Raw genomic sequence first — 56,209 nt, forward strand, 5'->3', positions numbered from 1 at the left:
GCGCAGCGGCCCCAAACCGGGGCTCAGTGTGGACGCGATCGTGTCCGCCGGAATCGCGGTGGCCGACGACGAGGGGATGGCCGCGCTCTCCATGCGCGCCGTCGGCGAACGGCTCGGCCGCACCGCGATGGCCCTCTACACCTACGTGCCGGGCAAGGCCGAGCTGCTCGACCTGATGCACGACCGCGCCCTGGCCGGACTCCCCACGGCTCCCCCGCCCTCGGACGACTGGCGCGCCGCCGTCACCGCCTGGGCCGGCGCGCTGTACGACCGCTACCTGCGCCACCCCTGGATGCTCCAGGTCTCGCAGGCCCGGCCGGTCCTCGGCCCGGCCGAACTCGCCGCCATGGAGGCCCTGTTGGTCGCCCTCGGGCCGGCCGGTCTGGCGCCCGGGCCGCTGCGCGGAGCGGTCTCCGCGCTCTGGCAGTTCGTCCGCGGCACCGCCGCCGCGACCGCCGAGTCCCGCGCGGCCGCCGCCGAGACCGGCGTCACGGACGAGGACTGGTGGACCGCCAGATCCGCCCGACTGGCCGAACTGGCACCGGACTTCCCGAGCCGCTTCCCGCTGCTCACCGCCCTGCAGAGCGGTGCCGACGGCCCCCCGCAGGACCGCGAGCAGGAGACCTTCCGCACCGGCCTCGCCGTCCTGCTCGACGGCGTCGCGGCCGCCGCGCCGGCCGCCGGGGACGCACCCGTGCCCGCCACCCGACCGGGTCGGGCGGCGGGCACGGGCGAGGGCGCTGACACGCCGTAGGGCTCACGAGCCGCGGGCGGTCGGTCCGCCGGGATGCGGTGCGGAACCGCCGGGCCGTCAACCCGCCGGGATGCGGTGCGGAACCCCCGGGTCGTCCCGGTGGATCCCGGCGGCGCCGGGGGCGGTGCCGAATCCGAGTCGGCCGGCGAGGGCGCCGGCATTGGAGACGGCAGACCTTTCCTTGACCGGCGCTATGCCCGGGGCCGGCGGTGCGGGGGCGGCTCCCGCGGCGGCGGGGCGGCCGCGGGAGCGGTCACCGGGTGAGCGCGTCCAGGGCGGCGGTGGCGAAGGCGTGGTCCTGCTCGGGGGCGCCGCCGCCGACACCGAGGGCGCCGATCAGCCGGCCGTCGCGGCGCACGGGGACGCCCCCGGCGATGAACAGCAGCGGCCGGTCCAGGGCGGTCGGCAGCGAGTGGAACGGTCCGTCCGGCCTGACGAGGTCGACCAGGTCGGCGGTCGGGGCGTCCAGCTGGAGGGCGGTGTACGCCTTGCGGGTGCTGGTCTCGCCGGAGATCAGCACGGCCCGGTCGTCGCGGCGGAAGGCCAGCAGGTGGCCGCCGGCGTCGAGGACGGTGATGCTGACGGCGACCCCGGCCGCCTCGGCGGCGGCGCGGGCGGCACCGACCAGGGTCTCGGCGTCGGCGGTGCCGAGCGGGGTGACGGCGGTGGGGTGCACGGCGGGGGTGCTCATGGTGGTGCTTCTCCTGGGAGTCGGGGGCGGAGGCCTGGGGGTCGGGGGGGTCTGCGGTCGGGGGGCCCGGTGGTGGACGGGAGGGCTCAGCGGTGGGCCAGGCCCGGGGCGGACCCGGCGGCGGAGGCCCCGGCGGCGGCGGGCGCGGTGGTGGACCCGGCGGCAGCGGTCACGGCCGCCGGGGCACGGCGCTCCAGCGCCGCGGACCAGAGCGCGAGGGCGAGCGCCGCGGCTGCCAGGGCGGCGCCGACCCAGTTCGGGGCGGTGTAGCCGAGGCCGGCGGAGATGACCGTCCCGCCGAGCCAGGCCGCGAGCGCGTTGCCCAGGTTGAACGCCCCGATGTTGACGGCGGAGGCCAGCGTGGGCGCGCCGTGGGCCTGGTCCAGCACCCGCTTCTGCAGCGGCGGGACGGTGGCGAACCCGAGGGCTCCGACGAGCAGGATCGTCAGGGCGGCGAGGACCTTGTCGTGCGCCGTGAGGGTGAACACCGCGAGCACGACGGCCAGGCCGCCGAGGGTGGTGTAGAGCAGCGGCATCAGCCTGCGGTCGGCGAACCTGCCGCCGAGGAGGTTGCCGAGGAACATGCCGACGCCGAACAGCACCAGCAGCCAGGTGACCGCGCCGTCGGAGTAGCCGGCGACGTTGGTCATCATCGGGGCGATGTAGGTGATCGCGGCGAACACTCCACCGAAGCCGAGCACGGTCATCGCCATCGCGAGCAGCACCTGCGGGTTGCGGAACGCGGTCAGCTCGCCGCGCAGGCGGGCGCCCTCGGCGCGCGGCAGGGCGGGGACGAGCCTGGCGATGCCCAGCAGGCCGACGACGCCGAGCGCGGCGACCGCGACGAAGGTGGTCCGCCAGCCCACGGCCTGCCCGATGTAGGTGCCGAGCGGCACGCCGACGATGTTGGCGACGGTCAGCCCGGTGAACATGGTGGCGATGGCGCCCGCCTTCCGGTCCGGGGCGACCAGCTCGGCGGCGACCACCGAGCCGATGCCGAAGAACGCGCCGTGGGCCAGCGAGGCGACGATGCGCCCGGCGAGCATCACCCCGAAGCTCGGCGCCAGTGCGGACACCAGGTTCCCGGCGGTGAACAGGCCCATCAGCAGCATCAGCATCGTCTTGCGGCTGATCCTGGTGCCGAGCACCGTCATCAGCGGTGCGCCGACGACCACGCCGATCGCGTAGCCGGTGACGAGCAGACCTGCGGTGGGGATGGACACTCCGTAGTCACCCGCGATCTCGGGCAGCAGGCCCATGACCACGAACTCGGTGGTGCCGATCCCGAAGGCCCCGATGGCCAGGGCGAGGAGCGCGAGAGGCATGGTGCCACCCTCCGTGCGATTGTCAGTGCGCCTTACGTGCTTCGACAATAGTTGCAGACGCGCGATAAATGCAAACGCTGACTGTCTCCTCTGGCCGATATTTCGGGCCACGGCTTACCCTGGACACCCGCCGCACCCTCGAAGGAGGCCCTGGCATGACCGCCACGGACCCCGCGCTGACCGCCCTCGCCAACGGATGGGGCGCCCTGTACCTGCTGCACGGCAGGATCGAGGCGCACATCGAGCGCGCCCTGCAGTCCGGGCACGACCTGAGCGTGCGCGAGTACTCGCTCCTCGACGTCCTCAGCCGCCAGCACGACGGCGAGGGCGGCCACCTGCAGATGAAGCAGGTCGCCGACGCGGTCGTCCTCAGCCAGAGCGCCACCACCCGCCTGGTCAGCCGCCTCGAGGACCGCGGACTGCTCTCCCGCTACCTCTGCCCCACCGACCGCCGGGGCATCTACACCAACGTCAGCGAAGCCGGCCTGGAGCTCCTCGCCCAGGCCCGGCCCACCAACGACACCGCCCTCCGGGAAGCCCTCGACGAGGCCGCCGGGAACCCCGAACTGGCCCCCCTCGTCGCCGCCGTCGACGCCATGAACGCCCCGCCGGCGCCCCGGAGGCCCTGACCGGGGATCAGCAGCGCCCTCCCTCCGCCGGGGATCCGGACGGAGCAGCAGGCGCGGCGGGCCGGCCCGGGCCCGGGTACGTTCGCGGTGTGCAGCAGATGTCACAGCATGTCAGCAGGCTCGCGGCCGCCGCGGCGTCCACGCTGGTGCTCGCAGCGGGCGCCGCGGGCGCGACGGCCGCCCCGGCCGGCGGCGGTGCCACGGCCGCCACCGCGGCACCCGAGGCCGCCGGCACGGCCGGCGGGGAGCGGCTCGCCCGACCGGCCGTCCAGGTCGCCCCCCTCGCCGGGGCCCCCGCGCTGCCCGCCGAACTGACCGGGCGGTCCTGGCTGGTCGCCGACGCCGACACCGGCGAGGTCCTGGCGGCCCTCGACGCCCACCGGCAGCTGCCCCCCGCCAGCACCCTCAAGATGCTCTTCGCCGACACCGTGCTGCCCAAGTTCGACCGCACGCTGGAACACAAGGTCGCCCCCGCCGAACTCGCCAACCTCGGCGCCGGGAGCAGCCTGGTCGGCGTCAAGGAGAACCTCCCCTACCGCGTCGAGGACCTCTGGCGGGGCGTCTTCCTCAGCTCCGGCAACGACGCCGTCCACGTCCTCGCCCACATGAACGGCGGCCTCCAGCAGACCGTCACCGAGATGCAGGCCCGCGCCCGGTCGCTGCAGGCCCGCGACACCAGGGTGGTCTCCCCCGACGGCTACGACATGGACGGGCAGGTCTCCTCCGCGTACGACCTCACGCTGTTCGCCCGCGCCGGGCTGCGCAACGCCGACTTCCGCTCCTACTGCGGCACCCGCACCGCCCGCTTCCCCGGCGCACTGGACAAGCTCACCGGCCAGCGCACCAGCTTCGACATCGCCAACACCGACCGCCTGCTCGGCAAGTACCCCGGGCTGATCGGCGTCAAGAACGGCTACACCACCAACGCCGGCGCCACCTTCACCGGAGCCGCCCAGCGCGGCGGGCGCACCCTGCTGGTCACCGTCATGCACCCCGAGGCCCAGGGCCGGGTCTACGACGAGGCGGCCGCCCTGCTCGACTGGGGCTTCGCCGCAGCCGGCAAGGTCCAGCCCGTCGGACAGCTGGTGGAGGACACCGCGCCCGCCACCGGGCCGGCCCCCGCCGCCGGCTCCGGCTCCGGCACGGGCCCGGGCGGCGCCACCCGGCAACCGCAGGCCGCCGACGACCGCGGCCCCGGCCTCGAACCAGCCGCCTGGACGGCCGCCGCCCTCGGCTCCGCCCTCGCCCTGCTCGCCGCCGGACGGCGCACCGCGGCCCGCCGCCGCGGCCGGCCCGCCACCGCCCCCGGTGCCCCGGCGGCAGCGGTCGCGGTCGCCGCGGCCTCCGCGCCGGCGCTCGCCCTCCGCCGCGGCGGCTGCACCGCGCTCGGCGGCTCCACCGGGGTCGGCGGCCGTGGCCGGCGCCGCCTCGTCCGCCGCGCGCGGGCCCTGGTCGTCACCGCCCGCACCCGCCGGCACCGCTGAACGCCGGACCGGCCACCCGGCCCGCCGCCCCGCGGCCCGTGCTGACCAGCGGCGATCGGTGCCGACGCCCTACACTCCTGGCCATGACCACGCCCGACCACCTCGCCCGGATCGTCAGCCTCTCCTCCGGGAGCTACCTGCTCGTCACCACCTACAAGAAGGACGGCACCGCCGTGCCGACGCCCGTCTGGGTGGTGCGCGACGGGGAGGCCCTCGGCGTCTGGACCGTCACCGACTCCTGGAAGGTCAAGCGGATCCGCAACCGCGCCGACGTCCTGGTCGGCCCCTGCGACGTCAAGGGCCGGCCGACGGGGGCGCACTACCCGGCCACCGCCGAGATCCTCGGCCCCGAGCGCACCGCCGCCTACCGGACCCTGCTGCGCCAGAAGTACGGGCTGCTCGGCGTGCTCACCCTGCTCGGCAGCCGGCTGCGCCGCGGCGAGCGCGGCACCGTCGGCATCCGCATCACGCTGAGCTGAGGCCGCCGCCATGGGAGAGCACGACGGGACCGGCCCGGGCCCGCTGCCGCTGCTGGTGGTGGACGGCGCCAACGTCGTCGGCTCGGTGCCCGACGGGTGGTGGCGGGACCGCCGGGGCGCCGCCGAACGCCTGCGGGACGCCCTGGTGGCCGTCGCCGCGCACGGCCTGCCGGACCGCCCCGGCCCGGTGGAGGTCCTGCTGGTCGTCGAGGGCGCGGCCCGGGGCGTGACCGGCCTGCCCGAGGTGCGGGTGGTCACGGCCGCCGGCAGCGGCGACGACCGGATCGTCGACCTCGTGCGCGCGGCCCGCGCCGAACGGCCTGACCGGGGCTGCCTCGTCGTCACCGCCGACCGCGAACTCCGCGCCCGCGTCACCGCCCTGGGCGCCGACGTCACCGGCCCGCGCAGCGTCCGCCGCTGAGGACCGTCCGCGTCCGCCGCTGAGGACCGTCCGCGCCCGCCGACGCGGACGGCCCGGTGCGTCACTCCGGCTGGGTGGCGTACATGCCCCAGTGGATCGCCTGGTCGGAGGCGGTCACCGTGAACTCGATGTCCCGGCCCGGGCGGGCGGGTATCTCGACCGAGCCGGTGCCGGTGGCGTCGACGGGGCACCGCACGGTGAAGTCGGCCGGGGCGAGGCCCCCGACGTGGACCTGCACCGAGCCGCCGCCCCGGCAGCCGACCGTCACGGTGAAGGGCTGCGACGGGTTCACCGAGGCGCTGACCGCCCCGCCGTCGCCGATCCAGTCCGGAATCCAGATCAGGCCGTCCGGCCCGGGGTGCGGCAGGATCTCGCCCGTCCCCATGCCGCCCTGGACCGCCGCGGCCGGACCGGCCAGCGCCAGCACCGCCCCCAGCGCACCGGCCGTTGCGGCCAGGATCCGCCTGCTGTTGCGCGTCATCACTGTTCCCCCTGACGTGGTGAATCCCTCCGTGCACCGCTGTTCGGCACACGAAGGGATGCTACGGCGCACCACTGACAGTCCGTCCGGCGACCGGTTCCGGGACCGCCCGCGCCCCGGTGCCGCCGTCAGTAGCTGTAGGCCTTCACCACCACGGGCAGCAGGCGCTGCTGGGCCGGGGTCCGACTGAACGCGATCGAGGAGGCCTGCTCGCCGGCCGGCAGGGCCTCGACGCCGACCATCGCACTGTCCACGGTCTTGCCGCTGGTGTCGGTGAAGTCGACCTGCACCGCGTAGGAGGCCGGGTTCAGACCCCCGTTCTCGACGGTGACGACGGCCGCGGGCAGCCCGCCGGAGTCGCGCAGCGGCACCTCGTCGACGGTGACCGAGCCGATGGCGTTGCCGCCGCCGGGCAGCGCGGCGAGCACCGTGGCGGCCTTCGCCCCGGTCACCGTCTGCTGGGCGGAGACCGAGGCGGCGAAGGAGGCCGCCGCCGCGGCGGCCGAGGCGTCGGCGGTGGCCGCCGCGGACGGCGACTCGGCGGCCGTCGGGGACGGCGACGGGGTGCCCTCGGCGGCGGCGACCGACTCGGACGGCGCCGGCCCGGAGGCCGTGATCGAGGGGTTGGTCGACGAGCTGCTGCAGGCCGCCAGCACCCCGGCGGCCGCGAGCACCGCCACCAGGGCGGCGGCCCGGCGGCGCGGGCGGCGGGTGGCCGAGGGGCTGGGGAGGCTGTGGAGTTCGCGCACCGGGGTTCTCTCTTCTCGCTCGGCGTTCTACGTCCGGGCGCTGGAGGCCGCGGCCGGAGGGCCCGTTCCCACCCCATGCTTCGTCGCGTTGCCGCGCGACGGCGACAGCTGCGCGCCCGTTCGGGTGGCGGTGCTCCCCCGGCGCGGGGCCCGGCCCGCCGGTGCCGCCCGGAGGCTCCCGGAGGGCGCCGGAAGGTACCCGGGGACCACCGGGCGGCACCGGCACCGGCACGGGCCCCGGCGCCGGAACCGCCCTCGGATGCCGAAAGTCGGAACGTACGGGAACCGACGGCTCCGGCCGTCCGACTGCTGGGGGGTGAGTGCGAAGTCGCCGGGTGTCCGGCCGTCGAGTGTGCTGGCGGGGTTCGCCCTGCTGCTGGTGGTGGTGTTCGTGGTGGCCTTCGCGGTGGGGCGCCAGGCGGGGCCGGTGTCGCCCGGGCTGCGGCCCGCGCCGGCGGGTGGCAGCGCGCCCGGGGCGGGTGGGCACGACATGGGCGGGATGCCGTGAGCCCCGTCGCGGGGGCCGGCACCGGGGCCCTGGTGAGCACCGACCTCGCGGTCGGCGGGATGACCTGCGCGGCCTGCGTCGGCCGGGTGGAGAAGCGGCTGGCCCGGATCGACGGGGTGACGGCCGGGGTGAACCTGGCGACCGGGCGGGCCCGGGTGCTGCACCCGGCCGGGGTGCCGGTCGCGGAGCTGGTGGCGGCGGTCGAACGGGCCGGCTACACCGCCGCGCCGGCGCCCGAGGGCGTCGGCGTCGGGCTCCCGGCGGAGGAGCCGCGGGAGCGCCTGCGGCTGCTGGTGACGGCCCTGTCGGCAGTCCCGGTGGTGGTGCTGTCGATGGTGCCGGCGCTGCAGTTCACCGCGTGGCAGTGGGTCTGCTTCGCGCTGGCCGTCCCGGTGGTGACCTGGGGGTCGGCGGGGTTCCACCGGCGGGCCTGGCAGGGGCTGCGGCACGCCGCGGCCACCATGGACACCCTGGTCAGCCTGGGGGTGGTGGCCTCCTTCGGCTGGTCGGCCTACGCGCTGCTGTTCGGCGGCGCCGGGGATCCCGGCATGCGGATGCCGTTCTCGCTCACCGCGGACGGCGGCGGCGCGGCGCACGTGTACCTGGAGGCGGCGGTGGGCGTGCCGCTGTTCGTCCTGGCCGGGCGGCTGCTGGAGGGCCGGGTGCGGCGGCGCAGCGGTTCGGCCCTGGCGGCGCTGGCCGGGCTGGGCGCGAAGGAGGTGTGCGTCCGGACTCCCGGGGGTGCCGAGGAGCGCCTCGTCCCGATCGAACTGCTGCTTCCGGGGCAGGAGTTCGTGGTGCGGCCGGGCGAGCGGGTGGCCACCGACGGGGTGGTGGTCGAGGGCGGTTCGGCGCTCGACCTGAGCCTGCTGACCGGGGAGAGCGTACCGGTCGAGGTCGGCCCCGGGGACGCCGTGGCGGGTGCGACGGTCAACGTCGGCGGCGCGCTGGTGGTGCGGGCGACGGCCGTCGGCGCGGACACCCAGCTGGCCAGGATCACCGCCCTGGTGGCGGAGGCGCAGGCCGGCAAGGCCCGGGCGCAGCGGCTGGCGGACGCGGTGGCCGGGGTCTTCGTGCCCAGCGTGCTGGCCGTGGCGGTCTGCGTGCTGGGCTTCTGGCTGGGCGCGGGCGCGTCCGCGCAGGCGGCGGTGACGGCGGCCGTCGCGGTGCTGGTGGTGGCCTGCCCGTGCGCGCTGGGCCTGGCGACGCCGACGGCGCTGCTGGCGGCGACGGGGCGGGGCGCCGAACTGGGCGTGCTGGTCCGCGGCCCGGAGGTGATGGAGAACCTGCGCCGGGTGGACACCGTGGTGCTGGACAAGACCGGGACGCTGACCACCGGGCGGATGGAACTGGCGTCGGTGACGGTGGCCGACGGGCCCGGGGCCGCGTCCGGGGACGCGGTGCTGCGGCTGGCCGGCGCGGTCGAGCACCGGTCGGAGCATCCGGTCGGACGGGCCGTCGCGGCGGCGGCGCGGGAGCGCTGCGGCGCGCTGCCGGCCGTGGACGGATTCGCGGCCACGGCCGGGCTCGGGGTGTCGGGGGCGGTGGAGGGCCGGTCCGTCCGGGTGGTCCGGCCGGACGCCGCGGGGCCGCTGCCCGAGGTGCTGGCCGCCGCGGTGACGGCGGCCGGGGCGGCGGGCCGGACGGCGGTGCTGGTGGAGCTGGACGGGCGGGCCGCGGCGGTGCTCGCCGTCGGTGACACGCTGCGCGCGGGCAGCTGGCGCGCCCTGCACCGGCTGCGCGGCCTGGGGCTGGAGACCGTGCTGCTGACCGGGGACGGCCCCGGCGCGGCGGAGGCGGTGGCCCGCGAGCTCGGCATCGAGCGGGTGCACTTCTCGGCCTCCCCCGAGCGCAAGGCCGAGGTGGTGGCCGGGTTGCGGGCCGCGGGGCGGACCACCGCGGTGGTCGGCGACGGCGTCAACGACGCGGTGGCGCTGGCCTCGGCGGACCTCGGGGTGGCGCTGGCCTCGGGCACCGACGCCGCGATCGGCGCGGCCGGGCTGACCCTGGTGCGCGGTGACATCGAGGCGGTGGTGGACGCCGTCCGGCTGGCGCGGCGCACGCTGGCGACGATCCGGGTCAACCTGCTCTGGGCCTTCGGCTACAACGTGGTGCTGATCCCGCTGGCGGCGGTCGGGCTGCTCAACCCGATGCTGGCGGCGGTGGCGATGTCGCTGAGCTCGCTGCTGGTCGTCGGCAACAGCCTGCGGCTGCGCACCTGGCAGCCGGGCCGGGGCGCCCCGACGGCCCCCGGCCGGGCGCGGAGCCGCACGGACGGACCGGGCCGATGAGCGGACGGACCGACGGACCGGCGGACGGACGGGTGAACGGGCGACGGATGAACGGGCGACGGGCGGACGGGCGACGGATGAACGGGCGACGGGCGGACGGGCGACGGATGAGCGGGCGACGGGCGGACGGACGGGTGAACGGGCCGCGGACCAGCGGACGGCGGACGAGCGGGCGCGCCGAGCGCCTCCGGGCGGTCGCGCCCCCGGTCGGCGCGGCGGTGCTGGCGCTCGCCCTGCTGACCGGGTGGACGGCGGTCGGCGGTGCCGGCCGGGCCCGGCCGGTGGAGGCCGGGCCGGGGTGGGTGCTGCTGCCGACCGGCGCCGCCCCGGCGGTGGCGGCCTTCTTCACGGTCCGCAACCCGGGCGACGTCTCGGACGAACTGGTCGGCGCACGCTGGGAGTTCGGCGGTCATGTCACCCTGAAGCGGCATCTGCACCAGGGGGCGGCAGGCCGCTGGGAGCCGGTGGCCGCGCTGCCCGTCCCGGGCCGCGGCGAGCTGGTGATGTCCCCGGAGGACTCCGACCTGCTGATCGCCGACCCGCCGCCGCTGCAGGCCGGCCAGTGGGTGGAGTTCACCCTCTCCTTCCGCCGCAGCCCGGAGCTGCGGCTCAGGGCCCAGGTGCTGCCGCCGGCCTCCCGCCCGCGCTGAGCCCGCGGTCCGTCGCGGGCAGCGGGGGCCGCCCGCTCAGGAGCCGCCGAGCAGCTCGGTGACCGGCCGCCTGGGGGTCGCCGCCCCGGGCGGCCCGTAGCCGACCCGCAGGACGAGCTGGACGTGCCCCGGCCCCTCGGCCGGGTCGCGCAGCGCCCACCGGGTGTCCGGCCACTCGACGGCCTGGTGCCAGACCGTCAGCCGTACGCCGTGCACCGTGGCCAGCAGCCAGACGTGCTGCAGCGCCTGCCCGGTGGCCAGCCAGTCCACCGGCCCGTCGCCGCCGGTGGCGAGGGTGCACAGCTGGGGCAGCGCCTCGAAGCGGCGGGAGGGCTGCGCGGGCCGGTGCGGCGGGCGGCCGGCGAACTCCCGCATCGGGACGCGGGCGTCGTGGTCCTGCGGGCCGAGGGCCTCGTACGGGATGCCGTCCCCGGCGGCGCCGGAAGTACCGTCGGGCGCCGCGCCCGGCCCGGCGCGCAGCCAGTCGCGGGTCTCGGCCGAGCGGGCCGGGTCGGCGGTGTTGCGGTGCTCGGCCTCGGCGGTGAGCGCCAGCACCCGGCGGACGCCGGCCTCCTCCAGCGGGGCGAGCACCACGCCCTCCTCCCCGGCGGCGCCGATCAGCTCGCCGAGGACCGCCTCGGGCACGTCGCGCTGGGCGAACGGCTGGCGGCTGGAGTGCCGGGCGGTGATGGCGGGGTAGAGGTCGCGGCCGAACGGGCGCCGGCTGCGGGCCGGGGCGGCGAGGTCGAGGACGGCCAGCAGGGTCGGGTCGGCCTCGTCCGGGAGCAGCCGGACCACCGGGTCGCGGCCGAGCCGCGCGGCGGCGACCCGGAGGTTGAACACGGCGGCGCCGACGGCGATGTGCTGCGCCGCGCCCGTCGGGTCGGCGAGCGGCACCGCGCGGCCGGGGTCGGTGTGCACGGCGAGTCCGTGCCCGTCCGGGGTCGGCGTGAAGCGCCACGGCTGGCTGTTGTGCAGCGACGGCGCCGCGCCGCCCGCGAGGGCGAGCAGCTGCAGGTCCGCCGGGGTGAGGGTCAGGGGGAGGGAGGTGCCGGTCATGGTGATCCACTCCTGGGACGTGTCCGGGGTCCGGCCGTCGCACGGGGACGCGGGAACACTGAACGCGGGACCGCGGGACCGCGTGCCGTGCCGGACCGGAGGTCGCGGCGCGCCCGGCGGGGGCCGTCGGCCCGTCCCGGGGTCCGCCCGCCCGGACGGGCGCCGTGACCTCGCTGCTTCCGAGCCTGCGCCGGGGGCGCGGCGGGCGCCAGGGTCCAACGGCCCGTCGTCGCACCCGCCCGCCGGACGGACGCCGGGCGGGTGCGACGGCGGTCCGGGGCCCGGGCCGGGTGCCCGCCGGTCAGCCGGTCAGCCGGTCAGCCGTGCGGGACGACGGCGACCGGCGCCTGCGCGTGGTGCAGCACCGCGTGCGCGACCCGGCCGAGCCGGGGGCCGAACTCGATCGGCCGGTGCCGCCGGCCGACGACCACCAGAGCGGCCCCGGCAGAAGCGTCCACCAGGCCGCGGGCGGCCCCCAGCCGGACGTCCTCGACCACCGCGGTGCCGGGGTGCCGCTCGCGTTCCGCGGCCACGGCGAGCGAGAGCAGTTTGGCCTCCAGGGCCTCCAGCTGGGCGATCTCGGTGGCCGGTACGGCACCGCCCGCGTAGCCGAACACCGGCGGGAGGTCCCAGCCGTGCACGGCCCGCACCCGGGCGCCGCGCAGGGCCGCCTCGCGGAAGGCGAAGGCGAGCACCTCGTCCTGCGGGTCCTGCGCGTCGACGCCGACCACGACCTCGGGCCCGTCGCCGCCGCCGGCCGTGCCGGGTTCGCGCACCACGACCACCGGCACGCCGCTGCGGGCGGCGGCGGCCATGCTCACCGAGCCGAGCAGCAGGCCGGTGAAGCCGCCGCGGCCGCGGGAGCCGAGCACCAGCAGGTCGGTGTCGGCCGCGGCGGCGACCAGGCCGTCGACCGGCGCGTCCAGCACGCCGTCGGTCCGCACCTCCAGGCCGGGGTGGCGCTCGCGGACCTCCCCGGCGGCCGCGGCGAGGACCCGCTGCGCGGCCGCGGGCAGGTCGTCGGGCTCGGCGAAGGCCGATTCGCCGTCGGTCAGCCACGGCCAGGCGTGCACCAGGCGCAGCGGCACTCCGCGCAGCCGGGCCTCCCCGGCGGCCCAGTGGGCGGCGGCGGTGCTCTGCGGCGAGCCGTCGACCCCGGCCAGCACGGCCGGCACCGGGTGCCCGCCGCTCTCGTTGACGTACGCGCTCCGCTCACTCACAAGGTCCTCCACTGTGTCGGTCCGGCGGGTCGGCGCCGGGCGGCGGCGCACTGACGGCCCGTCCGCTCCTCCCCCACCCTGGCGGTGCGCGGCGGCCGGCGACAGGGGCCCGAGGACCCCGGGGGACGGGACGAAAGGCCCGCCCGACGGAGCGTACGGCCGACCCCGGCGTGCGGTGCGCCGACACCCGGGCACTACGGTGAACCGGGCGATCCCGCAGGTGGGACGGCACCCGGGGCAGCGGGGGCCGCGCGCGGGGCGGACACGAGGAGGACACCGGTGGGCGGAGCGGACGGCAGCGCGGCGGGCGGCGGCGCGCGGATGCCCCGGCTGCGCCTGGACGAGCTGCTGGAGGAGCTCCAGTGGCGGATCGACGCGGCACGCGGGACCAGGGACCGGGTGCACAGCCTGCTGGAGGCGGTGCTCGCGGTCGGCCGGGAGCTGGACCTCGCACAGGCGCTGCACCGCATCGTCGAGGCGGCCGTCGACCTGGTGGACGCCCGCTACGGCGCGCTCGGCGTGATCGGCCCGGACGGGCACACGCTGTCGCAGTTCCTGACGGTGGGGATGTCGGAGGAGGAGATCGCCGAGGTCGGTCCGCCGCCGTCCGGCCGGGGCATCCTGGGCGAGCTGATCCGTGATCCGCAGCCGCTGCGCTGCCCGGTGCTGTCCGAGCACCCGGCCTCGGTGGGCTTCCCGCCGAACCATCCGCCGATGCACACCTTCCTGGGGGTCCCGGTGCGGGTGCACGGCGAGGTGTTCGGCAACCTGTACCTCACGGACAAGCGCGGCGGTCTGGACTTCGACGCCGACGACGAGGCCGTGATCGCCACCCTCGCGGTCGCGGCCGGGGTGGCGATCGACAACGCCCGCCTGTACGAGGAGGCGCAGCTGCGCCAGCGCTGGCTGCGGGCGAGCGCGGAGATCTCCCGCAGCCTGCTGTCGGGGGCGCCGCGGCTGGAGGTGGTGGAGCTGATCGCCCGCCGGGCGCGGGAGATCGCGGGCGCCGACCTGGCGGACGTCTCGGTGGCGGTGGCCGGTCCGCAGGAGCCGGCGGCGGAGCTGACGGTGGAGGTGGCGCTGGGCGGGGAGCCGTCGGCGCGGCTGGGGGTGACGGTGCCGGTGGACGGCACGCTGTCGGGCGCCGCGTACGCCTGCGGGTCCCCGGTGACCAGTGACGAGCTGGCCTGCGACGCCCGCTACCCGGCCGGGCCGGCGGGGCGGTTCGCGGGGCTGGGCCCGGCGGTCGCGGTGCCGCTGGGCACCGGGGCGGGGTACGGGCGGGGCGTGCTGCTGCTGGCCCGGGCGGCGGGGCAGCCGGGTTTCGGGCCGGACGAGACCGGGCCGCTGCTGGGTTTCGCGGACCAGGCGGCGCTGGCCCTGGAGCTGGCCGAGCGGCGCCGCGACGCCGAGCAGCTGACCCTGCTGGAGGACCGCGACCGGATCGCCCGTGACCTGCACGACCTGGCGATCCAGCGGCTGTTCGCCACCGGCATGACGCTGCAGAGCGCCGGACGGCTGATCGACAGCCCGGCCGCGGCGGACCGGGTGGCCCGGGCGGTGGCGGACCTGGACGAGACCATCAAGATCATCCGTTCGACCATCTTCGGGCTGCGCGCGCACAGCGAGCCGGACCGCGGTCTGCGGGCCCGGGCCACCCGGGCCGTCGCCGAGGCGCAGGGGACGCTCGGGTTCGCGCCGCGGCTGAGCATGGAGGGCCTGCTGGACACCGACGTGCCGCAGGAGCTGGCCGAGCACGTGGTGGCCGTCCTCGGCGAGGCGCTCAGCAACGCGGCCCGGCACGCCCGGGCGAGCCGGGTGGAGGTGACGCTGCGGGCGCTGGCGGGGCGGGTGGCGCTGACCGTCTCCGACGACGGGGTGGGGGTCACCGAGGGGGGCCGGCGCAGCGGGCTGCGCAACCTCGCCGAGCGCGCCGAGCGGGTGGGCGGGACGTTCGCGGTCGGGCCGGGCGACGACGGTGGCACCCGGGTGGTCTGGGAGGCCCCGCTGGGCTCCTGACCATCCGTCGGATGGTCCGGGGGGCGCCTTCGGTACGGTCCGGGGGGCGCCGTCGGTACGGGCCGCCGCGGCCCGGCGCGACGTCGTCCTCACCCGAACGACCGAACCGGCCCGGGTGGCTTCACACTTCGAGCACGCCCCCCTCGAACTGCATCCCCAACATCCATTGTCGCAACGCATGTTCGACGGTAGAGTCGCCGTTCGCCGAGCACGGATGAGCATTCGACAGCGTCATTTGGGGCGGGCATGTCAATTAATCGCGACACCCTCCAGGTCACTCCCGACCTGATCGACGCGTTCACGGAAATGGCACGTCGAAATCCCCACCGCCCAGCGGTGGTTCAGCAAGGACGCAGTATCGGTTACGGCCGGCTCGCGGAGCTGGCGAACACCCTGGCCACACGGCTGGGGCCGGACCCGGGCACGGTCGCCGTGCCGGCCATCCACACGGCCGAAACGGTGGTCGCACTTCTCGGCGTGCTGACCGCCGGGGGCGTGTATTGCCCCGTCGATCCGGCATTCCCGACGGTGCGCCGACAAGCCATGTCGGCGTCCGCGAACTGTCGGGTGCAGGTGGCCGGCCGGGACGCTCCTGCCACCCAACTCGACCTCCGATTAGTCGAGTTACCGACACTCCTGGAATTCCCCGGAGATCCGCCGGGCACCCGCCCGCCGGACCGCGCCGAATACGGCCCGGAACAACCGGCCTACATTCTCTTCACGTCGGGTTCGACCGGGCAGCCGAAACCCGTCGCCACCCCCCGCCGTGCCGCAGCGGCCACGGCCCACGCGCTGCGGGGGCTCTTCCGACTCACCCCCGACGACCGGGTGCTCCAGTTCGCCTCGCTCAACTGGGACACCTGCTTCGAGGAGATCCTCCCGGCGCTCACCGCGGGCGCCACCCTCGTCCTCGACCCCGACGCGCACAGCGGGTCCTTCCCGCGCTTCCTGCGGATGGTCGAGCGCGAGCGGATCACCGTCCTCGACCTGCCGACCGCCTTCTGGCACGAACTCGTCCACCACCTGGTCGACGGTGGCGACCGACTCCCGCCCTGCCTAAGCCTGTTGGTGATCGGTGGCGAGGCGGCCAACCCGGCCCGGCTGGCCGACTGGAGCCGGCTGGACACCGGGTGGATCCGACTGCTGAACACCTACGGCTGCACCGAGACCACCCAGATCACCCACGCCGTCGACCTCGCCGGCCCGCTCGCACCCGAGCGGCACTGGGACGGCACCGCCCCCGCACCGATCGGCCGCGCCCTGCCGCACGTCGTCGAACGCCTCGACGACAGCGGCGAGTTGCTGATCGGCGGGCCGGGCGTCGCGCTCGGCTACCTCGGCCTGCCCGAGGCGACGGCCGCCCGGTTCACCACCCTCGACGGCGAGCGGTACTTCCGCACCGGCGACCGGGTGAGCCGCGGCCCGGACGGATTGCTCACCCACCAGGGGCGCCTGGACGGCGAGTTGAAGGTCCGCGGGATCCGGGTCGACCCGGCCGAGATCGAGGCCCAGCTCACCGCGCACCCCGACGTCACCGCCGCGGCCGTCACCGGCACCACCGCGGCCGGCCGCACCACCCTGGTCGCGTACGTGGTGGCCCGCCGCCACGCCTCGGCCGAGGGCCTGGACGCCGCGCTGCTCTCCCACCTCAGGGCCCGGGTGCCCGGCCACCTGGTGCCCGGGCGGATCACCGTCGTCCCGCGGCTCGTCCACACCCCGAGCGGCAAGGTCGACCGGGCCGCCTGCCACCTCCGCTACGCCCACGACAGGTCGAAGGAGACCTCCGTTGAGCACTGACCTCACCACCACCGCCACACCAGAGGCCCTGGTGGCCGTCTTCCGCCGCGTCCTGGAACGCGAGGACGTGACGGCCGACTCGGACTTCTTCGAGCTCGGCGGCGACTCCCTGGTCGCCACCCGGGTCCTCAGCGCCGTCGCCCGCGACCACGGCGTGGAACTGACCTTCAAGGAGTTCCTGCAGGCCACCACCCCGGCCGGCCTCGCCCAGAGAATCACGGCCACCGGATGAGCGGGCGCACCGGCCCCTCCGCCGTCGTGGTCGGCGCCGGGATCGCCGGGCTCACCGCAGCCACCGGGCTGGCCGCGCGCGGGTACCGGGTGACCGTCCTGGAGGCCCGCGACCGGGTCGGCGGACGCACCCACGGCATCGAGGCCGCCCCCGGCGCCTGGGTCGACGCCGGCGCCGCCTACCTGGGCGACCGGCACACCGAACTGCTCGCCCTGATGGCCGAGCTGGGCCTCAAGACCACCCCGACCACGATGCTCGGCGCCAGCCGCTTCGCCCTCGACCCCGACCCGTCCGCCGACCCGGGCCGAGCCGCGACCCGGGACGGCCGGTTCCCGCCGCTCAACGCCGTCGCCCTCGGCGACCTGTTCGAGCAACTGGCCGAACTCACCGCCGCCGTCCACCCGGAGGCCCCCTGGCTGACCCCGGACGCCGAGCGACTGGACGCCCTCACCGCCGCCGACTGGGCCGAGCAGCAGCTCCGCCACCCGGACGCCCGGCTCTTCTTCCCGCTCTTCCTGGGCGAGATGACCGCCGCCGACCCGGCCGACGTCTCCGTCCTCCACCTCGCCTTCTACCTGCGCTCCGGCGGCGGGCTGCGCTACCTCAACGCCTTCGCCGGCGGGGCCCAGCAGGACCGCATCGCCGGCGGCGCCCACCAGGTGTGCGAACGGCTGGCCGAGCGGCTCGGCCCCCGGGTGCGGCTCGGCGAGCCCGTCCGGGCCGTCCACCAGGACGCCGACGCCGTCACCGTGCACACCGCGCACGGCAGCCACCGGGCGGACGTCGCCGTCCTCGCCCTGCCGCCGCTGCTCGCCGACGCGATCGACTTCCGCCCCGGACTGCCGGTGCCGCGGGCCGGCGACCGCACCGCACGCGGCTGCGCCGTCAAGGTGCACCTGGTCTACCCGGAGCCGGTCTGGCGCGACCACGGCCTCTCCGGCTGGTCGGTGAACGCCCGCGGGCCACTGCTCTCCACCGTCGACGACTCCCCCGCCGAGGGCCGGATCGGCGTACTGACCGGCTTCGTCACCGGCGCCGAGGCGCACCGCTTCGCCGCACTCACCGCCCGGCAGCAGCGCGCGGCGGCCGCCGAGCAGGCCGCCCAGCTCTTCCCGATGCTGCCCGAACCGATCGACTGCCACGTCACCGACTGGCTCAACGACCCCTACAGCAAGGGCTGTTACGCCGCCCTGCTGGGCCCCGGCGACTGGTCGCGGCTCGGCCCCACGCTGACCACCCCGCACGGGCGCGTGCACTGGGCCGGCACCGAGACCAGCACCGCCTACTTCGGGCTGATGGAGGGCGCGATCCGCTCCGCGTACCGCGTCGTCGCCGAGGTCCTCGCCCGCGGCTGACCGCACCGCACCGCCTCCTCCCCGCGCACCGCCCCTCCCCACGCACGACCCTCTCCCCACCCGGCGCCGGTTTCACGAGAACCCGCGCCCGGCACCCCACGTCCGGAGACCGCCATGAGCGACCAGAGTTCCATCGCCCCCCTCGCCGCCCGACAGCGGCTGATGACCGAACCCGCCCTCGGGGCCGGCAACTTCCTCGACCACGCGATCGCGGCCAACCCCAACCGCGCCGTGCCGTTCGCCTTCACCCACCGCACCGACCACCGCGGCGAGGTGGTGCTGCGCGGCCACAGCCTGCTCGACCTCGCCGCCCTGCGCGACCGCTACGCCGCCTGGTACCACGCCAACGGGGTGCGCCCCGGCGAGCCGGTGGCCATCGTGGTCGGCGAGGGTCTCGAACCGCTGCTGCACTTCCTGGCGCTGACCGCGCTCGGCGCCGTCCCCGCGCTGGTCAACGACGCCATGCGGCACGACGTGATGGTCCGCTACCTGGACCACGTCGGCGTGGTCGGCGTCGTCGCCGACGACCCCACCCGGCTGGCCGCCGCCTACCGCGAGGCCCCGCAGCGCCGCCCGCGCTTCGTCGCGCTCGCCGCCGAGGTGCAGGCCTTCGACGCCGCGTCCGCCGGGCTGCCCGCCGCGTACCCGTACCGGCACGCCGCGGACGACGTGGTGGCCCTCATCCACTCCTCGGGCACCACCGGCACGCCCAAGTCCACCATGCTGGCCCACCGCCAGTTCTGGGACGGCAAGCAGCCGCGCATGGAGCGCTTCCCCGCCGAGCCCTACGACCGGCTGATGTCACTGATGCCGCACACCCACGCCGGCGGTCTGAGCTACTTCCTCACCGCCACCCTGCTCGGCCTGCCCACCGTGGTCATGGCCGACTGGCGGCGCGCCGTCGTCGAGCCGGTGATGGAGGCCTTCCAGCCGACGATGGTCGCCTCCTTCCCGCGCACCTTCGTGGAACTCGCCACCGGCGAGCTCCCCGTCCGCGGCGCCGCCCGGGTGCACTCCTGGTTCAACACCGGCGACAGCGCGCACCACGGCCACATCCGGCGGCTGGTGACGCTCGGCGAGCGGCCCGCCGGACTGATCCGTCCCTGGCTGCTGCCGCAGGAGAAGGCCGAGCAACCCGCCCTGCCCGGCTCCCAGTTCGTCGACGGCCTCGGCTCCTCCGAGATGGGCATGGCGCTGTTCGGGCAGGTCACCACCCCGGAGAGCCCCCGCGACGACCGCTGCGTCGGCAGGCCGCTGGAGGTCGTCCTGAAGGCCGCCGTGCTCGACCAGGACGGCGCCGAGGTCCCCGACGGCACCGTCGGCATGCTCGGCGTCGTCACCCCCTCCCGGACCCCGGGCTACTGGAACGACCCGCGGCTGACCGGCAGCTTCGAGCTGGCCGGCTACTGGCTCACCGGCGACCTCGCCCGCCGTGACCCGGACGGCCGCTTCTACCACCTCGACCGCACGGTGGACGTCATCGACACCGCCGACGGCCCGGTGCACAGCCTGCCGATCGAGGAGGTGCTGCTCGCCGACTGCGCCGACCTGGTGCGGGACTGCTCCGTGATCGGCCTGCCCGGCGCCGCGGGCGAGGGCCAACGCCCCGTCGCCGTCGTCCAGTTGCAGGCCGAGGCGGCCGACGCCGACACCGAGCGGGTACGGACGGCGGCCAACGAGGCGCTGGCCGGGGCCGGACTGGCCGCACTCGCCGCCGTCCGGATCGCCCGCACCCCGGAGGACTTCCCGCTCGGGCCGACCGGCAAGGTGCTCAAGCGCGAACTGCGGACCCGCCTGGCCGGCCTGCTCACCGCCTCCGCCGGCCAGTAGCCGGCCATGGACCACCCCGAGATCCGCCAGCCGTACCAGTACACGCGCACGCCCCTGGTCGAACCGGACTGGCGGCGGCTGCCGGGCTGGCGCGACGTGACGGACGCCCAGTGGCGCGACCCGCAGTGGCAGCGCTCCCACTCGGTCAAGACGGCCCGCCAGCTGCGGGCCGTCACCGGCCCGCTGCTGACCGACCGGTTCTACGAGGAACTCGCCGCCGACCAGGCGCAGTTCGCCACCATGCCGATGCTGCTGCCACCGCAGATGCTGAACACCATGGCCCCGGACGCCCAGGACGCCCCGGCGGCCTACACCGAGGCGTTCCTGGCCGACCCGGTGCGCCGCTACATGCTGCCGGTGCGCGCCGACCGGCACCCGCGGTGGCCCAGCCACCCGCGGGCCGAGCGGGACTCCCTCCACGAGGCCGAGATGTGGGCCGTCGAGGGGCTGACGCACCGCTACCCCACCAAGGTGCTGGCCGAGCTGACCGCGACCTGCCCGCAGTACTGCGGGCAGTGCACCCGGATGGACCTGGTCGGCACCTCCACCCCGCAGGTCGCCAAGACCCGGCTGCTGCTGCGCCCCGCCGACCGGCAGGAGCAGATGCTCGACTACCTCAAGCGCACCCCGGCGGTGCGCGACGTCGTGGTCTCCGGCGGCGACCTCGCCAACGTCCCGTGGCCGCGCCTGGAGTCCTTCCTGCTGCGGCTGCTGGACCTCGGCTCCGTCCGGGACATCCGGCTCGCCAGCAAGGCCGTGGTCGGGCTGCCGCAGCACTGGCTGCAGCCCCGGGTGCTGGAGGGCGTGGCCCGGGTCGCCGACCTTGCCGCCCGCCGCGCCGTCAACCTCGCCGTGCACACCCACGCCAACCACGTGCGGTCCGTCACCCCGCTGGTCGCCGAGGCCGCCCGGGCGCTGCTGGACGCGGGCGTCCGGGACGTCCGCAACCAGGGCGTGCTGATGCGCGGCGTCAACGACACCCCGGAGGACCTGCTGGACCTCTGCTTCGCCCTGCAGGGCGAGGCGAACGTCCTGCCGTACTACTTCTACCTCTGCGACGTCATCCCCGGCGCGGAGCACTGGCGGACCCCGCTGCACCGGGCGCAGCACCTCCAGGAGGCGATCATGGGCTACCTGCCCGGCTACGCCACGCCACGCCTGGTCTGCGACGTCCCCGACGTCGGCAAGCGGTGGGTCCACCAGGCGGTCGCCTACGACCGCGAGCGCGGCATCTCGTACTGGACGAAGAACTACCGCACCAGCCTGGACGGCGACGACGGCCCGCAGGCCCCGCTCGACCGGCGCCACCCCTACTTCGACCCGGTGGACACCCTCCCCGAGGCCGGCCGCCGCTGGTGGTCCGGGCAGTCCGCCACACCGCGAGGAGCACGATGAGCACACCCGCCCCGGCCGGCGAACTGCGCCGCCTGTGCTGGATCTTCCCCGACCGGGAGTCCTCCCGGATGGCCGGGATGTGGCACGGCTTCTTCTGGGACCTGTACGCCGAGTGCGCCGCCGACCTCGGGCTGCGCTGGACCAGGCACGCCCCGGAGGCCGTCACGGTGGACGCCACCGGCCCCGGCCGGCCCCGGGTCTACGTCGACGACGAGCCGGTCACCCCCGAGGACACCCTGTTCATCACCGCGCTGTACTCGCTGCCGTACCAGTCGATGGACGTCTTCAACCAGTACGCGCTCTACGCGGTGCTCGAACAGGCCGGCTTCTACCTGCCGTTCCCGCCGCAGGTCTCGCTGATCGGCAACGACAAGCTGGCCACCCTGCTGTTCCTGGCGGGATCCCCCGTGCCGACCATCCCGACCGTGCGGATCGGCACCGGGCGCGACATCAGCAAGCACGTCTACGAGGTCGCGCTCGGGGGCATGACCTACCCGGCCATCGTCAAGCCGGCCGGCTGGTGCGGCGGCGGCGGAATCAACCTGGCCCGCGGCCCCGAGGACATCCGGGGCCTGGCCAGCCTCGCCCAGGGCGGCGACACCACCCTCGTCGTCCAGCCGTACCTCGGCGACGGCACCATCGACTACCGGGTCTACGTCGTCGACGGCCGGCCCCACGCGGTGATGAAGCGGACCCCGGAGGCCGGCTCGCCGGTCGCCAACGCCAGCCGCGGCGGCGCCATGGAGTTCCCGCCCGTGCCGCCCGAACTCGCCGCCGCCACCGCCTGGTTCGCCGAGCGGTTGCCGATCCCGTTCTTCTGCGTCGACTTCCTGTACGACGGCGAGCGGTACTGGTTCTCCGAACTCGAACCGGACGGCGTCATCGCCCCCGACTTCAGCGACCCGGAACGCACCCTCCAGCGCGACGTCACCCGCGCCCGCTTCACCGCCTACCGCGACGGCCACGCCAAGTGGCTCGCCGACGGCGCCCGCCCGCTGACCCTCGACCCGACCCACCGGACGGACCCCCGATGACCGCCTCCTTCTCCCTGCCCCCCGAGGCCGCCGAACCCCGGCTGGACGTCGCCCGGCGCACCCTGGAACGGCTGCGCGGCGTCCCCGCGCTGGCCGCCCGCTACGCCGCCCACGTCAACGTGCACACCCTGGAGCGGCTCGCGGCGCTGCCCCCGCTCGCCAAGGACGACCTCAACACCGCCCTCGCCCACCTGGAGCCGGCCGCCGAGCACTCCGCCACCTGGCTGTTCCAGAGCGGCGGCAGCACCGGCGCCCCCAAGGTCGGCTACGCGCCCACCGGCTTCTACATGGCCGGCGTGCACGCGCACTGGCAGCCGCTCGACCGCACCGACGTCTTCGCCAACGCCTGGGGCGCCGGCCGGATGTGGGGCGCGCACTACCTCGCCGCCGGGCTCGCCGACCTCTCGGGCTGCCGGATCATCGCGCTCGGCTCCGTCACCCGCGAGGAGTACGGCGACTGGCTGGCCTTCCTGGCGGACCGGGGGGTCACCGCGATCGGCGGCACGCCCAGCGTGCTGCGGCTCTGGTTCGCGCACGCCCGCGCCACCGGCGTCCGGCTCCCCTCGCTGCGCAAGGTGCTCTGGCTCGGCGAGGCCTGGCAGCCCCAGCTCGAGGAGGACCTCGCCGTGATGGCGCCGCAGGCCCGGCGCTGGGGGATGTTCGGCAGCACCGAGACCTGGGTGGTCGGCACCAACACCCCGGACTGCCCGGCCGACACCTTCCACCCGCTGCCCCACCAGCTGGTCCACGTGGACGCCGACGGCCTGCTCGACTTCACCACCCTCGATCCCGAGATGCTCAACCCGGTGCTGCGCTACCGCACCGGCGACGCGGGCGAGTTGACCGCCTGCCCGTGCGGCCGCCCGGGCCCGGCGATGCGGGTGCTGGGCCGGCGCGACAGCGTCGTCCAGGTCCGCGGCCTCGGGCTGGACGTGGACGAGCTGATCACCCGGGCCGAGCGCGAACCCGGCGTCGCCCGCGCCCAGGTGGTGCTCACCGAGCAGCGCGGCCGGGCCACCGGGGTGGACGTCCTGCTGCTCGCCGACGGGCCGGGCGCCGCGCCCGACGCCGAGCGGCTGCGCAAGGAACTGCTCGCCGCCACCTTCACGCTCAGCACCGCCTTCCAGCACGACCCGGAGTCCTTCCGGGTGCGCCCGGTGGACGCGCTGGTCAGCAACGGCCGCACCGGCAAGACCGCGGCCCTGGTCGTCCGGGAGGAGTCGTGACGGCGAAGGCCCCGGCGCCGCCGGGCCGGCCGGCGCCGCTCGGGCGGAGCTTCCAGCTGTTCTGGGCCGGGCAGACCGTCAGCCTGGTCGGCGACAAGGTCACGGTGTTCGTCGTCCCGACCCTGATGATCTTCGTGCTGCACGCCTCCGCCCTCCAGGTCGGCGTCGTCGCGATGGCCCAGTACCTCGGCATCCCGCTGCTCGGCCCGATCGCCGGCGTGCTGGTCGACCGCTGGGACAAGCGCCGGACGATGCTCGCCTGCGACCTGGTCCGGCTGCTCGCGGTCGCGGCGATCCCGCTCGCGTACGCGCTGGACGTGCTCTCCACCCCGCTGCTGTTCGGCTGCGTGGCGGTGATCAGCGGCGCGACCATCTTCTTCAACGTCGGCTACCTGGTCGCCGTCCCGGCCGTGGTGCCCGAGGACGGCATGGTCCGCGCCTACTCCCGGCTGGAGGGCAGCGGCTCGGTCGCCGAGGTCGCCGGGCCGTCCGTCGCGGCCGCCCTGTACGGCGCGCTCGGCGTCGGCGCCCTGCTCGTCGACGCGGCCAGCTACCTGGTCTCCGCGGTCTGCTTCCGCTCCATGCGCCCCTGGGGCGAGCGGACGGTCGAGGAGGGCTCCGTCCGGGAGCGGCTCACCAGGGGCTTCCGGCTCAACTGGGCCGACCCGGTGCTGCGCCGGATCGTCCTGTCCGCCGTCACGCTCAACTCGGGCGGACCGGTCTTCGTCACCGTCCTGCCCGTCCTCGCCTACCGGGGCCTCGGCGTCCAGGTCGGCGTGTTCGGCGCGGCCATGTCCGTCGCGGCACTCGGCGCGCTGGCCGGCGCGGTGGTCGCACCGCGGATCAGCCGGCGCTTCGGCCTCGGCCGGACGATGGCCTGGTCGCTGCTGCTGCACTGCCTGGTCGGCCTCGGCGTGCTGGCCGCGCCCGCGCTGCCGGCCGGCCCGGTGATCGCGGTCACCATGGGCTGCTACGGCTTCTTCATGTCCTGCATCAACGTGTGCAGCGCACCCGCCCGGCAGTCCCGGATGACCTCCCGCAACCAGGGCGTCATGCACGCCGCCTTCCGGACCGTCACCTGGGGCGTGATCCCGCTGGCCGCGCTGGTCGCCGGCCTGGCCGTCAGCCTGCTCACCGGGCCGCTGGGCATCCTGGACGCGGCCCGGGTGGTGATGGCCGGCGGCACCCTGCTGGCCGCCTGCTCCTTCCTCCCGGCGCTCGGCATCCAGCCGCTGCTCGACGCCGCCGCGCCCGCGCCCGCCCCGGCCGACGGAGCGGACGAGGCCGACGGGGCCGACGCGCTCGCGGAGAGCGCCCCGTGAGCGCGACCCCCGGCGGCGCAACCCCCGGCGGAGCGCCCGGACCGGACCGGCCGGACGGCGCCCGCGCCGACGGCCGGGTCCTGCTGATCACCGGGACGTCCTCCGGCATCGGCCTGGCCACCGCCGTCGCCGCGGCCCGCGCCGGGTACACCACGGTGGCGACCATGCGCGATCCCGGCCGCGCCGAGGCGCTGCGGGCGGCCGCCGACGCGGCCGGCGTCGCCGTGGAGGTGCGCCGGCTCGACGTCACCGACCCGGGCTCCGTCACCGACTGCCTGGAGGAGGTGCGCCGCACCCACGGACGGCTGGACGCCCTGGTCAACAACGCGGGCGTCGCCAACCACGACCCGACCCTGGAGATGTCCACCGACGCCGCCCTGCGGGCCAACCTGGAGGTCAACTTCTTCGGCGTGGCGACCGTCAGCCGGGCCGCGCTGCCGCTGCTGCGCTCCGCCGGGGGCCGGCTGGTCACCGTCGGCAGCGTGCACGGCGTCGTCGGCCAGCCCTTCAACGAGGCGTACTGCGCCGCCAAGTTCGCCGTCGAGGGGTTCCTGGAGGCGCTGGCCCCGGTCGCGGCCGCCCACGGCGTCCGGGTGTCCGTGGTGGTGCCCGGCTTCGTCCCGGACACCCGGTTCGGCATCTTCCCGGACGTCAACCGCGCCACCATCCGGGCCGCGTCCGGCCCGTACGCGCCCACCTTCGCCGGGTACCTGGAGTGGGTGGGCGGCCAGGGCTGGGAGTCGGCCGGCCAGCCGGCCCGGGAGGTCGCCGGAGTCGTGGTGCGCACCCTGCTCGCCGAACGGCCCCCCTTCCGGGTGCCCGCCAACCGCTGGGCCGCCAACTACCTGGCCGCCAAACTCGCCGACCCCGACGGCTCCGCCGTCCAGGACCTCGCCCGGACCTGGCTCGGGCAGCCCGAACACCCCTGCTGAGCAACGGAGTCCACCACCATGTCCGCCAAGCCCCTGCCCGATCTGATCGCCTTCGCCCGGGCGAACTCCCCGTTCTACGCGGAGCTCTACCGCGACCTGCCGGCCTCCCTCGACCGGCTCGACCAGCTCCCCGTCGTCGACCAGGCCGCGTTCTGGGCCGCCAACGCCTGGCCCGACAACCGCGTCCTGACCGGCCCGCTCAGCGACGCCGGCGTCTACAAGACCGGCGGCACCACCGGCGTCCCCAAGTTCTCGCCGTGGACGCGCGAGGAGCACGCCGACTCGGTCACCGCCTTCGGCGCCGGACTGGTCGGGGCCGGCCTGCGGCCCGGACACCGGGTGGCCAACCTGTTCATGGCCGGCGAGCTCTACGGCGGCTTCCTCTACATCGAGCACGCCCTGCACCACGCGCCGGTCGACAACGTCCGGCTGCCGGTCGGCGGCGCCGCCCCGGACGACTACGTCGCCGACCTGATCACCGGCTTCGGCGTCGACGTGCTCGCGGGCGAGCCGATGAAGCTCAGCGCCGTCGCCGACTGCCTGGTCCGGCGCGGGGAGGTCGCCGACCGCGTCGAACTGCTGCTGTTCGGCGGCGACCTGCTCTTCGCCGACCTGCGCCCGATCCTCTCCCGGGCCTTCCCCCGGGCCGCGGTCGCCTCGGTGGGCTACGCCTCCAACGACGCCGGGCTGGTCGGCGCGCCCGTGCCAGGCGACGACGTCCGGGTGCACGAGGCCTTCGCGCACCGCACCGTGGTGGAACTGGTCGACCAGGTCACCGGCGAGGCCATCACCACCCCCGGCACCCCCGGCCGGGTCGTGGTCACCAACCTGTTCCGCACCCTGATGCCGATCCTGCGCTACCCCACCGGCGACCGCGCCGAGTGGGTCGACGCCGACTGCCGGCGCTTCCGCCTGCTCGGCCGCTCCGCCGAGGGCGCCCGGGTCGGCACCGTCGCCATGCCGACCGAGGAGATCCGGTCCGTCCTGCTGGCCGCCGACCCGGACCGGCGGATCGCCGGAATGCAGCTCGTCCAGCGCCGCTGGGGCGGGCGCGACGGCCTGATCATCCGGCTCGGCCACACCGACCGGCCGGCCGCCGAGGAGCTCGCCGAGCTCGCCGACCGGCTCGTGGAGGCCGTCTACACCGCCCGCCCGCTCTACCCCGCCGAGGTCGCGCTGGGCAGCATCCACGACCTCACCGTGGAGTGGGTGCCGCGCTCGGAGCTGGTCACCAACCCGCGCACCGGCAAGCTCCAGCAGGTGCTGGACGAGCGGCCGCGGGCCTGAGACCGGGCGGGCCGGGCAGGGGGCTCGGCGGGGGGCCGCGGGCCGCTCAGCCGGTCTGCGGCCGGCCCCCGATCACCACGCTCTGCCCGCGGAACTCGGCGACCACCCCGCCGTCCGCCAGCCGCACCGTCACGTCGTAGACCCCGGAGCGCCCCGACCGCGAGCGCTCCACCGCCTCGGCCACCAGCTCGTCACCCGGCCGCGCCGGGGCCAGGAAGACCACCTGCGCCGCCTGGGCGACCGCCACCGGGCCGTGGCTGTTGCAGGCGAACGCGAACGCCGCGTCGGCCAGCAGGAAGAGGAAGCCGCCGTGCGCCGTGCCGTGCCCGTTCACCATCGTCGCGGACACCGTCATCCGCGCCACCGCCCGCCCGGCGGACACCTCGTCCAGGGCGATCCCCAGCATCCGGCAGGTCCCGTCGCGCTCGTACAGGGCGGCGATCGCGGGGTCGAGCATGGCGCGTGGTCCCTCCGTCGGCGGTGTCGCGGCCCAGCGTAGGGCACCGCCCCCGGACGCCGGACGGGGCCGCCGTCCGGGGGAACCCCGCCGCGCCGCACCGCCGTTCCCCGCCCCGCCGCGGCCCCGCGCCCTAGCCTGCTCGCGTTCCCCGAGCACGAGGACGGCCGATGGCCCACAAGTCACCCCTGACCGCCCCGCAGGACGCCGCCCCGGTGCCGTCGGCGCAGCCGCCGAGCGGGTCCGTGACGGCCCTGCGGATCGCGGCCGCCGTGGCCGGTGCGCTCCCCGCCGTGGTGCTGCGGCTGACCGGGGTGCACCCGGCCCCGGTGACGGGCATGGCGGTGTTCGGCCTCGGCGTGCTGTCGGCGGCGCTGCTGCTGATGTGGGCCGCGGAGACCGCCCGCGCGGACATCTCCGGGCCGCTCGCACTGGCCCTGCTGGCGTTCATCGCCGTGCTGCCCGAGTACGCGGTCGACCTCTACTTCGCGTACGCGGCGGGCACCCGTCCCGAGTACGCCGCCTACGCGGCCGCCAACATGACCGGCGCCAACCGTCTGCTGGTCGGCGTCGGCTGGCCGCTGGTCGCCCTCGCCGGCTACCTCGCCGCCCGGCGCCGCGGCGTCGAGCCCGGGATCACCCTGCGGGAGCACCGCCGGATCGACACCGGCTTCCTCGGCGTCGCCGCCCTGCTCGCCTTCGTGATGCCGCTGACCCGGCAGATCTCCTGGGTGCTGGCGGTCGTGCTGATCGCCTGGTACGCCACCTACCTGTTCCGGGTCGGCCGCTGCAGCGAGACCGACGAGGAGGAGCTCGTCGGCGTCCCGGCCCGGTTGGCCGCGCTCCCGCGGCGGCGCCGCCGGGCGACCACCGTCCTGGTCTTCGCGGTGGCCGCGGTCGTGGTCTTCGCCTGCGCCGAGCCGTTCGCCACCTCGCTCGTGGACGCCGGCGCCTCGCTCGGCGTCGACCGCTTCCTGCTGGTGCAGTGGCTGGCCCCGCTCGCCTCCGAGGCGCCCGAGCTGATCGTCGCGGTGGTCTTCGCCTGGCGGCTGCGCGGGGACGACGGCCTCGGCGCGCTGCTCTCCAGCAAGGTCAACCAGTGGACGCTGCTGATCGGCTGCCTCCCGCTCGCCTACCTGGCGGGCGGCGGCGGGGCCTCGCTGCCGCTCGTCGAACGCCAGGTGGACGAGGTGCTGCTGACCGCCGCGCAGACCGTCCTCGCCGTGGTCCTCCTGCTCGACCTGCGCTTCCGCCCGTGGAAGGCCGGGCTGCTCTTCGTGCTGTTCGCCGTCCAGTTCGCCCTCCCCGGCGAGTCCGCCCGGGCCGCGCTCAGCTGGGTGTACCTGGCGCTGGCCGTCCCGCTGCTGGTGGCCCGGCGGCGCCAGCTGCCGCCGACCGTCCGCGCCCTGGCCGGCCGGATCGAGGGCGACCCGCACTGACCGGGCGGGCTCAGGTGCCGGTGCCCAGCCGGGCCGGCGGCCGGGCGGCGCGGCGCAGCGGGGGCAGCCGGCGGCCGGTGACCAGTTCCGGGCGGATCCGGATCCGGACGGCGGCGGGTACGGCCCCGGCGACGGGGCGGACCTGGGCCCGGCCGAGGACGGTGACGCACCAGCCGGAGCCGTCCGGGCCGTCCAGTTCGTCGGCCTCGAAGGCGATGACGGCGTCGTCCACGGCGCGGGCCAGTTCGGAGCCGGCCGGGGCCGAGAGCAGGATCCCGCCGTCGCCCGGTTCCAGCCGGAAGTGCACCGGCAGCACCGCCGGGAGGGCGCCGACGGTGTAGACCACCCGGCCGACCAGCGCCCGGGCCAGCAGGCCCAGCGCCCGGTCGCGGTCCAGTTCCTGCGGGTCGTGATCGCGGTTCATGCCAGCGATGCTCGCCCGGGCCGGGGCCCGCCCGCGAGGGCCGATGGTCCCGCCCGTGGTCCCCGGTTCCCGGCCGCCGGGCGGGCCGTCAGAACCGCCCGGCACGCAGCGGGGAGTGCGGCGCGGCGGCCTGGGCCTGGCGCAGTTCGGTGGCGATCAGCGCCGCCTGGACGCGCCGTTCCACGCCCAGCTTGGCGAGCAGCCGCGACACGTGGTTCTTGACCGTCTTCTCGGCGAGGTAGAGCCGCTCGCCGATCTGCCGGTTGGTCAGGCCCTCCCCGATCAGGGCGAGCACCTCCTGCTCGCGCTGGGTCAGCGCCGGTCCGGCGGCGACGGGCGGCGCCGGTTCGGCGTCGCTGCGCAGGCGGTTCAGCAGCCGGGTGGCCGCACCGGGGTCGAGCATCGAGCGGCCGGAGGCGACGGTGCGGACGGCGGCGACCAGGTCGGTGCCGCTGATCTGCTTCAGCACGTAGCCGGCGGCGCCCGCCATCACGGCGTCCAGCAGGGCCTCCTCGTCGTCGAAGGAGGTCAGCATCAGGCAGGCGAGTCCGGGCATCCGGGAGCGCAGTTCGCGGCAGACCGACACCCCGTCACCGTCGCCCAGCCGGACGTCCAGCACCGCGACGTCGGGGCGCAGCGCGGGCACCCGAACGAGGGCCTGCTCGGCGGTGGCGGCCTCGCCGACCACCTCCAGGTCCGGCTCGCCGTCCAGCAGGTCGTGCACGCCGCGGCGCACCACCTCGTGGTCGTCCAGCAGGAACACCCGCACCGGAGCCGGTGCCCCGGCACCCGCCGTACTGGTCGCCATCACGCCGCTCCACCTTCGTCGAACCCCCGCGCACTCCCGGCGGGGCCCAGGGCATCATCGCCCACCGCGCGGCGGCGGGCACAGGGCCGAAGGGCCCCACCGCCCCGGCGCCTCGCCGCCCCCGCCGTCGGGCGCGGTCACCGGCGCCGGGCGCTGCCCAGACCGGCCAGCAGGAAGGCGAGCGCGACGCCCGCCCCGCTCGCCGCGGCCAGCCCCACCCGGGGCCCTAGCCCGCCGCCGGCGGACAGCAGCACGGCCGCCGCCCCCAGGGAGGCGACGGCCGCGCCGACGAGGAGCCAGCCGGCGAGGGCGGGGGCCGCCGGGCGCCGGGGGTGCGGCGCCGGAGCGGCGTCCAGCGCCGCCCAGCGCGCGACGCTCTCCCGCTGCTCGCCGTGCCGGTCCCAGCGGGCGCGCACCCGCAGCGCGGCGCCGCCGACCAGCCCGGCCAGGGCGGTCTGCGCGGCGGGGCGCCAGTCGGGGAGGACCAGCAGCAGCCCGCCGGCCAGGGCGAGGGCCGCCCACCACAGGACGCAGGCGGCCGCGGCGGTGCGGGTGGAGCGGGGGCGGTCGGGGCCGGCCTGCAGGTCGGCGATGGCGGGCAGGTACCAGACGCAGCCGCTGGCGGTGAGGGCGGCGGTGCCGATGGCGAGGACGGTGTGGTTCATGGGCCCGGCCTTCCGGTTCGCAGGGAGGGTGGGGCCGTCCCCGCCCGCCCGGGGGCAGCGGCGCGGGCGGGGACGGCGGTCGGGGGGCGGCCCGGTCAGTCGCCCTCGGGGCGGGCGCGCCGGGTCGCGCCGCGCGGCAGGTCGTACTTGGCCGGAGTGACGCCGGCCAGGTGCTTGGCCGGTTCGCCGGTGTTCTCCAGCACGTCCAGGGCCGCGATGTCGGGGTGGTGCAGGTCGAAGGCCGGGGACTCGGAGCGGATCCGCGGCAGGGTGACGAAGTTGTGCCGCGGCGGCGGGCAGGAGGTCGCCCACTCCAGCGAGCGGCCGTAGCCCCACGGGTCGTCCGCCTCGACGCGCTCCCCGTACTTGGCGGTCTTCCAGACGTTGTAGAGGAACGGCAGGATCGACAGGCCGAGCAGGAAGGAGCCGAGGGTGGAGACGGTGTTGAGCGTGGTGAAGCCGTCGGTGGAGAGGTAGTCCGCGTAGCGGCGGGGCATGCCCTCGGCGCCGAGCCAGTGCTGGACGAGGAAGGTGGAGTGGAAGCCGATGGTGAGGGTCCAGAAGGTGATCCGGCCGAGGCGTTCGTCGAGCATCCTGCCGGTCATCTTGGGCCACCAGAAGTGGAAGCCGGCGAACATCGCGTACACCACGGTGCCGAACAGCGTGTAGTGGAAGTGGGCGACGACGAAGTACGAGTCGGAGACGTGGAAGTCGATCGGCGGGGCGGCGAGCAGCACCCCGGTCAGGCCGCCGAACAGGAAGGTGACCAGGAAGCCGACCGTCCACAGCATCGGCGTCTCGAAGCTCAGCGAGCCCTTCCACATGGTCCCGACCCAGTTGAAGAACTTCACCCCGGTCGGGACGGCGATCAGGAAGGTCATGAAGGAGAAGAACGGCAGCAGAACCTGCCCGGTGACGTACATGTGGTGCGCCCACACCGTCACCGACAGGCCCGCGATGGCGACGGTGGCGGCGATCAGGCCCGCGTAGCCGAACATCGGCTTGCGGCTGAAGACCGGGATGACCTCGGAGACGATGCCGAAGAAGGGCAGCGCCAGGATGTACACCTCGGGGTGGCCGAAGAACCAGAAGAGGTGCTGCCAGAGCATCGCCCCGCCGTTGGCGGGGTCGAAGACGTGCGCGCCGAACTTGCGGTCCGCCTCCAGGGCGAGCAGCGCGGCGGCGAGCACCGGGAAGACCAGCAGCACCAGCAGCGAGGTGAGCAGCACGTTCCAGCAGAAGATGGACATCCGGAACATCGTCATGCCGGGGGCCCGCATGCAGATGATCGTGGTGATGAAGTTGACGGCGCCGAAGATGCTGCCGAAGCCGGAGAGCGTCACGCCCATGATCCACATGTCGGCGCCGACACCGGGCGAGTGCACGGCGTCGGACAGCGGCGCGTAGAGGAACCAGCCGAAGTCCGCGGCGCCCTGCGGGGTGGCGAAGCCGGCCGCGGCGATCAGCGAGCCGAACACGAACAGCCAGAAGGAGAGCATGTTCAGCCGGGGGAAGGCGACGTCCGGGGCGCCGATCTGCAGCGGCATGATCCAGTTGGCGAAGCCGGTGAACAGCGGCATCGCGAAGAGCAGCAGCATCACCGAACCGTGCATGGTGAAGGCCTGGTTGAACTGTTCGTTGGAGAGGATCTGGGTGCCCGGGCGGGCGAGTTCGGCGCGCATCACCAGCGCCAGGACGCCGCCGATCAGGAAGAACGCGAACGCCGACACCAGGTACATGGAGCCGATCGTCTTGTGGTCGGTGGTGGTCAGCAGCCTGACCACCGCCGAGCCGGGCCGTTTCGGCCGGACTCCCGTCGACGGTACGGCGGTTGACGGTGGCATGGGGTCGCCCTGTGCCTGGGTGGCGCTCAAGGACGCACTCCTTCGGAACCTCGTGCGAATGGGTGGCGATCCATGATCGGAACGCACCGGCCCGGCGCCCCAGGGCCGTTCGGCCCGCGCACCCGGGGCCGCTCGACCCGCGTTCCGGCCCCCGGACCGGGACCTCCGGTGGCCCCGGCCACTGCCCCGGGCCCCTCGGAGGCCGCTCGCCACGGCGACGAGCCCCGCTGGAGAACCGCCGGAGCCGACCCGGCACCCGCACCCCCGGAACGCCCGCCGCACCGGCCGGCGCCCGCCCCCGGCCGGCCGCCGCGCACCGGGCCCGCCGCCCGCCCGCACCCCTCCCCAGCTGCCCGGACACCGCCCGGCCGGGCACCGGGCGCCCCCGGCCGCACCGCCGCCCGGGCGCCCGGCCCGTGTGGGCCCGGTGTGGGAACCCCGCCGATTCCGTGCCCTACAGCTCGGGTCGGCCGTCCCGTAGCCTGCGCCCACGCCGCACCACCACCGGTCACGCCCCCGCACGCCCCCGCCCACGCCCCCGGAGGTACGCCGATGCCCCTGGCCCAGCCCGCCGCCCCCGCCCGGGTCCGCTTCACCGTGCTCGGCCCGCTGACCGGCACCGCGGACGGCCGCCCGCTCGCCCTCGGGCCGCTCAAGCAGCGGCTGGTGCTGGCCGTCCTGCTGACCCGGGCCAACACCTCCGTCCCCGTCGACCTGCTCACCGACGCGCTCTGGCCCGAGGAGCCGCCGCGCACCGCCCGCAAGAACCTCCAGGTGTACGTCTGCGCCCTGCGCACCCTGCTCGGACGCGGCGCGGAGCCCGACCGGCTGGTCCACACCGCGGGCGGCTACCAGCTGCGCGTCGCCGAACCCGAGCTCGACCTCCTGCAGTTCCGCGCCCTCGCCCGGGCCGGCCGGGCCGCCGCCGACGGCGGCGCGCTCGCACCCGCCGCCCGGCTGCTGCGCCAGGCCCTGGACCTGTGGCAGGGGCCGCCGCTCGCCGACCTGCGCTGCTCGCCCGCCGTCGAGGCCGAGGCCGACCGGCTGGAGGGCCGCTGCCTCGGCGTCCACGAGGACTGGGCGGAGGCCGAGCTGGAACTCGGCAACGCCATCGCCGTGGCCGAGGAGCTCGCCGAACTCGCCGACCGCCACCCGCTGCGCGAACGCCTCCAGGCCGCCCGGATGAACGCCCTGCACCGGTCCGGCCGGCAGGCCGAGGCGCTCGCCGTCTACGACACCCACCGCCAGCTACTCGCCCGCGAGTTGGGCCTGGAGCCGAGCGCCGCACTGACCGCCCGCTACCGCCGGCTGCTCGCCCACGGGCCGGCCCGGCCCGGCGCCGACCGCCCGGCCCGGCCCACCGGCTCCGGCGGCGCCCTGCTGCCCGCCGACACCGCCGACTTCACCGGGAGATCCGCCGAACTGCGCGACCTGATCGACGAGTCGGGCGGGAGCGGGCGGGTCACGGTGCTCTCCGGACCGGCCGGCATCGGCAAGACCGCGCTCGCCGTCCACGCCGGCCACCTGCTCGCCGAACGCTTCCCGGACGGCCGGCTGCTGGTGCGGCTGCGCACCGAGGACGGCTCCCCGCGCCCGCTCGCCGATCTCCTCGCCGAACTCGCCTCCCTCACCGGCCGGTCGGGCCCGTTCCCGGCCGATCCCGGCCAGGCCGCCGCGCTCTGGCGCGCCTCCCTGGCCGGGCGCCGGATGCTGCTGATCCTCGACGACGCCCCCGGCGAGGCCCTGGTCCGCGAACTGCTGCCCGGCCACGGCCCCAGTGCCGTCCTCGTCACCTCCCGCAGCCAGCTCGCCGGGCTGGCCTCGGTGCACCGGGTCACCGTCCCGCCCTTCGCCCCCGGCGAGGCCCTCGACCTGCTCGGCCGCATCGTCGGCACCGGCCGGATCGGCACCGACCGGGCCGCCGCCGCCCGCGTCGTCGAGGCCTGCGGGCTGCTGCCGCTCGCCGTCCGGGTCGCCGGGACCCGCCTGGCGGTGCTGCGCCACCTCCCGCTCGCCGAGTTCGCGGCCCGGCTCGCCGACCCGGCCGGCGCCCTGGACGAACTCGTCGCCGGGGACGTCACCGTCCGCGCCCGCCTCGACTCCGGCTGGCGCGACCTCGGCGGTCAGGGCCGCCTCGCCCTCGCCCGCCTCGCCGCCCTCCCGCTCGCCCTGCTGTTCACCCTCCCGGAGGCCGCCGCCGCCCTCGGCCGCCCCGAGCGGCTCGCGCTGCGCACCCTGGAGGCGCTCACCGACACCGGAGCCGTCACCTGCCCGACCGCCGAGGTCACCGCCCACGCCGCCCTGTACGCGCTGCCCCGGCTCACCCATCTGCACGCCCGGGAGCACGCGGGCGTGCCGGCCGACGGCCTGGGCTGAGCCCCGGCGGGCGAGGGCGGGCCTCCCCGGTCGGGGAGGCTCAGCCCAGCGTCAGCGCGTCCAGCGGGTCCCCGCCCTCCAGCGCCCACAGGGCCAGCAGCACCCCCGCGGCGCCGGTGTGCAGGTCCGCCGAGAAGCGCCGCAGCCGCATCCCCGGGACGAGCAGCCCCTCCGGCCGCGCCACCAGGTGCCACTGGAGCTTGCGGACCTGTCCGAGCACGTCCTCCCGCGCCGCCGGACCGCCCAGCCGGTCCAGGGCCAGCAGCAGCCCGGCCCGGCCCCGGAACAGCCCCGGCTCGCGGACGAACCCGGGCGCGCACACCCGCCGCACGTCCGCCAGGAAGCCGTCGAACCCGCCGTCCCCCGCCGCCCGGTACTCCCGGGCGACGAGGGCGATGCCGCTGCTCCCCCGGTCCAGGTAGGCCAGCCGCCGCCCCCGGTCGAGGACCTGCACCGACCCGTCCGGCACCCGGACGCACCGGGCCACCGCCCGGGCCAGCGCCTCCCGCCCGGAGGCCAGCAGCCACTCCTCGCCGGTGCGCCGGTACAGCCGCAGCTGCACCAGCGCGATGCCCGCCAGCCCGTACAGCAGACCGGCCGGCAGCGGGTCGGCCGCGGTCTCCGCGTGCAGCGCCGCGTCCAGGGCGCGCGCGTCCCGGAGCGCGTCGGCGAGCCCCGCCCCGTCGCCCAGGGCGTCGGCGAGCCGCAACCGGGCCAGGGCCGCGCCGGCCCGGCCGCCGTACAGGGCGACGGTGGGCGCGGGCCGGGCGCGGCGGGCCCGCTCGGCCAGCTCGGCCGCAGCCTCCTCGCGTCCGACCCGGGCCAGCACCGCGGCGACCCCGAGCGGGCCGTCGTACAGCCCGCCCGCCCCGGGCCGCGGGCCCCGCCGCCGCATCGCGGCGACCAGCCAGTCCGCGTACTCCTGCGGGTGGCCCGCCCCGGTGCGGTGCAGCGCGTGGAGCACGCCGGCCGCGCCGTGCGCCACCCCGGTGCCGCCGTCGGCGAAGCCGGCCGGATCCCCCGGGAACAACCGGTCGAAGCGGTCGGGGGTGGCCCCGGCGTGGATCCCGGCGACCAGCTCGCCGCGCACCCGGGCGAGATCGGGGCCGTCCGCCGCCGCGGGCCCGCGGGCGTGTTCGCAGCGTCCCGCGCGGTCCGCGACGTCGCCGACACGCCCGAGCAGCTCCCGCCCGCGGCGTTCCGTCACCGACTCCACCCGGGTGGCCGTGCCCGGCCGGGGAGGCCCCGCCTCCGGGCCGAGCCCGAACCACGCCCGGGCCCGCCGCTCCAGCGCGGCCAGCTTCCCGGCGTCGCGCTCGGCCAGTTCCATCACGGGCATCAGCAGCATCAGCCAGGTCGCCCAGAGCATGTACCGGTCGGCCGCGGCCCCGTCGAGCCCGGGCGGGGGCTGGATCCCGCCGGCGCCGGCCACCGGCACCCGGCGGCCGGCCAGCTCGTCCGCGTACTCGAAGTCGACGAGCACCACCGAGCCGTCCGGCCGGACGATCACGTTGGCCGGGTGCAGGTCCCCGAACCGCACGCCCCGGGCGTGCAGCGCCGCGAGCGCCCCGCCCAGCCCGGCGACGACCTCCTCGACCCAGGCCGCGTACCCGGCGCGCTGCTCGGCGGTGCAGTCCTGGTGCACCAGCGGGTAGCGCCGGATCGCCTCCGCGAACAGCTGGACGCCCTCGACGTGCTCCTGCACCAGGAAGGTGTGCTCCCAGACCGTCCGGACCTCGCGCAGCCGGGGCACGCAGTCCAGGCCGTCCAGCCGCTCCAGGGCCCACTGCTCGCGCCGCAGCCGGGTGACGGCGTCGTCCCCGGCGGCGTCCAGCCCGGCGTACGGGCGGGCCTCGCGCAGCACCACCCGCTCCCCGGTGGTCCGGTGCTCCCCGAGGTAGATCCCGCCGGCGTTGGAGAACTGCAGCACCTCGACGATCCGGTACGGCAGCTCGCCGCCGGCGGCCTCGCGGGCGGCCAGGTGCGGGCGCAGCTCCGCCGGGGGCTCGACCCAGTCCGGCAGCCGGAACACCGGCTCGCGGCGGTCCGGGACGAGTCGGCCGGAGGGGTCGCGCAGCGCGGGCACCGCCCGTCCGGCCCCGTCCTGGCACCAGAGTTCGACGAAGGCGCCGTAGCGCGCGTACACCGGGGCCGGGCCGATCCGCAGGTCGGTGAGCACGTACGGCCCCTGCCGGCCGGCCAGGGCCTCGGCCAACTCCCGGGCCAGCGCCAGGAACTGGCGCTCCGAGCCGGGGTAGACGGTGACGAACTTGCCGCTGCTCCCGCGCCCCGCGTACTTGCCGTTGGCCACCCGCAGGGCGTCGTCGCTGCGCAGGAACTTGAACGTCACCCGGTGCGCCGTGCAGATCCGGGCCACGGTGGCCAGCGTCTGCTCGGCCTCCTCGGGCACGGTCGAGACGTGGAGCTTCCAGCCCTGTTCGGGCGGGCGCACGCCGTCCGGGCGCAGGGCCGTCCACAGCCCGCGCTGCTCGCGCCGCCACCCGGCGGGCGGTGCGCCGAGCCCGAGGGCGTAGCGGGTGGAGCGGTCGCGCAGCCGGCCCGGGGTGTCGTAGTACGTCGGGTCGGCGAGGCAGTACAGCTGGGTCTCCTGGGCGCCGGCCATGGCGGGCCTCCTCTTCCGGTCGCTGGACGGCTGGTACCGGGCGCGCCCACGGGCCCCGGGGGTTCAGGGGGTCAGACGGCGGGCAGCAGGGCCGGCCCGCGGCGGACCGGCGGCGCCCAGGTCACCACGGCCGCGCAGAGCGCGATGGCGAGGGCCAGCAGCGCGAAGGTCCGGGTGCCGCCGAAGGCCCCGAGCAGGGCGCCGCCCACCAGCGGGCCGAACGGCTGGACCAGCGTGGAGAGGAAGCCGGCCGCGCTCTGCACCCGGCCGATCCGGTCCGGCGGCGCGGCGAGCAGCATCCCGGACACGAAGCCGATGCTGGCCACCGTGGACAGGCACATGCACACCGCGCAGAGCAGCCCGATCAGCACCGGCTCCCGGGTGAGCACGAGCACCCCGGCGGTGACGGCGGCCGCCCAGCAGCTCAGCGCCACCAGGCTGCCGTCGCGCGCGCCGTGGGCGCCGCCCGGCCACCAGGCCGGGGGTGCGTCCAGCCGCGGGGCGAGCAGCGCGCCTGCCAGCGCCCCGGCCGCGGTGAAGGAGACCACGGTGCCGCCGCCGACTCCGGAGCGTCCGCCGTCCGAGGCAACGGCCAGGGTGGTGAACATCAGCGCGCTGAACGCGAAGTTCATCCCGAGGCCGAAGATCAGCAGCAGGGTGCGCAGATAGGGCTGGTGCCAGATGAAGGACAGCCCGGCGGTCAGCTCGGAGCGGCTGAACACCGCCCCGGCCCGGGAGGCGGGCACCGACCTCGTCCGCATCAGCGCCACGCAGACCGTGGAGAGCAGCAGCCCGACGCCCTCGGCGACGAACGGCAGCACCGGGTGCCAGGCGAACAGCGCCCCGCCGCCGAGCGGACCGATCAGCCGGGCCGCGGCGCCGCGCGCCTGCATCCGGGAGGAGGCGGCGCGGACCTGGTCGCGAGGCACCACCGCGCGCAGCAGGCCGCCGGCGGCGGGCCCGTAGGTGCTGGCGATGAGCGCCCCGGCGGCGGCGACCAGCAGGACCAGCGGCAGTGGGGTGCGCCCGTTCAGGACGGCGAGCACCAGCGCGGTGACGGCGAGCAGGCTCCCGACGTCGCAGACCCGCATCAGCCGGCGCCGCTCGATCCGGTCGGCGAGCACGCCGCCGGGCAGCATGGTGAGCAGCAGCGCGCCCACCGACACGGTGCCGATCGCACCGGCCTGGGCGGGCGAGCCGGTGTCCCGCAGGACGAGCAGCGGCAGGGCGATCGAGGCGAGTTGGGAGCCGAGCGAGGCCAGCAGGCCGCCGACCCAGAGCAGCCGGAAGTCCCGGTTGCGGGAGAGCGAGGTGGGCTCCATGGCCGTCCTCCGGGGTGGGGGGTGGAATCGGGCCGGGGCGGTCCCGTGCCGACGGGACCGCCCCGGGGGCCTGCGGTCCGGCGTGCCGGCCGGGGGCGGTGGTGCGCCCGCCCCCGTGCCGGGACCGCCGGCCTGCCGCGCCTCAGGCGCCGGAGGTCTCGGCGGAGTTGACGTAGCTGATCAGGCTGAAGCAGTTGCCGTCGGCGGCGTCCTGGAGGACCTTCATCGCCTGCAGGTCCAGGATGTTGGCGGCGTGCGCCTCGACCTCGGGGGTCTCCTCGCCGTCCTCGCCGACGATCGGGTCGATGTTCTCGGCCATGGCTGAACTCCTCTCACTGGGTGGATCGGTAGGGGTGCAGCGGGTGGTGGTCCGCCGTGGTGAGGACGTTAGGCCGGCCCGGCTGCGCGGGGCCCGGGAACCGGTACGGCACCGGTATGGCCGCAGGCCGGGGCGGCCGCCGGCGCGTCCGGGGCGGCCGGCCGGCCCGGCCGGGGGGCCCGCGGACCCGCTCCGAGCTGCGGCCATACCGCCGGCCAGGCGCCCTCGAACCGGGCCCGAAGCCCGGCCGGGGAGCCTGGCCCGGCACACCCGCACGCCCGGATCCGACAGCACTCCCGGGTCCGACGGCACGCCCACGGCCCGGCGACGTCCACCCCGACGACACGCCCGGATCCGACAGCACTCCCGCACCGCGAGGGACCAGGGCTTGTCTGACAATTCGCGGCGCGGCGGGAATTGTCAGACGAGCCCTAGCGAAGGACTGCCACCATGCCCTGCCCACAATGCGCCCAACTCGCCGGCACGAACGATCAGTTCTGCCCCTCCTGCGGCACCTCCCGGGCCGCCGCCCTCGACCTGGCCGCCGAGGAGCGCAAACTGGTCACGGTGGTCTTCTGCGACCTGGTCGACTCCACCGCGCTGTCCGGCGCGCTCGACCCGGAGACGCTGCGCGAGGTGATCCTGCGCTACTTCGAGCGGATGCACCGCCAGATCGAGGCGCACGGCGGCACATTGGAGAAGTTCATCGGGGACGCGGTGATGGCGGTCTTCGGCGTCCCGGTGATCCGCGAGGACGACGCCCACCGGGCGCTGGCGGCCGCCCTGGCCATGCTGGAGGACCTCGAGGACCTCAACACCGAGCTGGACGCCACCCTCGGGGTCCGTCTGGACGTCCGGATCGGCGTCAACACCGGCCAGGTGGTGGCGGGTTCGGACGCCTCGGCGCGCCAGGCACTGATCTCCGGCGAGACGGTGAACATCGCCGCCCGGCTGCAGACCCAGGCCGCGCCCGGCCAGGTGCTGATCGGCCCGCAGACCCTGCGCGCGGCCGGCCCGGCCGCCCAGGTGCACGAGGTGGGCCCGCTGCGGCTCAAGGGCAAGGCCGAGCCGGTCACCGCCTACCGCCTCGTCGGGCTGGACGAGGACGACCCGGAGCTGCTGCGCCGCTTCGACGTCCCGCTGGTCGGCCGGGAGCGCGAACTGGCGCTGCTGGACGCCGCGTTGGCACGGGTGGCGGGCGGTCGGGGCGCCGAGCTGCTGCTGGTGGTCGGCGAGGCCGGGATCGGCAAGACCCGGCTGGTGCGCGAGTGGCAGGAGCGGGTGGGCCGGCGTGCCGCCCGCTGCGGCACCGGGCGCTGCCGCAGTTACGGCGAGCAGGGCGTGCTGACCCCGCTGGCCGAGGCCGTCCGGGCCCTGCTGGACGACGGCGCCGGAGCCGCCGCGCCCGCCGAGGCGCTGGCCCGGTTGGAGGACGCGGTGGCCCCGGAGGTGGGCGCGGCCGAGTCCCTGGACCGGCTGGCGGCGATCCTGCGCGGGCGCACCGTCGAACGCCCGGCCGTCCTGGTCCTGGACGACTGCCAGTGGGCCGGTCCGGTGCTGCTGGACGCCGCCGAGCGGCTGGTCGCCGCCCTCGGCGCGGCCCCGGTGCTGCTGCTGTGCCTGGCCCGTCCGGAGCTGCCCGCCTCCCGCCCGGAGCTGCCGGCCCTGCCGGTCGGCGGTCTGTCCTGGGACGAGTCGGCTCTGCTGGCCGCCCAGCTGACCGAGCTGAGCGCCCACCAGGACACCGTGCCCGGCCGGCTGCTGGAGCGGGCCGAGGGCAACCCGCTGCACCTGGAGGAGCTGCTGGCCGCCCTCACCGAGGCGGACGGCCCTGCCCTCGCCGAGGAGCTGCCGCCCACCGGACGGGCACTGCTCAGCGCGCGGATCGACGACCTCGAACGGGACGAGCGCACCACGCTGGACCTCGCCGCCGTGCTCGGCCGGGCCTTCCGCGCCGCCGAACTCGCCGGGCTCGCCCACGGCGGCGCCGACCAGGACGCCTTCGCCGATCCGGAGGACGACGTCTTCACCGGCCCGCTCGACGGCCTGCCCGGCCTGGCCGGCGGCAGCGGCGACGACACCCCGCCGCGGCTGCACGCCGCGCTGCAGCGACTGGCCGAGCGCCGCCTGGTCGAACCGGCGGGCGACGGCTACCGGTTCAGCAGCGGTCTGGTCCAGGAGTCGGTGTACCAGTCGATGTCCAAGCGCGCCCGCGCCGAGCGCCACGAGCGGGCCGCCGACCTGCCCGCCGTCCGCACCGCCGGGGGCGCCGCCGTCGGCGACCACCTGGAGCGGGCCCACCGCTACCGGCTCGAACTCGGTCTGCTGGACGCCCGGACGGACGCCCTGCGCACCCGCGCGGCGGCCACCCTCGGCGCCGCCGGCGCCCTGGCCCTGGAGCACGCCGACCTGCCCGCCGCCACCGACCTGCTGGAGCGCGCCGTCCGGCTGCACTACCCCAACGAGCGCGGCGCCGGCCCCGTCCTGCGCCGCCTCGGCGAGGCCCGGCTGGCCCTCGGCCGGGCCGAGGAGGCCCTGCCCGTGCTGGCGCAGGTCCGGGACGCGGCCGCCGACCCGCTGGACGCCGCGCACGCCCGGCTCGCCCTCGCCACCCGCGGCCTGCCGCCCGGCCCGGACCAGCCCGCGGCCACCGCCCGCGCGGTGCTGCCGCTGTTCGCCGGCGCCGGGGACGACCTCGGCCAGGCCCGGGCCCGGCTGCGGCTGGCCGAGGAGCACCTGCTGGCCGGCCGGCACACCGAGGCCGACCGGCTGCTCGACGAGGCCCTCGGCCACGTCTCCCGCACCGACGCCGAGCTGGACCGGGCCGCGGTGCTGGCCGCGCTGGCCGCCTCGCTGCTGGCCGGCCCCGAGCCCGTCCCGAACGCCACCTTCCGGCTGCGCGCCCTGCTCGCCGAGCACGGCGCCGGCCGGCGGACGGTCCGGGTCGCGCTGGACGGCCCGCTGGCGGTGCTGCTCGCGCTGCGGGACCGCCCCGGCGAGGCCGAGCTGCTGCTCGCCGAGGCCAACGGCCTGGCCGGCGAGCTGTCGCTGGCCGACGCGATGATCTCGCTGCCGGCCCTGACGGCCCAGGCCGCGGCGGCCACCGGCCAGACCGGGCAGGCCCTGGAGCTACTCGCCGACGCCGCCGAGGTGGCCCGCCGGCTCGGCTCGGCCGCCCCGCTGCCACGGCTCGCCCTCACCACCGCCCGGGTCCTGCTGGACACCGACCGCCCCGGTCAGGCCGCCCGGCACCTGGAGGGCGTCGACGCGACGGCCGCGCCGGCGCCGGTGCTGGCGATCGAACTGGACGCGCTGCGCGGCCGGGTCGCCGCCACCGCGGGCGAGGCCGGCCCGGCGCTGGAGCTCACCGCGGCCGCCGCGGCCGCCGCCGAGCGCACCGAGTCGCTGCTGCTGCAGGCGCTCACCGCGCTGGACCGCGCCCACGCGCTGCTGCTGCTCGACCGGCCGGCCGAGGCCGCCGCGGCGGCGGCCACCGCCCGGGACCGCTTCGCCGCCAAGGGGCACCTGCCGGGCGTGCGGCGGGCCGAACGGATCGGGGGCGCCCGGTGAACGGCCCGGCCGGCCTCACCTGGAGCCTGCGCGGGCGGTCCGCCGCCGACCTCCCGGTGCTCGCCGACGGCGACGACACCGGGGAGGGCGGCACCCGGGAGGGCGGCACCGGCAAGGGGGTGCGGGTCTGCGTGGTGGACTCCGGGGTCGAACCGGACCACCCGCTGGTCGGCCCGCTGAACGGGTCCTGGGCGGTGCTCAAGGATCCGGTCACCCGGGAGCTGGTGGTCCGCCCCGACGCCGCCGGCGACACCTGCGGCCACGGCACCGCCTGCGCGGGCATCATCCGCCGCACCGCCCCGGACTGCGAGCTGTACAGCGTCCGGGTGCTCGGCGAGCGCTTCACCGGCACCGGAGACATGCTGATCGCCGGGCTGCGCTGGGCCGTCGGGCAGGGCTTCGACGTCGTGAACCTCAGCCTCTCCACCACCCGGACCCGTTTCCTGGAGGAGCTGCACGCGATCGCCGACGACGCCTTCTTCGCCCGCACCGCGATCGTCGCCTCCGCGCACAACACGCAGGTGGAGAGCTATCCGTGGCGCTTCTCCTCGGTCATCTCGGTCGGCAGCCACCAGGAGGACGACCCGGCCCTGCACCTGTACAACCCGGCGCCGCCCGTCGAGTTCTTCGCCCCGGGCCAGAACGTCCGGGTGCCCTGGCTCGGCGGGGCGACCATCCGCACCACCGGCAACAGCTTCGCCACCCCCTACGTCGCCGGGCTGTGCGCCCGCATCCTGTCCGGCCGGCCGAGGCTGACGACCTTCCAGCTGAAGAGCGCGCTCTACCTCACCGCGGCCAACGTCCAGGTCGGCCCCCGCCCGTCCACCCCCCTCACGGAGGCGCCCGATGACCCTCAGCACTGACCCCGCCGTCGACCCGCTGGCCCGCGAGCTGCTGCAGTCCGTGGTGGACGTGGCCCGGGCGATCTTCGGCGCCGAGGCCGGTTCGGTCTGCCTGCTCGACGAGGCCGCCGGCGAGCTGGTCTTCCAGGCCGTCTCGGGGCGCGGGGAGGAGGCCCTGGTGGGCCGGCGCTTCCCGGCCGGACGCGGGATCGCCGGCTGGGTCGCGGCCTCCGGCGAGCCGATGGTGGTCGACGACCTGGGCGCCAACCGCACCTTCGACCGGGACTTCGCCGAGTCCACCGCCTACGTGCCGAACGCGCTGATGGCGGCGCCGTTGACGCACGGCAGCAGGGTGCTGGGCGTGCTGGAGGTACTCGACCCGGCCCCGCAGGCCCGGGCCAGCCTGCCCGAACTGGACCTGCTCGCGCTGTTCGCCCGGCAGGCCGCAGCCGCGCTGCGGGTGATCGCCGAGCGGGCCCCCGCCCCGGCGGCAGGCCCCGACCGCGCCGCCGCCCTCGGCCTGCTCGCCGACCTGGAGGAGCTGCTGCGCCGGCAGCCGTGAGCCGGCCGCCCGGACGCCGTCGGAGCGTCAGTCCCGCACGGTCAGCCGGGCGACCTCGCCGCGCTCCAGGGCCGCGTACACCGTGCCGTCCGGTCCGACGGCGATCCCGTGCGGTTCGGCGTCCGGGCCGGGCAGCGGGTGGCCGTCGAGCCGGCCGTCGGGGGCGAGCACGCCGATCCGGCCGGCGGCCCACTCGGTGAACCAGAGGCGGCCGTCCGGGCCGCAGGCGATCGCGTGCGGCCGGGCCGCCCGGTCGGCCAGCGGGTACTCGGTGACCTCGCCGTCGACGGTGATCCGGCCGACCAGCCCGCCGCCGATGCCGACGTACCAGAGCGCGCCGTCCGCCCCCGCCGTGATCCCCACCGGCGCGGTGCCCGCGGTGGGCAGCGGGTGGACGGTGACGTCACCGGCGACGCCGATCCTGGCGACGGCGTCCGCCCGGTTGAGCGTGCACCACAGGGCGCCGTCCGGCCCGGCCGTGATCAGCGCCGGGAAGGCCCCGGTGAGCGGCAGCGGGTACGCCGTCAGCTCGCCGTCCACGGTGATCCGCCCGATCCGGTCGGCGTCGGGCTCGGTGAACCAGAGCGCTCCGTCGGGCCCGGCGGCGATCCCGTACGGCCCGGAGCCCTCCCCCGGCAGGGTGTGGGAGCGCGTCGTCCCGTCGACGGCGATCCGGCCGATCCGGCGGTCGCGCATCCGGGTGAACCAGAGCGCGCCGTCCGGGCCCGCCGTGATCACCGACGGGCCGCAGTCGGGTGCGCCGAGGTCGTGGCGCTCGACCGTGCCGTCCGCCGCCAGCCGGGCGATCCGCCCGGAGTGCACCAGCGTGCACCAGACGCCCCCGTCCGGCCCCACCGCGATCCCGTACGGTCCGGCCCCCGCCTCGGCGACGCCGATCAGCTCCGTGGTCCGTGCCATGCCACCCCCTTCAAGTTATTGCGACTCTCGTCGCGTTATGAATCCTCGCACGCATCCGGGGGCCGCCACAAGCGACTTGCCCCCCTCTCGCGCCGCCGCCCCCTACTCGCTGCCCGCCGAACGGCGGGCCGTGCGCGGCCCCGGCACCCCGCGCAGCACCGAGACGACCCCCACGCCCGCGGCGCAGATCGGCACCGCGAGCAGCGCCCCGAGGATGCCCGCGATGCCGGAGCCCGCCACCACGGCGACCATGATGGTGGCCGGGTGCAGCTCCACCGTGCGGCTCTGGATGAGCGGTTGGAGGACGTTTCCCTCGATCAGCTGGACCGCCAGCACCACGCCGAGCGCCCACAGCGCGGTGCCCAGCCCGCCGTCGGCGAGGGCCACCAGCACGGCCACCGCCCCGGACAGGAAGGCCCCGACGAAGGGGATGTAGGCACCCATGAACACCAGGGCGCCCAGCCCCGGAGCGCCCGGCACCCCGAGCGCCACCAGGCCGATGGTGATGAAGGTGGCGTCGATCAGCGCGATCAGCGTGGTGCCGCGCATGAAGCCCGCCATCGCGTCGAAGGCCCGCTCGGCGCAGGCGACCACGGTCCCGGCGCCGCGCTCGGGCAGGTAGGAGCGGATGGCATCACCGGTGCGGTGGCCGTCCCGCAGGAAGAAGAACACCAGGGCGAGCGCCAGCACCCCGCCGGTGGCGAGCTGGGTGAGCAGGCCGAGCCCGGAGAGCACGCCGCTGGTGAGGGCGGAGAGCAGCGAGTTGGTCTCGCCCTTGGCGTTGTCGAGCGCGCGCTGGACCTTCGCTCCGGACGGCCCCAGCCAGTCGGCGATCCGGCGCCCGGACTCCTGCAGCGAGTCGGCGATCTGCGGGGCGCTGTGCACCAGGGAGTTGACCAGCAGGGCGATCACGCCGCCGACGAACGCGACCAGCACCGCACAGGTCAGCCCGGCGGCCAGGCCCCGGCCGACGCCCCGCCGGACCAGCCACGGCACCACCGGGTAGAGCAGCGAGGCCCCGAGCAGCGCCACCACGACGGGCACGGTCGCCGCCCGCAGCTCGACCAGGGCGAAGACCACCAGCGAGGCCACGGCGATCAGCAGGATCACCGCCGCCGACCAGGCCGCCGCCTGCCGCAGCACGGGCGGCAGCATCAGGTACGGCCGGCGCGGGTCCGGCCGGCCGTCCGGGGCCGGGCGCCTGTCCCGGTCCTGGCCCTGCCCCTCGTCCTGGTCCCGGTCCGGCACACCGTCTGACGGGCGCTCCACGGACACCGCCACCTCCGCCGGGGATCGTCGATGAGTCCGAACCGCCCCATCTCAGCAGATGATCAGATGGAATGGTGGTTTTGTCCCCCTGGCGCGCCCCGGACCTCCGGAGCCCCGGACGCACGGAAACGCCCGGGCGGCCCGGCCGGGGATCCGGCCGGGCCGCTCGGGCCTGTCTTCCGACCCGCGTCACGGGGCGGTACCGCCGCGTCGGCGGTCAGTTCATGAAGGTCACGTCCCAGTGGCTGCCCTCGTTGGCGTAGATGTTGCCCGAGGCGGCGGTCCACAGGTCGGCGCCGTCACCGCGGGTGCCGCTGTGGGTGAAGGTGCCGTGGATGTAGTTGGTGAGGCAGCCGGACATGCCGAAGTCCAGCTTGTAGCCGTTGCCGTGGCTGTAGGTGCCGCTGGCGTGGCCGGTCTCGGTGCCGCCGGTGATGTTCAGCGGGCAGCTGCCGATCGAGCGCTTGAGCGCGATGGCGCCGTCCGCCGAGGCGCGGCGCAGCCCGTCGAAGGAGGTGCAGCTGCTGCTGCCGCGGTCGGAGCAGTTGCCCGAGGAGGACCAGGTGATCCCGGCGGACGAGAGCATCGAGGCCGCCTGCGACTGGGTGAGGGTGGTGCCGCTGCCGCCGCCGCCACCGGTGCTGCCGCCGCCGGAGAGCAGGGCGCCCCAGGTCGCCGGGCCGACGATGCCGTCGATCGGGTTGAGGCCCGCGGACTGCTGGAAGCCCCGCACCTTCGAGTCGGTGCCGGCGCCGAAGTCGCCGTCCACGGCCAGCCCGGCGCCGTGGGCGTTCAGCTGGACCTGGAGCGCCTTGACGGCGTCGCCCTTGTCGCCCTTGCGGACGGTGACGATCAGCTTGGACCAGGTGTCGGGGCCGACGACGCCGTCCACCGGGCTGAGCCCGGCGGACTGCTGGAAGCCCTTGACCTTGTCCTCGGTGCCGGCGCCGAAGGCACCGTCGGCGCCGGTGGCGAAGCCGTGGGCGGCCAGCAGGTACTGGACGGTGGTGACGTTGTCGCCGCGGTCACCGTTGCGGACGGTGGGCCAGCTCGCGGCCTGCGCGGCGGGCGCGACCAGCAGGGCCGCGAGAATCGCGGCGAACATCGCGGCGACCACGGCCGGGATGCGCTTCATGACGGTTCCTCACTGGGTGTGACGGAGGGGGAGGGAGGGCGGAGCCGTGGGCGGCGCGGCGGCGGGGCCGCCACCGCGCCGGGCCCGGGGGCCGCCTGTCAGGTCGGCAGGTAGTTCCAGCACTTCTCGGCCTGGTCGTGCTCGTTGTGGACGAGGACCTCCAGGATCACGCGGCCGGTGTTGTGGCCGACGATGCCGTCCACGTCGAGCGTGCCGCCCCACTTGTCGCGGTTGGTCGCCTGGAACTTCCGCACCGCGTCCTCGGTGCGCTTGCCCCAGATGCCGTCGGCCTGGAGGCCGGCGTGCACGTTGGAGGCGTTCATCGCCAGCTGGACGCACCAGACGCCCGTCCCGGTGTCGCCGTAGGCGATGTCGCCGGCGGTCGAGTTGGCGCTCGCCGTACCGGCCAGCGCGACGAGGGCCATACCGGCGGAGGCCACCACCACGGCGGCGCGTTTGACGGTCGAGGACATGAGCATGGACGGCTCCTGGAGTGGACTGCGGGGGCCGGGACCGGCCGCCGCCGAACGACACTAGGAGGCCCCGCGGGCGTCCCTCGAGCCCTCGCCGTCCCAGGGACGCCGCCCGCGTCCGGGCTGGGACGGTCCCGCGCCGCGGCGGGCTCCGGCAGGCGGCCGGCGGCGTCCGTCCCGCCCGCCGTCCCCCGGCGTCCCGGGACGCCGCAGGAGCGCCGGGCGGCCGTCCCCGGGACGCGGAGCGCTACCGCTCCCCGTCCACCGGCTCGAAGCGGACCGTCCCGCCGCCGCCCGCGAAGTCCAGCACCCGCTGCGCCTCGGCCCGCGCCGCCTGCTCGTCGGCGGGCCGCAGCGCCGTGAACGGCCGGACGGCCACCTCCTGCCCGCCCGTCAGCCGCCAGGTCCCGGCGACCAGCCCGTCGACCAGCAGGGTGCCGAGCACGATCCCGTTCTGCGTCATCACCCGGCCCCGGTACTCCTCCGGCAGCACCCGGGTGCGGTCGGCGTGCGAGAGCAGCAGGTTGTCGAAGGGGGCGAGCAGCCGCACCGGCGCCGGGGTGTCCGGATCGGGCCGGGGCGCCTCCGGCAGGTCGTGGAGCACCCGGCCGTGCTCGTCGCGGAAGGCGACCAGCCGGGACGCCAGCCGGGTGAGCACCGGGCCGAGCCGGCTGAGACCGGACCACTTCTGCAGGTCGGCCGCGGTGGCCGGGCCGAAGGCGGCGAGGTAGCGCAGGACCAGGTCGTCGAGGGCCGGTGCCCGCTCCAGCGGGCGGCCGAGCCAGGCCTCGGCGGTGGTGTGGGCGGCGGGGCCGCTGCGGTCCCAGATCCCGCGCGGCGGGACCTGGACGAGCGGCAGCAGGCAGCGGGCGGCCTGGGCGAGGGCGGCCGGGTCGCGGTCCGGGCGGGTGGCGGCGAGCAGCGCGCCGAGCTGCTGGAAGGTCCGCGGTTCCGCCTCGACCAGGGCGCGGGCCTCGGCCCCGAGGGCGTCCAGGTCGAGCCCGGCCAGCCGGGCGCCGTAGGTGGAGCGCAGGGCCCGGTCGAGGACGGGCTGGAGCAGCGGTCGCAGCGTCAGGCAGTCCTCGGCGGTGACCAGGTGGATGGTGCCGCGCTGGAGCGCGATCCGCACCGCGGCACGCTGTTCCAGCAGCGCGGTGAGCCGCTCGGGGGTGAAGCCGTCGATCCGGCTGAGCAGGCCGAGGTAGGGCGGCTGCGGCACCGCCTGGGCCTGGAGCCCGCCGAGGTGGTGGATCAGTTCGGCGGGTTCCCGGCCGGTGCGGGCGAGCAGGTGCTGACGGGCCAGCAGGGCGCGGCCCAGCTGCCGGCCGGTCAGCACGTTCACCGGCGGCCGTCCAGGACGGCGCGCAGCACGTCGATCCGGTTGGTGGTGATGGAGGAGACCCCGCAGTCGCGCAGCCGACGCATGGTGCGGCGCAGGTCGGCCGTCCAGCTGGAGACCTCCAGCCCGGCGTCCGCCGCGGCCGCGGTGAAGGCGGGGGTGACCAGGCCGAACGGCGGGTTGAGGTAGCGCGGGCGCAGGTCGTCGAGCAGGGCCCGGGCGGGCATCCGGGGCTGCTTCCAGGTGAGCGCGATCTCGGCGTCCGGGCTCAGCGCGCGGACGGCGAGCATCGCGGTGGCCGGCCCGCAGAAGGCGACCTGCCGTTCGGCGCCGAGCCCGGCGACGACGGACCAGGTGGCGGCGGCGGGGCCGGGGTCGTCGAGGTCGAGCAGGAGCCGGCGGCCCTCGTGGGCGGCGAGGGCCTTGATCGTCTCGGCGAGGGTGGGGACGGCGAGCGGGCCGCGGCGCAGTTCCTCGAGCTGCTCGGCGGTGACCCGGTCGATCGACCGCGGGTCGCCCCAGAGGCGTTCCAGGGTGCGGTCGTGCAGCAGGACGGGCACCCGGTCCCGGGTGAGCTGGACGTCGACCTCGACGGCGTCGGCCCCGGCGGCGAGGGCGGCCTCGACCGAGGCGAGGGTGTTCTCGCGGTGGCGGTACGGGGCGCCGCGGTGGGCCACCGCGAGGACCGGTCGGCGGGCGTCCGGGGCCTGTTCGCGGCCGGCTGCGGGCCGGGCGGCCGCGGCCCGGGCGGGGAGGGCGGCGCGCTGGGTGGTCGGCGGGTGCGGGTGGGTCATCCCGGGCGGGGCCTCTCGTGCGGATCGGTGGGGGCGGGGTCGGTCGCCGGGCTCAGCGCCGTTCGATCATCACGTTGGTGGACTTGATGACGGCCGTGGCGGGTGCGCCGGGGACGAGGTTCAGCTCCTCGGCCGACTCCCGGCTGATCAGCGACACCACCCGGAACGGGCCCGCCTGGACCTCCACCTGGGCGGCGACGTCGCCGAGCACCACGTCGGTGACGATCCCGGGGAAGCGGTTGCGGGCCGAGGACGGCCGGCCCTCGGCCTCGGCGTTCTCGGGCCGGGCCAGCTCGCGGGCGAAGGCGGCGAGGTCGGCGCCGGGGATGATCCGGTGGCCGTGCTCGTCCCGCTGGGCCGCGACCCGCCCGGCGTCCACCCAGCGCCGCATGGTGTCGGCGCTGACGCCGAGCAGCGCCGCGGCCTCGCCGATCCGGTACGGGTTGACCGGCGCCTCGGGCTGGCCCATGTGCGACTCCTGACGCTGACTCCGGAGGGACGGGCCCGGCGTGCGCCGAACCCTCGCCGACATCCTGCCGTACGGCGTGCCGGGCCCGCGAAGCGGCGCCCCCCCCCGGAGGGCCGCGGCGGGGGTCTTCGGTCGGACGAGCCCTACGGTTCGCCGAAGAGGTCCCGGCGGACGGCGTCCCCGGCGGTGAGCACGGCGCCGGCGAGGATCGCCCCGCCGCCCGCCGTACCGGCCCGGACCTCGGTGCGCAGCGGGGAGAGCCCGGCCAGCCGCCGTTCGACCCGGCCGGCCAGCTCGGCGCCGCCGGCCCGGCCGATCTCGCCGCCGAGCACCACGCAGCCCGGGTCGAGGACGACGCAGACGCTGGCCGCGCCGATGGCGATCCGCTCGGCCAGGGCGTCCAGGAACGGCCCGCCGGGCTCGCCGGGGCCGAGCGCGGCCAGGGCGGCGCGGACGGCGGCCTCGCCGGCGGGGGCGTTCCCGTCGGACGGGGCGGGCAGGCCGTGGGCGCGGGCCAGCTCGCAGACGGCGACGCTGCCGACCAGCCCGTGGTAGCCGCCCTCGCTGCTGTCGGCGCTGGGCAGGCCGGTGGTGCCCGGGACGGGCAGGAAGCAGATCTCGCCGGTGCCGCCGGAGAAGCCGCGGCGCAGCCGCCCGTCCAGGATGACGGCGGCGCCGACGCTGTGGCCGAGCCACATCAGCACGAAGGTGTCGCGGTCGCGGGCGGCGCCGATCCGGTACTCGGCCCGGCCGGCGAGGTTGACCTCGTTCTCCAGGATCACCTCGGTGTCGGGCAGCCGTCTCAGTTCGGCGAGGAGTTCGGCGTGCCAGGCGGGGAGCTTGCCGGTGCTCTGCAGCCGCCCGGTGGCGGGGTCGACGAGTCCGGGGGCGCCGACGGCGACGGTGTGCAGCTGCTCGACCCCGGCGCCGCGCGCGGTCTCGCGCAGGGTGCGGACGAGCCGCTCGGCGGTGCCGGGCGCCGCGTCGTCCTCGACGGGGACCTCGGCGGTGGCGAGGGTGCGTCCGGCGAGGTCGGCGACGACCAGGGTGACGCCGCCGGCGCGCACGTCGAAGGCGGCGATGTGGGCGCGGGAGGCGACGAGGGCGTAGAGCCGCGCGTTGGGGCCCCGGCGCTGTTCGCCGCGTTCGCCGACGACGGCCACCAGGCCGGTCCGCTGGAGGCGGTCGAGCAGGTCGGCGACGGTCGGCCGGGAGAGGCCGGTGAGGTCGCGCAGCTCGGTCGCGGTGAGGGGGCCCTGTTCGAGGAGCAGGTTGAGCGCCAGCCGGTCGTTGATCGCCCGGGCGGTGCTCGGCGTGGCCGTACGCGCGGTGGTCATGGCAGCTCATCCTTCCAGAGTGTTTCTATCAGGGTCCCTTCCTGATAATTTACCGGAGGGACGAACCACCAGCCGGTCGCGCCGTCCACCGAACGGCTCCGCCGCCGCGCGGCCCGCACGGCCGGCCCGTAGACCACCCACAGGGCGACGTCGCGCCGCAGTGCGCGACCCGGGAGGGACCGTCGGATGAGCAGCACCGCCACGCCACCACTGGAACAGCCGGCCGCCCGGCGCCGGGCCAGGGCGAGCATCGCCCTGGTCTTCGCCGTGCACGGCGCCGTCAGCGGCAGCTTCGTCACCCGCATCCCGTGGATCCAGGACCGCCTGGACCTCTCCCCCGGCCAGCTCGGCCTGGCCCTGGTGATGCCCGCCATCGGCTCCTCCCTCGCGATGCCGCTGGCCGGCCGGATCACCCACCGCCACGGCGGGCGGGCGGCGGTCCGCGGCCTGCTCTCGCTCTGGTGCCTGGCCCTCGCCCTGCCCGCCCTCGCCCCCTCGCTGCCGGTGCTCTGCGCCGCCCTGCTGCTCTACGGCGCCACCGCCGGGATGGCCGACGTCGCCATGAACGCCCAGGGCGTGGAGATCGAGCAGCGGCTCGGCCGCTCGATCATGTCCGGACTGCACGGGATGTGGAGCGCGGGCGGCCTGCTGGCCTCCGCCTTCGGCATCCTCGCCGCCCACCTGGCGCTCGACGCCCGGCTCCAGCTGGCCGTCACCGCGCTCGCCCTGCTCGCCCTGGCCCAGCCGGTCTGCCGGGGCCTGCCGGACCTGCGCGCCGCCGCGGGGGCGGAGGCGCCGCCGCGCTTCGCCCTGCCCCCGCGCAGCTCGCTGGTGATCGGACTGGTCGGCTTCTGCGCCGTCTTCGCCGAGGGCGCCTCGATGGACTGGAGCGGTGTCTACCTGCGGGACGTCACCGGCGCCTCGGCCACCCTCGCGGCCGCCTCGTACACCGCCTTCTCGCTCACCATGGCCGTCAGCCGGCTCGCCGGGGACGCGGTGATCCGCCGCCTCGGCGCCGTCCGCACCACCCGGCTCGGCGGCGCCGTCGCCACCGCCGGCGGCCTGCTGGTGGTGGCCGCCGACCGCCCCGCGCTGGCCATCCCGGGCTTCGCGCTGCTCGGCGTCGGCATCGCGGTCACCGTGCCGCTGGCCTTCGCGGCGGCCGGGCGGATCGGCAGCAACCCCAGCCAGGCCATCGCGGGCGTCGCGACCGTCACCTACACCTCGGGCCTGATCGCCCCGGCCGTCATCGGCGCCCTCGCCCAGGCCACCTCGCTGACCGTCTCCTTCGGCCTGGTCACCGCCCTCGCCCTCGCCCTGCTGCTGAGCGCCGGCGCCCTGCGCCGGGCCGAACAGCACGCCGACGGCCCGGGCAGCGCGCACGCACCGGCCGACCGGAGCCGTCCCGCCACGACGGCCACCGACCCGGCGCCGGAGGAGAGCACCACCGGCGGGAACCTCACCGTCCGGTGAGCCGGTGACTCGGGGAGCCCCTCCCCGAGTCACCGCCGACCACCGCGCGGCCGGACGGCACGGTTCCGCCTCCACCGGACCAGGCGGGCGGGCGGCCGGGCGGCCCCGCCCACGGGTTAGGCTCGGCCGGTGCCAGCTCCCGTGACAGACCCGCCCGCCACCGCGGCCGAGGAACTCCCCCCGGCCGCCGCCGCCCGTTCGCCGTGGTGGCGGTTCGCGCTGCTGGTGGCGCTGCTGGCCGCCGCGGCCGGTTCGCTGCTGCTCTGGAGCCCGACGGCACTGCTCGACGGCGGGCTCGCCGACCGGATGCCCGGGTACTGGTTCGCGCCGCTGTTCGCCACCGTCTACGCGGTGGGCACCCTCGCCTTCGTCCCCCGGCCCGCACTGAACGCCGCCGCCGGGCTGCTGCTCGGCATCCAGCAGGGCGTGCCGCTCGCGGTGCTCGGCACCACGCTGGGGGCCGCGATGGCCTTCGCGCTCGGCCGCGGTCTCGGGCGGGACGCGCTGCGGCCGTACCTGCGCGGGCGGGTGCTCGGACCGCTCGACCGGCGCTTCACCGAGCAGGGCTTCCGCAGCGTGCTGGTGCTGCGGCTGCTGCCGGGCATGCCGTTCCAGGCGGCCAACTACGGCGCGGCCTTCTCCGGCGTCCGCTTCCTGCCGTTCCTGTCGGCCACCGCGATCGGCGTGGTGCCGACCACCGCGGTGTACGTGACGGCCGCCGCCAGCGCGGGCGAACCCGGCTCCGCGGCCTTCCTGGTGTCGGCGGGCGTGATCGCCCTGCTGGTGCTGGGCAGCGCGGTCGGGCTCTGGCGGGCCGCCGCCGCCCGCCGCCGGTCCCGGGCGGCCTGACGCCCGCCGCCCCGACGCCCGCCCGGGAATTCGCTCGCCCCCGTCCGCGCGGGGCGCCAGGATGGCCCGCATGACCGAACTCTCCCCGCGGATAGACCCGCCGATGGCCGCCGACGAGACCGCCATGCTCACCGCCTGGCTCGACTACCACCGCAGCACCCTCGCCCTGAAGTGCGAGGGCCTGAGCGACGACCAGCTGCGGCTGCGCTCCGTCCCGCCGTCCACGCTCTCGCTGCTCGGCCTCGTCCGGCACATGGCCGAGGTGGAGCGCCACTGGTTCCAGGGCGTGCTGTCCGGCGAGGAGTTCACCACCGGCCACTACTGGACGGAGGCCGACCCGGACGGCGACTTCGACCACGTCGACACCGCGGACGTGGCGGCCGACTTCGCCGTCTGGCGCGCCGAGGTGGCCGCGGCCCGCCGGGTGAGCGCCGGCCTGTCGCTGGACACCGTGGGCAAGCGGCCGCGCCACGGGCAGGAGGTGACGCTCCGGTGGATCCTCGTCCACATGATCGAGGAGTACGCCCGGCACAACGGTCACGCCGATCTGCTGCGCGAACTGGTGGACGGCGCCACCGGCGAGTGAAATCGTTTCCGCATTGTTGACAGAAAGTCAACTGGGCGGTGACCGCGACCGATATGGTCTACGCGCGCAACCGTACGGCGCCCGGCCGCGTCGCTGATGTTGCCCGGGTTCGCCCGGGTTTCCGGCGCGGCACGACTCGTACGGGGGTCGCGAGCGGGCACGGGACCGGTGAACAGTGCGATACTCGGACAGTTCCGACGAGTGGATGACGTGTCAAAAATGGGCACCCACCCCCGGGGGACCAGGACGGGACGAGGCAGGGAGGCGCGGCATGGGAGCACTTCGCGACGAGCACCACAACGGGTGGCTGATGCCCTCGGGACACTACCCGGCCGCGGTGTACGAGGACGAGTGGGTCGAGCAGGAGACGGTCTCGTCCGTCCCCGCCCCCGCGAAGATCGTCTCCCTGCGGCCGACCGGTTTCGAGGCGGCGCGGACGGTCGGTGAGCACATCCGGGCGAGCATCCCGGTGGTCATGGACCTCACCGAGATGGACGAGGCCGAGGCCAAGCGGATGGTGGACTTCGCCTCCGGACTGGTCTTCGGCACCCAGGGCGGCATCGAGCGGATCGCCCGCCGGGTCTTCCTGCTCACCCCGGCCGAGGTCGAGGTCATGGTGATCGACCGCCCGCTCGACGAGACCGGGTTCTACAACCAGAGCTGACCGGGCCGCACGGCCCCGTAGGACCCCGACCGGGGACGGCACCCGCCGTCCCCGGTTTTTTCGCGTCCGGACGCCGCCGGCGCATGCGGCATTCGAGACGCAGACCTTAAGTATGAGACATCCACGTCTCAGATGACCTACACTCGACTCATGGCCACCGATCGTGACACCGTCCTGGAAGCCGCCGTCGGCGTGCTCTCCCGACGCCCCACCGCCCACCTGGACGAGATCGCGCGCGCCGCCGGCATCAGCCGGGCCACCCTGCACCGGCTCTTCCCCGGCCGCGAGGCCCTGATCCGCGAGATCGGCCTGCTCGGCCTGCGCCGCTTCGCCGCCGCGCTGGACACCGCGGCCGTCGAGGACGGCGACAGCGCGGCGGCGCTGCGCCGCCTGGTGGACGCCGCCGTCCCGGACGCCTCGCTCTGCGCCTTCCTGGCCGGCGAGAACCAGCTCTACGACGACGACAGCATCAACGACCTCTG

At 76.4% G+C, this 56,209-nt stretch carries 50 protein-coding genes and 2 pseudogenes (2 of these 52 cut by a window edge); 29 read left to right on the plus strand and 23 right to left on the minus strand.

The annotated features are described in order from the left end of the window. Positions 1-754, plus strand: partial view of a TetR/AcrR family transcriptional regulator gene (locus tag ACFYUY_RS30075; RefSeq protein ID WP_387905284.1) — the 3' portion only. The gene continues 80 nt to the left of window position 1, outside the view; 754 of the gene's 834 nt are visible here — the last part of the coding sequence; its start codon lies beyond the left edge, outside the window; it ends in the stop codon at positions 752-754. A 253-nt stretch (positions 755-1,007) separates the two neighbouring features. Here the strand turns inward: ACFYUY_RS30075 and ACFYUY_RS30080 are convergent, their stop codons facing one another. Both ACFYUY_RS30080 and ACFYUY_RS30085 read right to left on the minus strand, forming a co-directional pair. Beyond that, positions 1,008-1,445 (minus strand): heme-binding protein, encoded by a 438-nt coding sequence (locus tag ACFYUY_RS30080; protein WP_360220851.1) that lies wholly within the window; start codon positions 1,443-1,445, stop codon positions 1,008-1,010. Positions 1,446-1,531: 86 nt separating this feature from the next. Then, positions 1,532-2,770: an MFS transporter gene (locus ACFYUY_RS30085; RefSeq protein WP_387905286.1), complete on the minus strand. Its 1,239-nt coding sequence runs from the start codon at positions 2,768-2,770 to the stop codon at positions 1,532-1,534. 155 nt (positions 2,771-2,925) lie between these two features. Between ACFYUY_RS30085 and ACFYUY_RS30090 the strand changes: the two genes are divergently transcribed. The 4 genes from ACFYUY_RS30090 to ACFYUY_RS30105 all read left to right on the plus strand — a co-directional run bounded on the left by ACFYUY_RS30090 (position 2,926) and on the right by ACFYUY_RS30105 (position 5,783). Then, positions 2,926-3,399, plus strand: coding sequence for a MarR family winged helix-turn-helix transcriptional regulator (locus ACFYUY_RS30090; protein WP_387905288.1), 474 nt, complete (start codon positions 2,926-2,928; stop codon positions 3,397-3,399). Positions 3,400-3,497: 98 nt separating this feature from the next. Next, positions 3,498-4,883 (plus strand): D-alanyl-D-alanine carboxypeptidase family protein, encoded by a 1,386-nt coding sequence (locus tag ACFYUY_RS30095; protein ID WP_387905290.1) that lies wholly within the window; start codon positions 3,498-3,500, stop codon positions 4,881-4,883. An 83-nt stretch (positions 4,884-4,966) separates the two neighbouring features. Next, positions 4,967-5,362 (plus strand): PPOX class F420-dependent oxidoreductase, encoded by a 396-nt coding sequence (locus ACFYUY_RS30100; RefSeq protein WP_360220859.1) that lies wholly within the window; start codon positions 4,967-4,969, stop codon positions 5,360-5,362. A gap of 10 nt (positions 5,363-5,372) precedes the next feature. Beyond that, complete coding sequence (locus tag ACFYUY_RS30105) at positions 5,373-5,783, plus strand: NTP pyrophosphohydrolase (protein ID WP_360220862.1); 411 nt, start codon at positions 5,373-5,375, stop codon at positions 5,781-5,783. Positions 5,784-5,844: 61 nt separating this feature from the next. On the opposite strand, the gene ACFYUY_RS30110 is transcribed toward ACFYUY_RS30105, so the two are convergent. Together ACFYUY_RS30110 and ACFYUY_RS30115 are read right to left on the minus strand one after the other, a co-directional pair. Continuing rightward, positions 5,845-6,264, minus strand: coding sequence for a hypothetical protein (locus ACFYUY_RS30110; RefSeq protein ID WP_387905294.1), 420 nt, complete (start codon positions 6,262-6,264; stop codon positions 5,845-5,847). A gap of 128 nt (positions 6,265-6,392) precedes the next feature. Continuing rightward, positions 6,393-7,013 carry a hypothetical protein gene (locus ACFYUY_RS30115; protein WP_360220868.1) on the minus strand — a complete coding sequence of 207 codons (621 nt, stop codon included), beginning with the start codon at positions 7,011-7,013 and terminating at the stop codon, positions 6,393-6,395. A 316-nt stretch (positions 7,014-7,329) separates the two neighbouring features. Between ACFYUY_RS30115 and ACFYUY_RS30120 the strand changes: the two genes are divergently transcribed. The 3 genes from ACFYUY_RS30120 (at position 7,330) to ACFYUY_RS30130 (ending at position 10,462) form a co-directional block, all read left to right on the plus strand. After that, the gene (locus ACFYUY_RS30120) at positions 7,330-7,521 is read left to right on the plus strand and encodes a hypothetical protein (RefSeq protein ID WP_387905297.1); all 192 of its coding nucleotides are present in this window, start codon (positions 7,330-7,332) and stop codon (positions 7,519-7,521) included. A 32-nt stretch (positions 7,522-7,553) separates the two neighbouring features. Further along, entirely contained in the window at positions 7,554-9,812 is a 2,259-nt protein-coding gene (locus ACFYUY_RS30125; RefSeq protein ID WP_387905300.1) for a heavy metal translocating P-type ATPase, read from the plus strand. 134 nt (positions 9,813-9,946) lie between these two features. After that, the gene (locus tag ACFYUY_RS30130; protein ID WP_387905302.1) at positions 9,947-10,462 is read left to right on the plus strand and encodes a copper chaperone PCu(A)C; all 516 of its coding nucleotides are present in this window, start codon (positions 9,947-9,949) and stop codon (positions 10,460-10,462) included. Positions 10,463-10,498: 36 nt separating this feature from the next. On the opposite strand, the gene ACFYUY_RS30135 is transcribed toward ACFYUY_RS30130, so the two are convergent. Continuing rightward, a complete protein-coding gene (locus tag ACFYUY_RS30135) occupies positions 10,499-11,521 on the minus strand; it encodes an Acg family FMN-binding oxidoreductase (RefSeq protein ID WP_387905305.1) in 1,023 nt (340 codons plus the stop codon). A 317-nt stretch (positions 11,522-11,838) separates the two neighbouring features. After that, on the minus strand, positions 11,839-12,741 hold the full coding sequence (locus tag ACFYUY_RS30140; RefSeq protein ID WP_360210382.1) for a universal stress protein: 903 nt from the start codon (positions 12,739-12,741) through the stop codon (positions 11,839-11,841). A gap of 321 nt (positions 12,742-13,062) precedes the next feature. Between ACFYUY_RS30140 and ACFYUY_RS30145 the strand changes: the two genes are divergently transcribed. From ACFYUY_RS30145 to ACFYUY_RS30195, 11 genes are all read left to right on the plus strand, one after another. Further along, positions 13,063-14,760: a GAF domain-containing sensor histidine kinase gene (locus ACFYUY_RS30145; RefSeq protein ID WP_360210390.1), complete on the plus strand. Its 1,698-nt coding sequence runs from the start codon at positions 13,063-13,065 to the stop codon at positions 14,758-14,760. A 306-nt stretch (positions 14,761-15,066) separates the two neighbouring features. Further along, positions 15,067-16,557 (plus strand): AMP-binding protein, encoded by a 1,491-nt coding sequence (locus ACFYUY_RS30150; RefSeq protein WP_387905423.1) that lies wholly within the window; start codon positions 15,067-15,069, stop codon positions 16,555-16,557. Beyond that, entirely contained in the window at positions 16,547-16,789 is a 243-nt protein-coding gene (locus tag ACFYUY_RS30155) for a phosphopantetheine-binding protein (RefSeq protein ID WP_387905306.1), read from the plus strand. The genes ACFYUY_RS30150 and ACFYUY_RS30155 overlap by 11 nt, the downstream gene beginning before the upstream one ends. Further along, positions 16,786-18,144 carry a flavin monoamine oxidase family protein gene (locus ACFYUY_RS30160; protein ID WP_387905309.1) on the plus strand — a complete coding sequence of 453 codons (1,359 nt, stop codon included), beginning with the start codon at positions 16,786-16,788 and terminating at the stop codon, positions 18,142-18,144. Before ACFYUY_RS30155 ends, ACFYUY_RS30160 begins: the two co-directional genes overlap by 4 nt. Positions 18,145-18,258: 114 nt before the next feature. Then, entirely contained in the window at positions 18,259-19,974 is a 1,716-nt protein-coding gene (locus ACFYUY_RS30165; protein ID WP_360210374.1) for a class I adenylate-forming enzyme family protein, read from the plus strand. Positions 19,975-19,980: 6 nt separating this feature from the next. Further along, positions 19,981-21,369: a KamA family radical SAM protein gene (locus tag ACFYUY_RS30170; protein WP_387905312.1), complete on the plus strand. Its 1,389-nt coding sequence runs from the start codon at positions 19,981-19,983 to the stop codon at positions 21,367-21,369. Next, complete coding sequence (locus tag ACFYUY_RS30175; RefSeq protein WP_360210370.1) at positions 21,366-22,403, plus strand: hypothetical protein; 1,038 nt, start codon at positions 21,366-21,368, stop codon at positions 22,401-22,403. The genes ACFYUY_RS30170 and ACFYUY_RS30175 overlap by 4 nt, the downstream gene beginning before the upstream one ends. Further along, the gene (locus ACFYUY_RS30180) at positions 22,400-23,629 is read left to right on the plus strand and encodes a phenylacetate--CoA ligase family protein (protein WP_387905315.1); all 1,230 of its coding nucleotides are present in this window, start codon (positions 22,400-22,402) and stop codon (positions 23,627-23,629) included. Before ACFYUY_RS30175 ends, ACFYUY_RS30180 begins: the two co-directional genes overlap by 4 nt. After that, positions 23,626-24,951, plus strand: a complete 1,326-nt coding sequence (locus ACFYUY_RS30185) for an MFS transporter (protein WP_387905318.1) — start codon at positions 23,626-23,628, stop codon at positions 24,949-24,951. Before ACFYUY_RS30180 ends, ACFYUY_RS30185 begins: the two co-directional genes overlap by 4 nt. Further along, positions 24,948-25,883, plus strand: coding sequence for an SDR family NAD(P)-dependent oxidoreductase (locus tag ACFYUY_RS30190; RefSeq protein ID WP_387905320.1), 936 nt, complete (start codon positions 24,948-24,950; stop codon positions 25,881-25,883). Before ACFYUY_RS30185 ends, ACFYUY_RS30190 begins: the two co-directional genes overlap by 4 nt. An 18-nt stretch (positions 25,884-25,901) precedes the next feature. Beyond that, positions 25,902-27,170, plus strand: coding sequence for a phenylacetate--CoA ligase family protein (locus ACFYUY_RS30195; RefSeq protein ID WP_360210362.1), 1,269 nt, complete (start codon positions 25,902-25,904; stop codon positions 27,168-27,170). A 46-nt stretch (positions 27,171-27,216) separates the two neighbouring features. Here ACFYUY_RS30195 and paaI read toward each other — a convergent pair whose 3' ends face one another. Then, positions 27,217-27,627: a hydroxyphenylacetyl-CoA thioesterase PaaI gene (paaI, locus tag ACFYUY_RS30200; protein WP_387905323.1), complete on the minus strand. Its 411-nt coding sequence runs from the start codon at positions 27,625-27,627 to the stop codon at positions 27,217-27,219. 170 nt (positions 27,628-27,797) lie between these two features. On the opposite strand from paaI, the gene ACFYUY_RS30205 reads away from it, so the two are divergent. Further along, positions 27,798-29,066 carry a hypothetical protein gene (locus ACFYUY_RS30205; RefSeq protein ID WP_360210360.1) on the plus strand — a complete coding sequence of 423 codons (1,269 nt, stop codon included), beginning with the start codon at positions 27,798-27,800 and terminating at the stop codon, positions 29,064-29,066. A gap of 10 nt (positions 29,067-29,076) precedes the next feature. Here ACFYUY_RS30205 and ACFYUY_RS30210 read toward each other — a convergent pair whose 3' ends face one another. The 4 genes from ACFYUY_RS30210 to ctaD all read right to left on the minus strand — a co-directional run bounded on the left by ACFYUY_RS30210 (position 29,077) and on the right by ctaD (position 32,807). Then, positions 29,077-29,490 (minus strand): pyridoxamine 5'-phosphate oxidase family protein, encoded by a 414-nt coding sequence (locus ACFYUY_RS30210; RefSeq protein ID WP_387905325.1) that lies wholly within the window; start codon positions 29,488-29,490, stop codon positions 29,077-29,079. 88 nt (positions 29,491-29,578) lie between these two features. Further along, entirely contained in the window at positions 29,579-30,298 is a 720-nt protein-coding gene (locus ACFYUY_RS30215; RefSeq protein WP_360210356.1) for a response regulator transcription factor, read from the minus strand. 137 nt (positions 30,299-30,435) lie between these two features. Continuing rightward, on the minus strand, positions 30,436-30,963 hold the full coding sequence (locus ACFYUY_RS30220) for a hypothetical protein (protein WP_360210354.1): 528 nt from the start codon (positions 30,961-30,963) through the stop codon (positions 30,436-30,438). A 95-nt stretch (positions 30,964-31,058) separates the two neighbouring features. Further along, positions 31,059-32,807: a cytochrome c oxidase subunit I gene (gene ctaD / locus ACFYUY_RS30225; protein WP_387905426.1), complete on the minus strand. Its 1,749-nt coding sequence runs from the start codon at positions 32,805-32,807 to the stop codon at positions 31,059-31,061. A gap of 552 nt (positions 32,808-33,359) precedes the next feature. On the opposite strand from ctaD, the gene ACFYUY_RS30230 reads away from it, so the two are divergent. Further along, on the plus strand, positions 33,360-35,183 hold the full coding sequence (locus tag ACFYUY_RS30230) for a BTAD domain-containing putative transcriptional regulator (protein WP_360210352.1): 1,824 nt from the start codon (positions 33,360-33,362) through the stop codon (positions 35,181-35,183). A gap of 40 nt (positions 35,184-35,223) precedes the next feature. Here ACFYUY_RS30230 and lanKC read toward each other — a convergent pair whose 3' ends face one another. From lanKC to ACFYUY_RS30245, 3 genes and pseudogenes are all read right to left on the minus strand, one after another. After that, positions 35,224-37,806, minus strand: a complete 2,583-nt coding sequence (gene lanKC, locus ACFYUY_RS30235; protein WP_387905329.1) for a class III lanthionine synthetase LanKC — start codon at positions 37,804-37,806, stop codon at positions 35,224-35,226. Beyond that, a pseudogene (locus tag ACFYUY_RS30240) lies at positions 37,788-39,128 on the minus strand (MFS transporter); the annotation flags it as partial. The gene lanKC and the pseudogene ACFYUY_RS30240, both read right to left, overlap by 19 nt. A gap of 142 nt (positions 39,129-39,270) precedes the next feature. Beyond that, entirely contained in the window at positions 39,271-39,447 is a 177-nt protein-coding gene (locus tag ACFYUY_RS30245) for a hypothetical protein (protein ID WP_360210346.1), read from the minus strand. Positions 39,448-39,897: 450 nt separating this feature from the next. Between ACFYUY_RS30245 and ACFYUY_RS30250 the strand changes: the two genes are divergently transcribed. The 3 genes from ACFYUY_RS30250 to ACFYUY_RS30260 are packed head-to-tail and all read left to right on the plus strand — an operon-like array spanning position 39,898 to position 44,421. Beyond that, entirely contained in the window at positions 39,898-43,017 is a 3,120-nt protein-coding gene (locus tag ACFYUY_RS30250; protein ID WP_387905332.1) for an adenylate/guanylate cyclase domain-containing protein, read from the plus strand. Further along, positions 43,014-43,880: a S8 family serine peptidase gene (locus ACFYUY_RS30255; RefSeq protein WP_360210342.1), complete on the plus strand. Its 867-nt coding sequence runs from the start codon at positions 43,014-43,016 to the stop codon at positions 43,878-43,880. Before ACFYUY_RS30250 ends, ACFYUY_RS30255 begins: the two co-directional genes overlap by 4 nt. Continuing rightward, positions 43,864-44,421, plus strand: a complete 558-nt coding sequence (locus ACFYUY_RS30260; RefSeq protein WP_360210340.1) for a GAF domain-containing protein — start codon at positions 43,864-43,866, stop codon at positions 44,419-44,421. Before ACFYUY_RS30255 ends, ACFYUY_RS30260 begins: the two co-directional genes overlap by 17 nt. Before the next feature lie 27 nt (positions 44,422-44,448). On the opposite strand, the gene ACFYUY_RS30265 is transcribed toward ACFYUY_RS30260, so the two are convergent. From ACFYUY_RS30265 to ACFYUY_RS30305, 9 genes and pseudogenes are all read right to left on the minus strand, one after another. Beyond that, positions 44,449-45,339 (minus strand): virginiamycin B lyase, encoded by an 891-nt coding sequence (locus ACFYUY_RS30265; protein WP_360210338.1) that lies wholly within the window; start codon positions 45,337-45,339, stop codon positions 44,449-44,451. A gap of 102 nt (positions 45,340-45,441) precedes the next feature. Beyond that, on the minus strand, positions 45,442-46,608 hold the full coding sequence (locus ACFYUY_RS30270; protein ID WP_387905336.1) for an AI-2E family transporter: 1,167 nt from the start codon (positions 46,606-46,608) through the stop codon (positions 45,442-45,444). 217 nt (positions 46,609-46,825) lie between these two features. Further along, positions 46,826-47,500, minus strand: coding sequence for a peptidoglycan-binding protein (locus ACFYUY_RS30275; RefSeq protein WP_387905429.1), 675 nt, complete (start codon positions 47,498-47,500; stop codon positions 46,826-46,828). After that, positions 47,474-47,743 (minus strand): annotated as a pseudogene (locus ACFYUY_RS30280) (peptidoglycan-binding protein); the annotation flags it as partial. The pseudogene ACFYUY_RS30280 and the gene ACFYUY_RS30275, both read right to left, overlap by 27 nt. Positions 47,744-47,841: 98 nt before the next feature. Further along, positions 47,842-48,222 (minus strand): peptidoglycan-binding protein, encoded by a 381-nt coding sequence (locus tag ACFYUY_RS30285; protein WP_387905338.1) that lies wholly within the window; start codon positions 48,220-48,222, stop codon positions 47,842-47,844. 241 nt (positions 48,223-48,463) lie between these two features. Continuing rightward, complete coding sequence (locus tag ACFYUY_RS30290; protein ID WP_387905340.1) at positions 48,464-49,558, minus strand: winged helix DNA-binding domain-containing protein; 1,095 nt, start codon at positions 49,556-49,558, stop codon at positions 48,464-48,466. Then, on the minus strand, positions 49,555-50,349 hold the full coding sequence (locus ACFYUY_RS30295) for a glycerophosphodiester phosphodiesterase (RefSeq protein WP_387905343.1): 795 nt from the start codon (positions 50,347-50,349) through the stop codon (positions 49,555-49,557). Before ACFYUY_RS30295 ends, ACFYUY_RS30290 begins: the two co-directional genes overlap by 4 nt. A 52-nt stretch (positions 50,350-50,401) precedes the next feature. Further along, on the minus strand, positions 50,402-50,818 hold the full coding sequence (locus ACFYUY_RS30300; protein ID WP_360210329.1) for a TOBE domain-containing protein: 417 nt from the start codon (positions 50,816-50,818) through the stop codon (positions 50,402-50,404). 143 nt (positions 50,819-50,961) lie between these two features. After that, positions 50,962-52,155, minus strand: coding sequence for an ROK family transcriptional regulator (locus tag ACFYUY_RS30305; protein WP_387905347.1), 1,194 nt, complete (start codon positions 52,153-52,155; stop codon positions 50,962-50,964). Between the two features lie 186 nt (positions 52,156-52,341). Between ACFYUY_RS30305 and ACFYUY_RS30310 the strand changes: the two genes are divergently transcribed. The 5 genes from ACFYUY_RS30310 to ACFYUY_RS30330 form a co-directional block, all read left to right on the plus strand. Next, positions 52,342-53,628, plus strand: coding sequence for an MFS transporter (locus ACFYUY_RS30310; protein WP_387905350.1), 1,287 nt, complete (start codon positions 52,342-52,344; stop codon positions 53,626-53,628). 129 nt (positions 53,629-53,757) lie between these two features. Then, positions 53,758-54,477, plus strand: a complete 720-nt coding sequence (locus ACFYUY_RS30315; protein WP_387905353.1) for a TVP38/TMEM64 family protein — start codon at positions 53,758-53,760, stop codon at positions 54,475-54,477. 70 nt (positions 54,478-54,547) lie between these two features. After that, positions 54,548-55,063: a DinB family protein gene (locus ACFYUY_RS30320; protein ID WP_360210321.1), complete on the plus strand. Its 516-nt coding sequence runs from the start codon at positions 54,548-54,550 to the stop codon at positions 55,061-55,063. Positions 55,064-55,334: 271 nt separating this feature from the next. Continuing rightward, complete coding sequence (locus tag ACFYUY_RS30325; RefSeq protein WP_360210319.1) at positions 55,335-55,727, plus strand: cell division protein SepF; 393 nt, start codon at positions 55,335-55,337, stop codon at positions 55,725-55,727. Between the two features lie 150 nt (positions 55,728-55,877). After that, a protein-coding gene (locus ACFYUY_RS30330; RefSeq protein ID WP_387905356.1) for a TetR/AcrR family transcriptional regulator crosses the window boundary here: on the plus strand, positions 55,878-56,209 show its 5' portion. It continues 307 nt past the right edge of the window; only the first 332 of its 639 coding nucleotides appear in the window; its start codon is at positions 55,878-55,880; its stop codon lies off the right edge, out of view.

Origin of the sequence: Kitasatospora sp. NPDC004745 (assembly GCF_042873275.1) — a bacterium.
Classification (GTDB): Bacteria; Actinomycetota; Actinomycetes; order Streptomycetales; family Streptomycetaceae; genus Kitasatospora.

Bases quoted from the DNA above. Each gene is read 5' to 3' on its own strand.
- ACFYUY_RS30320 (WP_360210321.1), top strand. From the start codon at position 54,548: ATGACCGAACTCTCCCCGCGGATAGACCCGCCGATGGCCGCCGACGAG.
- ACFYUY_RS30180 (WP_387905315.1), top strand. From the start codon at position 22,400: ATGACCGCCTCCTTCTCCCTGCCCCCCGAGGCCGCCGAACCCCGGCTG.
- ACFYUY_RS30110 (WP_387905294.1), bottom strand. From the start codon at position 6,264: ATGACGCGCAACAGCAGGCGGATCCTGGCCGCAACGGCCGGTGCGCTG.
- ACFYUY_RS30080 (WP_360220851.1), bottom strand. From the start codon at position 1,445: ATGAGCACCCCCGCCGTGCACCCCACCGCCGTCACCCCGCTCGGCACC.
- ACFYUY_RS30175 (WP_360210370.1), top strand. From the start codon at position 21,366: ATGAGCACACCCGCCCCGGCCGGCGAACTGCGCCGCCTGTGCTGGATC.
- ctaD (WP_387905426.1), bottom strand. From the start codon at position 32,807: ATGCCACCGTCAACCGCCGTACCGTCGACGGGAGTCCGGCCGAAACGG.
- ACFYUY_RS30085 (WP_387905286.1), bottom strand. From the start codon at position 2,770: ATGCCTCTCGCGCTCCTCGCCCTGGCCATCGGGGCCTTCGGGATCGGC.
- ACFYUY_RS30300 (WP_360210329.1), bottom strand. From the start codon at position 50,818: ATGGGCCAGCCCGAGGCGCCGGTCAACCCGTACCGGATCGGCGAGGCC.
- ACFYUY_RS30160 (WP_387905309.1), top strand. From the start codon at position 16,786: ATGAGCGGGCGCACCGGCCCCTCCGCCGTCGTGGTCGGCGCCGGGATC.
- lanKC (WP_387905329.1), bottom strand. From the start codon at position 37,806: ATGGCCGGCGCCCAGGAGACCCAGCTGTACTGCCTCGCCGACCCGACG.
- ACFYUY_RS30145 (WP_360210390.1), top strand. From the start codon at position 13,063: ATGCCCCGGCTGCGCCTGGACGAGCTGCTGGAGGAGCTCCAGTGGCGG.
- ACFYUY_RS30100 (WP_360220859.1), top strand. From the start codon at position 4,967: ATGACCACGCCCGACCACCTCGCCCGGATCGTCAGCCTCTCCTCCGGG.
- ACFYUY_RS30170 (WP_387905312.1), top strand. From the start codon at position 19,981: ATGGACCACCCCGAGATCCGCCAGCCGTACCAGTACACGCGCACGCCC.
- paaI (WP_387905323.1), bottom strand. From the start codon at position 27,627: ATGCTCGACCCCGCGATCGCCGCCCTGTACGAGCGCGACGGGACCTGC.
- ACFYUY_RS30310 (WP_387905350.1), top strand. From the start codon at position 52,342: ATGAGCAGCACCGCCACGCCACCACTGGAACAGCCGGCCGCCCGGCGC.
- ACFYUY_RS30285 (WP_387905338.1), bottom strand. From the start codon at position 48,222: ATGCTCATGTCCTCGACCGTCAAACGCGCCGCCGTGGTGGTGGCCTCC.
- ACFYUY_RS30135 (WP_387905305.1), bottom strand. From the start codon at position 11,521: ATGACCGGCACCTCCCTCCCCCTGACCCTCACCCCGGCGGACCTGCAG.
- ACFYUY_RS30245 (WP_360210346.1), bottom strand. From the start codon at position 39,447: ATGGCCGAGAACATCGACCCGATCGTCGGCGAGGACGGCGAGGAGACC.
- ACFYUY_RS30305 (WP_387905347.1), bottom strand. From the start codon at position 52,155: ATGACCACCGCGCGTACGGCCACGCCGAGCACCGCCCGGGCGATCAAC.
- ACFYUY_RS30220 (WP_360210354.1), bottom strand. From the start codon at position 30,963: ATGAACCACACCGTCCTCGCCATCGGCACCGCCGCCCTCACCGCCAGC.
- ACFYUY_RS30095 (WP_387905290.1), top strand. From the start codon at position 3,498: ATGTCACAGCATGTCAGCAGGCTCGCGGCCGCCGCGGCGTCCACGCTG.
- ACFYUY_RS30150 (WP_387905423.1), top strand. From the start codon at position 15,067: ATGGCACGTCGAAATCCCCACCGCCCAGCGGTGGTTCAGCAAGGACGC.
- ACFYUY_RS30260 (WP_360210340.1), top strand. From the start codon at position 43,864: ATGACCCTCAGCACTGACCCCGCCGTCGACCCGCTGGCCCGCGAGCTG.
- ACFYUY_RS30165 (WP_360210374.1), top strand. From the start codon at position 18,259: ATGAGCGACCAGAGTTCCATCGCCCCCCTCGCCGCCCGACAGCGGCTG.
- ACFYUY_RS30205 (WP_360210360.1), top strand. From the start codon at position 27,798: ATGGCCCACAAGTCACCCCTGACCGCCCCGCAGGACGCCGCCCCGGTG.
- ACFYUY_RS30215 (WP_360210356.1), bottom strand. From the start codon at position 30,298: ATGGCGACCAGTACGGCGGGTGCCGGGGCACCGGCTCCGGTGCGGGTG.
- ACFYUY_RS30250 (WP_387905332.1), top strand. From the start codon at position 39,898: ATGCCCTGCCCACAATGCGCCCAACTCGCCGGCACGAACGATCAGTTC.
- ACFYUY_RS30325 (WP_360210319.1), top strand. From the start codon at position 55,335: ATGGGAGCACTTCGCGACGAGCACCACAACGGGTGGCTGATGCCCTCG.
- ACFYUY_RS30210 (WP_387905325.1), bottom strand. From the start codon at position 29,490: ATGAACCGCGATCACGACCCGCAGGAACTGGACCGCGACCGGGCGCTG.
- ACFYUY_RS30195 (WP_360210362.1), top strand. From the start codon at position 25,902: ATGTCCGCCAAGCCCCTGCCCGATCTGATCGCCTTCGCCCGGGCGAAC.
- ACFYUY_RS30230 (WP_360210352.1), top strand. From the start codon at position 33,360: ATGCCCCTGGCCCAGCCCGCCGCCCCCGCCCGGGTCCGCTTCACCGTG.
- ACFYUY_RS30265 (WP_360210338.1), bottom strand. From the start codon at position 45,339: ATGGCACGGACCACGGAGCTGATCGGCGTCGCCGAGGCGGGGGCCGGA.
- ACFYUY_RS30105 (WP_360220862.1), top strand. From the start codon at position 5,373: ATGGGAGAGCACGACGGGACCGGCCCGGGCCCGCTGCCGCTGCTGGTG.
- ACFYUY_RS30090 (WP_387905288.1), top strand. From the start codon at position 2,926: ATGACCGCCACGGACCCCGCGCTGACCGCCCTCGCCAACGGATGGGGC.
- ACFYUY_RS30295 (WP_387905343.1), bottom strand. From the start codon at position 50,349: ATGACCCACCCGCACCCGCCGACCACCCAGCGCGCCGCCCTCCCCGCC.